Genomic DNA, 54091 nt, shown 5'->3' with positions numbered 1-54091 from the left:
GACAGCTACCGGCTGACCGGCCTTGTCGGCAACGATTTGCTTGCCAAGGGATTGAGCCTCTAGCAACTCCTGACGCAGATCCTCGGTAATCTCTACCGCGTCTTCTGGCAATTGATCGCCGTAGATGTCGGCATCGAAAAAGGACGCGCTGGACGGACAAAAAAAGACGGTCATAGTTATTCTCCAATTACCAAAAGACGATAGATGCGTGTGGTGTCGTCATTGGAATACACATAGCCGGACGCGCCGCTAAGGCTTAAGCCTTCGACGCTGCAGGATAGTGAAGTCGCGCCAATGCCGTTGCCAACGCTAATTACCGATTGCATGACTCGCACAGGAAAGGAGGTAGGGAATGTAAGATTCCACCCAACCACAGCGCCCGCAACGTGCTTAACTGAGAATTCGCACCACTGCATAATCTGCCCATTCAGAAACCGCCCCCAACCATTCTTGGCAGAGGACTTCATCAGCGCTTTGATTCGACCTGCTTCGCCACCGTCAACCCTAAAAACGAGGTCGGAGCTACCGACGGATACGCCCCCCTCCGCAAACATCCCTGTATCGCCGTCTTCGTCGAACGAATATCCCGCCAATGCGGATGAGTTGCCCGCATCAGGCGCGCCCTTTGGCGCCCGAATTTGGCGGAGGGACTGCACCGCTCCGCCTGCATGCTTGCGCAACAGAACATCGCCGTTCGACACCAGCGCGATCTCTCCGTCGCCACTGCTGAATAATCCGGTGTCTGGATCAAAGACAAAGCCGCAGTTGTTCGGGTTGTTGTAGCCCGCCGCGCCAGTTTTCGCACGCAGTGCACCGGTCATCAGACCACCCGACAGCGGGAGCTTAGCGGCAATGGCATTGGTGACGGTTGTGGCGAAATTGGCATCACCCCCAAGCGCCTTGGAAAGCTCCTCAAGGGTATCTAGGGCACCTGGCGCACCATTGACCAAAGCATCGATCGCTTTCTTTACAGCTGCTTGAACAAACTCAGTATTTGCCAAGCCGGTATTGACTGTTCCAGGGGGGGCTGTCGGGATTGTGCCGCCCGTAAGTAATGCGTTCGGAACCTTTGATTTCAAGGCGCCGAAACTGGCCAACTCAGTCGAGTCAGACATGATGACGATGTCGCTACCTGCTTGAGGTGTAGAGCCTTCAGTCGCAAACAGGCCAGTGTCGCCATCTACGCCAAATGCAAAACCGAGGTTCGCAGCATCGCTTTTCGGTAAGCCCTTTTTAGACCGGACGCCCGCGCCGGCCACGAGCGGTCCGGTCAGGGTGCCTCCTGCAAGCGGAAGTTTCTTTGCATCCCCTTGGTCGACGTATTCCCGTGTGGCCAAAACTACCGAAGGGTCAATTTTCAACTCGATGTTGGCCGTACTGGACACAACAAAGTTCATGCGGATGACTTGAGTACGTCCAGATCCCTGTGAAAGGAGAGGTTTGAAGGTTGGCGCGCAGTTGGCCACAGCGACCAGATCGCCAGCTTCGTCGTATAAGCCGATTTCACGAATCCATCGCCCACCTTCATCAGCGGGAATGATCTGCTCCGCGATGAGGACAGCGGAGTTGACCGAGTCGATACGCAATTGATTGAGTGGCCGGCGGCGCCACTCATTGATCAGCTTTGTTTGCTTTGCCGACGGGATAGGGTCCATGTTGTTCGCATCACCGACACCCATATGGGTGAGCTTCCAAGGAATGCCCAGTGCATTGGCGTTGGCCTGTTTTGCCGCCCCTACGTCTGTAAGGATGGCGAAAAACTGAGAGTTCACATCGATCATGAGTACACGTCCAGGGTATCAATAGTGTGTTCGCGCCCGGCTACACCGAAGGTGCCATTGACCTCAATGTCACGCATGACAGGTGGGTAGACGTCGATTTCATCGCCGTCGTAAAGGGAAACGCCGATGTATATGTCGCCGCGTGCTTCGAGACTGATTGCTAAACCGGTCAGATGCCTGCTTACAGGCTTCGCGTCATCAATTAGGCGCTCCAGCTCCTGGTACATCTCTTCGGTGATGCCCGTATCCAGCACACCAACTTTCAACGCGAAGGTACCAGGCACACCTAGGGGCACCGTCTGCCACCACTCAATAACCTCGATCAGGTAGCCCAGGGGCTCGACCACACGGCGCAGCGCGCCAATCGTGCCTTTGTGTTTGTGGATGTAGTAAGAGGCCTTGATGGCGGCCCGCTTGGTCGCCTCGGTCCATCGGTAGTCCCAGCGGTCTACCGACCACGCCCACGCCAGGTGGGGCAGCAGGTGGACAGGGCAGGTATCGGCGTTGTACAGGGTCCGCAGCGGGATAATCGTTTTCTCGAAAAACGTCGCCTCCATGGCGCGTTCCAGTTGCGTGCTATTGAGCGGCAGTAGGCTTTTCATGTCTGCCCTGCCAACTTCACGGTGTAGCCCGTACAGAACGCGGCCTGAGCCTTGGTCGGGGACAAGTCCTGCCAGCCGACCAGTTCAACCCGGGAAACGCCGGCAACGTGCAACTGAGCATCTACCCCGGACTGCGCCACCTCAACACCCAGCCGCTTGCGCGGATTGATCCAGGCCCCCAATCGACTTTTCGCCTCGGCCAAACTGGCATCTGATTCGGGCCCAGCGCTGGTCATGTGCAAAATCGCCTCAATTTGGTAACGAATCACCTGGGCGCTCTGCACCGTCACCCGATCAGCCACGGGCCGCACGTCGTCGTCATTCAGCGCGACGGCCACCGTAGCCAGCAGCTCCGGTGACGCCTCGCCTTCACCTTCCAAACTCAACACCGTCACCGTAACGTAGCAAGGTGCCGGACTTTCGGTGGTCGCATCGGCAACCAACCCCGAGGCATTGCGCGCATGAAGGATGTAGCTGTTACGCGGGCCGGCCGTGGTCAGCCCCTCATAGGCCAACTGAATGCGCTCCCGAAACGGATCGTCGTCCTCCTTGACCTCTGGCACAGGCGGTACTGCAAGCAGATCCGCGGCCTGGATGACCAGCCGGTTAAGATTGACGTTGGCCCCCAAATGATCGAGGTCTCCGCCGATGGCATGCGCCAGTAACACCGCTTTGGCGGCGTCGTTGACCCGCGCGCGGTTGCCGACCTTGATGTAAGCGCCAACCTCCAGCACCTTAACCACGGGATCGCTTTCCAGCGCGGCAGTCCAGTTGCCACCCATGTATCCGCGAAAAACCCCCAGCCCTTCTTGATAAACTTCTTCGAAGTCCAGCGGTTCCAACACGGTAGGAGCCGGCAACGACGACAGATCTACGATACTCATGCGGCCACCTCCAGCGTGACACTGTCGCCCAGGTATTGCCCGACGATCCTCAGGTTAATTTGTCCGCCGATAACAGACAGGACGCGCACCTGATCGAGTTTCAAGCGCGGTTCCCAGCGCCCCAGAGCGCGGGCGACTTCCGCCTGTACAGCGCTTTTCCAGCCTTCAGTAACGGGCAAGTCAACGAACCGCCGTAGCTTGCTGCCGTAATCCAACCGATGCCGGCGGCTGCCCAATGGCGTGCCCAAGATGTCAGGAACTGATTGGCGCAAGTGCGCGATGCCGGAAATGGGCTGGCCGGTGTGGCGGTCCATTCCGATCATTGTGATTACCCCTTCAATTGCTCCAGGTCTGGATGCGCTTTCAAGAACGCATATTGATCATCGCCACATGCAGTGACGCGTCCTGCAACAACAGGAAGTGTCTCGCCGCTGGGCATGATCAGTGTTCGCGAGGTGAAGACCTTGTCGCGAAAGACACGCGCGGGGCCGATGGGCTCCACCACGTCAGCAGTCGCGGAAAAACCAAGCGGCGCGGGCTTCAACCCCACAACCGCAATCGCTTCGACGGCCCCGGCCGAATCGCCATCAGTTCGAGACTTACTCATAAGGCAAACTCCAGGTGTAAAAAAACCCGCACTGGGCGGGCTGTTGGGGATTGAAATTAATGCGTGTGATGGTTGCTGTTACCGCCGGCATCAATGATCGCGCCGGCACTGGTGATGCCCTTTGTAACGTGCAATGCACCGTCGATCAGCACCGCCGCTTTCAGATTGACGTTTCCGGTGGTTACATTCACAGCGCTGTCCGTGATGACCGCCTCTGTACTGGCGACCTTGATCGTCACCGTACCGCTCGGCACGGTGATGCTGTAGCTCTTGGCCTGCCAGTCGTAGATCAGCGAGCCGCCATCATCAAAGCGCCAGACTTCCACATGATCGCGGTTATCCGGTGGTGGGCCGGCATTGCCATACAAACCCGGGATGAAAGTGCCTTGGGCCACGTCACCGCTAGCACTGACCAAAGTCCCCTGCTCGCCCATGGATGGCGCCCGCCAGTGCCTTGCCTTGCCGGCGGCAATACTGTGCCAGCGCACCCAGGCGCTGACCCATTCGCCATCGGACACCCGGCACACCGGCGGCGAGGCGGCCAGGTCGAGCGCCACCACATAACAATCCTTCACCACCCCGGCGAGCATGCGGTCATGCTGGGCGCTGGCATAGCCGCTCACATGTCCTCCGCCGGCACAAAGTCCTCTTTGACATCGTTGTTGAAGCCAAACAACAGCATGCCCGGCGGCTGGTCAGGCCACGGCCATTCCTCGGGACCGACATACACTTGCTGCGTCCACTCCACCAGCCACACCGTGTAGCCATCCAAAGCCGGCTGGGTCCAATCCTGCAAGGCCTGAACGAACTCTGCTGGCTCGACCGCCAGCCCCCAGGTCTGTGCCCGCAGTAAAACGGCGAGTTGGGTAACCAACTGCACCGCCTGCTGCTGATGCAATGGATCGATGGGGTCAACGATGATCCGCGCTTCGAACTTACAGACCAATGCAGTTTCGCCCGTGCCGATATCGGTACCGGGCTCGATCTCGGCCAGCTCCAGGAACACTGCCGGTAACGCAATGCGATCCTGAATGTTCGGCCAGGCTCTCACTGTCTGAACTCCTGGCAAATGACTCACCAGGTGTTGCTCGACCGCTTGGTAAAGCTGGTCCAGGCTAAAAGGTTTGTCAGCCATTACCCGACCCTCTTGAGGTATTTCTGCAGCTCAAAGTTGAGTTCCTGTTTCAGGATCTCCAGTAAGCGTTCATCAGCCTTTTGTACCCAGCTTTCAAAGTGGGGACGGGCTTGCTCCAGAGAGACCTTCGCCTTTGCCAGCGGAAAGCGACTGCCATTTTCCGCCACCCATCCCGAACTCGGCCCGCGCCCCGGCGACACCGTGCTGTCAGGGTAATCGTCAGCATTGAAGTGCTTGCTCGCGGTACGGATCCAAATATCCGGCTGGTTTCCGTAAACCTTCTTGAGAAACGCGCCTTGATACCGCCGCCCCGCCACCGACACACCGCTGCCTGTCTGTCGCGCGCGGCCGATCCGGCTGGACTCGATAGCGTTCAAACCGAACCACAGCTTGCCGCTCGAAGCCCCGCCGGACACCGGGTAACTGCGCAACCGTTGACGCACCGCCGCGACAGCAATGCGCTCTTGCCGACTGACCGCCCGGGCGATATGCGTGCGCAACCACCCGAGCGTCTTGTTGATGGCTCGACGATGAGCAGTCGCAGCAGCCTTGGGCACCAACTTGGCAAAGTCCTGAAACGCCTGCAGGTCTGCGGCGGACGACTGGATGGAGATCATCCCGCCGCCCGCCGAGGGCTTGTAGTAGCTACCGATGCTCATGGGCGTAACCTCAGAATCAAGGCGATCAGACCGTCGCCACTCGGCTCCAACTGCAGCAGGTCGTAATCGCCGCCGCCATCCAAGGGAGGCAAATCGACGCTGACCAATAGGCCGCGTTTCAAGCCTTCCGAATCGCTGACGCGGATTTCAAACCGAGGCTCGCGCAAGCCGGTGTTCAGCTTGCCGAGCTTGGGCTGCAACCAGGGCGCCGCGAACATGCCGAGCACTGGTTCGTCACGACCCTCGATCCGTGCGGTATCGCCCAGTGTTTCGAACACCACCGCGTCGATGTCGTCGATCAGTTCGCGGAAGGCCACGGTCACATCTCCAGCAGGATCTGCGCCCGAGGCCGCGTGCACAGGTGCAGCGGGTTGGACTGGGCTTCACCGGCGACGCCCTTGTTGAACGGCAGCGGCTCGATCTTGCTGTAGTACGGGATGCCCTGGGTGTTGACCGTTTCCATGTAGTCAGCCGGTGCGAAGGACGAGATATACAGGTCCGGCACGCCTTCAGGGATCAGCAGCGCCTTGTCGTCGTGGACGAACGAAACGCCGGCAACCTTGCCGCGATAGCGCTCCCAGACGATCCCGCCGAACTCGAAGCTCTCACGGGCATCGCCACGCAGGGACGCGGCTTGCATGGTGTTGAGGTACGTCTCTTTCACCGACTTGTGGACGATCAGCTTGTTCCAGAAGTTTTTGCCGCACATGCCTCGGGAGCCGCTGCTGGTGACGCTGCCGAGGGCTTCCTCCTGCATGTCCAACGCTTCGCCGCATTTGACCCGCAGCTCGGTGTCTGGACTGTTCAAGCCCATCTGAAGCTTCTGGCGATTCACGCCGAACGATTTATAGATGTCTAACAGGACCGTCTTGCCATCGGCGTCCAGTACCTGGCCGTTCAACGCGCCCATGCGCTGGAACTCGTGGGTGGCATCCAACTGGCGGCGCGCTTTCGCGAGGCGCTTGTTGACCACGTCCTGCACGGCCTGCAACTCACTGCGGGTACCGAACGCGCGAATGCCCTGGATCTCGTCGGCCTTGATGGTGAAGCGTTCGGGCAGGTGCACGGTGTTGAACGGAATCAGCTGACGCTTGGTCGCGCCGACCACCAAGCCCGAAGTACCGCGTTCACCCGCCGGTACCAGGGCCAGGGTGTCGCCGTCCTTCTCGATCTGCACGGTCAGCGTGCTGATACCCTCTTCGCGGAACAGGCCCAGGCTGCTGATGCGCCCTGGCAGGTATTCCTGGTCATTGATTGCAGCGGTCAGCGAGGAGACGCTGAACGCATCGTCTTCAAAAATGGCGATATCGGCCATGGGTACTCTCCAGAAATGAAAAATCCCGCACGCAGCGGGATGAATAAAAAGGGGGTGAACGTCTTAGCGGACGATCACGAAATGGGTAGCCAGGGCCTTTTCAGCAGCGGGATCGAGGCCGGTCAAATGTGCTTCGCTGACCTCGGCAAGCCGCACGATCGCGCGACCGCGACGTGGCACATCCGATTCGCCCAGCGGCCCATAGAGGATAGCGATAGCGTTTTCGGTGCCGTCTTCGGCGGTCGACTTATACGGGGCGAACTCGCCGGTGAGTGTGACCAGGCCAAGAATCTGACCAGGCTCCAAAGCGGCACCAGCGGCGACGTTGATCGCTTCGCGGGAAATGTTGCCAGCGCCTTCGGACAGCAGGAACTCGCCCGCGTGCATCGATTCAGTTTTCATGGTCTTGCTCCTTTCGAGGTTCCGTTCTGTGCCGCCTGACGGCTGGCCCAGATTGAGTGAGTGTCGACCTGTTTGGCCTTGATCGTTGCGGCTGGGTCATCGTCAAGCGGTAGGCTGTTGTTGATTTCAAAGCCGCCGCCGCTGCCCACCAGCTTGTCGAACAACCGCGCGCGGACTGCAGCTTCGTCGAGTCCAGCGCTGATGAACTCGCCGGTCAGCTCTGGCAATCGTGCTGCTACGCACAGGCCGTGCAGGGCTTTGGCCTTGGTCAGCGCGGCCTGGATCACGGCTTCGCTTTCCAACTTCGTCACAGCGAGAATCGGGTCCACCAGGTTGCTGATGCCCGCCGCTGCACAACCCTGCGTGACCATCAGCGCCAACCTGGCAGCGTCCAATACAGGCGCCGGTGCCGGTGGATCGACGGGCTCGGCCGGATCGACGTCCGGTTCTTCATCAAGCTGGGCAAGCAATTCAGCCGGAGCATGCTGGAAACGCTGCAGCACACTGCCCTGGCCGAGACAGGCGCTGACCTTCAAACCGTCGCCCACCTCATCGGCCAGGCCCAGCGCCACCGCCTCGTTGGCCGTGAGCCAGGTTTCAGCATTGACCATCCGCCGCAGCTCGGCTTCGTCGATGTCCGGCGCCTTGGCCTTGTAGGCCGCGATGATCGCTTCCAGGGTCTGGTCCAGCACATCCGCGACACGGCGAAAGTCTTCGGCATCTCCACCGGCATAGGTGTACGGGTTGTGAATCATCAACATGGCATTGGCCGCAATCACCACTCGGTGAGCGCCGCACACCGCGACACTGGCCGCACTCGCTGCCAGGGCATCAATGCGACCCGTGCAGCGCTCTCCCAGGCGCGACAATGCGTTGTGGATCGCCAGGCCGTCGAACAAGTCCCCGCCGATGCTGTTGAAGGCAACAATCACCGGTGACGCCCCGTCGTCCATGGCGCGCAGATCCTGCACGAACTGATTGGCGGTGACGCCCCAGGCGCCGATCTCGCCGTATACGAAGATTTCGATGCTGCGTTGCTCGGCTTCGCCGCTGGCCTGGAGGGTGTACCAGCTTTTGTCGGCGACCTTGACCTGCTTGCCCTCCTTGTCAAAGACGCGGGGCTTGGCTTTTTTACTCATGATTGTTCCTTGTCGTCATTCGGCTCGATGGCATCAAGCGTGGTGTAGTTGAGGCCGAGTTCCGCGGACCGGGCGAGGTCGGCGGCGTTTTCCGCGTCAATGGTCTCCGCGTCGTAGCCGTTGCGCAGGCACATCTCGCTGCGCGAACCAAAGCCCGCCTGCACTTCCATCCGCCGGGCCTGGACGTCCTGCACCGGCTGAATGTAGGCCCAGCCTTGTGGCACCCAGCGTGTGCGCAGGTATTCGCGGCGACGCTGCGCGTAGTCCGGCAGCACCAGAGCACCGGACAACACCGCCATGTCCATCCAGGCAGCCCGCACCGGGCGACACAACTGGTGCACATACACGCCGAACTGCAGTTGCTCCAGACGCCGCCGAAACTCGTTGAGCACCACCCGGAGCGCGCGATCATTGACCTCGCGCATGTCGCCGGTGAGGATTTCGTACGGTGTGCCCGAACCCGCCGCAGCAGCCATCAACTGCTGCCGCATAAAGTCCGGGTAGTTGTTGCCGGCGTCCGGTGGCTTGGAGAACTCCACCTCTTCACCTGGCCCCAGCTCCTGCATTGTGCCGGGCTCCAAGGCGACCATCGGCGTGAAGCCGTCGCGGTCAATGTTCAATGGCATGCCAGTAACGGGATCGCGAGGCTGCTGCGTAGCCTCCGGTGCCGGGCGCTTGATGAAACCCGCAAACAGGTTCGCCACCTCCTGACGGAACAGCACCGCGTCGTCGTAGTTATCCAAGCTGCGCAGGCGCTTCAGCACCGGGGCCAAACGTGGGACACCGCGCAACTGACCGGGCTCCATCGGTTCGAAGATGTGCAGCACCTGGGTTGCCGGTACACGCACCAACTGGTTGTAGCCAGCGTTCAACGACGACGAGTCGCGGGGATGCGACAGGTACATGTAATACGCCACACGCTTGCCCGCCGGGTTGAACTCGATCCCGGCGCGGATAACGTTGCCGTTTTTGGCCATCTCGAACTTGTCGTGAGGGACAAATTCAGGGGCCAGCGCCTGCAGCTGCAGCGGCACTGCCAAACCCTCGCTCGGGCTGCGGGGTCGCAATCGCACAAAGCATTCACCGGCCGTTTCAACGGTGCGCGCCACCAGAGCCTGCATGCCGTAGAAGTCGGTCAGCTCATCGGCATCCGCCTCATCCACCCAGTCATCCCACAGCTGCTGCTTGAGCTTGCGCAGCTCGGCGTCGTCCGTGGTCGGCCTGGGCGTGATGCCGGTGCCGATCAGGTTGCTGACGCGTTTGTCGATGACGTTGAACGCGTACGGGTCATTACGCACCGCCGCCCGCGAACGCGCACGCAGGTTGCGCAGGGCCGGGGTGTTGATGCTGTTGATGCCGTTGTCGGTGGCTTCCCAACTGGCCGAGCGTCGGCCCTCACCGGCGCCTTCGTAACTGGCCTTGATGTTCGACGGCAGCAAGAATCCATTACGGGTCAGCGTCGGATAATGTCGAGCCATTAGATTCCCTTGCCTCCGTGGGTAAGCCGGATCACGCGAGAGCGCGGCCCGGCGGCTTGGCTCAGCGACGTGCGAATTTCGTCGCGGGCCTTGAGCAGTTCGTCTATAGAGCGGTACTCCACCGTGCGGTCGCTGTAGCGCACGGTCTTTTCACCGCGTGCAATGGCGCGCTCGATGGCTTCGAGGTGCTTGGGGGTAAACGACATATCAGCGTCTCTTCAGGTAACCGCTGGTGGAGCTGCGGCGTTGTGGGGGTGTAGCAGGTCGCGGTTGGGCCACAGGTGCTGCAGGTGGCGGTGCAGGTAGCGACTGACGCGCCGCAACCGGTGCTGGTGTTTCGTCAGCGTCGACGCGCTCGCCTTGTATGGGCTTGACGCCCAACACATCGTCGAACAAACCGGACTGAGCCAGCGCTTGGCGTACCCGCTCCCAGTCGTGTTCCTGGTAGCGGTTGATGCCCAGGTAATGCGCCATCGCCAGGCAGTACACCATCAGGTCGAGCGCTTCGTTGCGCTCGGCCTTGCCCTTGACCCACTCGATACGCTTGTAGCCCTTGACGTACCGGGCGACCTTGCGCTCGGCCACGCACTGGGCGAAGAAGTCGTCCGGCAGGTCGTTGGCAAAGTGCAGCGAGCCAGGCCCGTCCTCGAAAGCGTAGCGGTTGTAGATCCAGTCCTTCGCGGTGTCGGTACCGACGAACCACAGCTCGGCGCCGCCGCGTTCGGTCTGACCCTTCCATGTCACATCGACCATGGACGGTCGTTGAGCAATCACCGGTTTGCCGGGCTTGCTCGCGCCCTTAATGGCGAAGATGTTGCGCCAGCGCCGCACACGGCAGAACTGGTACACCTCGTCGGTGTGGTGACCGCCGGAGTCGACGCCCGTCGCAAGGATCGCCAACGCGACACCGCACGGATGCCGATATCGAACCTTGAGTTTTTCGTCCAACACCGCCCAGGTGCGTTCATCGGCAGGGTCGCCCCAGATCACCTGGTGGTCGACCACCCAGCGTTCCATGCCGACACCGAAGCCCATCACCATCAGTTCCAGGCGGTTGGCCTGGACGTCGACGGCGCCGGTCAGCATCAGTACGCCCACCGGCATGCTGCCAAGGGTGTAGGTCTCCAGCCGTGCCCGAGCGACCAGCACTTCTGCCTTGGTCTGCTCTTGCGCGCTGTCCCAGACCTTGGCGAGTCGGGTGTTGTAGAACACCTGCATCAGGCCCATGTCGCCCTTGGCCTGGGCCTTCTTGGCGTCTTCGAACTCCTCGGCAAGCGAGGCCCAGTCCTTCCAACCAATCGGCGAATAGAGCGCGTTCAGGTGGAAACCCACCGTCTTGCCATCGCCGCTGCCATGGGCACGCCACTCTCCACGAGCGAGCATGTCAGTCTTGTGATGCTCCTCGATCAGGACGTCACATTCAGGCGCGGCGCACTGGTAGTGAACCGTCTTGTAATCCTTGCTGTAGAGCAGCCGCTCCCACTCCAGCACCTGCATATGCCCGCAGGTGGGGCATGGCACGTAGTAGTAACGCTGATCGCTGGACTCGAACAGGTCCGAGATCCGCGAAGCGCCCTTGTACGTGGGCGAGCTGGAGAAGTAGATTTTGGCGTTGCGGCCAAAGTTGGTCGCCCGGGTTTCGGCCAGCACGACGGGGTCGCCTTCCTGGCCGACATCGTTTTCCCACCGATCGACCTCGTCACCGTAGATGTAGCGTGCCGACAGCTCCGACAAGTTGGCCGCAGAGCCCGCCGTGGTGACGTACAGAGCGCCACCCTCGAACTCTTTGGTGTCCATGGTGTTGCGCGCATCCCGCGAGCGGCTGGCCGCTACGCGCTTCGCCAATTCCGGCGTGGCCTTGATGGTCTTGCTGATCCGCCCGGAGACCCGTTTTGACAGGCTCAGACTGGGCAGCAGCGCCAGAATATTGGACGGCGCCATATGGATCAGGCCGCCCATCCAGTTCAAGGCGATCTGCGTTTTCATCAGCTGCGAAGCCACCATGGTGATCACTCGCCGGCACGGATGGGCAGGCGACAGGCAGCGCATGGGTTCGCGAGCGTACGGCGTGCGCTCAGTGCGGTACTGGCCGGGCTCAGGTGCGCCCGTGTCGCGTGGGATGCGCATGTACTCGTCGGCCCACTCATCGATCCACAGGTCTGGGTCGGGTCGTAGCCCACGGAAATACGCCTCACGGTACGCACGGTCACCGTCAGGAAATTCCGTGGTCATGGGTCAGCTCGTCGTCATTGCTCGTTCAAGGTCGGACGAGGACATGCGCTCAGCCTCTTCCAGTGATTTACGGAGTGTCGCCGTCAGGTGTTTTTCGATGTCCCAGGGGTCGGTCATCACTGCCAACTTGTGGGACAGCTGGGGCAGGAGGCCGAACAACTGGTCACGCAGATGGCGCCCGGCGTTGTAGGCGCCCAGCTCGACGGCATCCCTGGCGACCAGGGAGCCCTGCGCCTTGTGCAACTCGATCTCGGCCAGTTGTGCCAGATTGTGTTCGCGCATGGCGCGAGCCTTCTGGAAGTCATGACCCTTGACGGTGATGGGCTGCTGCGGCGCAGCCGTGTTAGTCGGCTCGACCAGGGGGGACAGTTGACTGTAAACGTCACGCTGGATCCGGTCTTGCTGGTGTCGAGCCGCGACGGCGGCCTTGCTGGGGTCGGCGGTTTCGAGGATCAGCGCTTCGGTTGCCAGCACGTCCACCATCTTGCCGTCAGGCGACAGCACCAGGCGGTTGTTGCCTTTGAGCCAGGTGATGTAACTCGGCGTCCTGCCGATACGAGCCGCGAAAGCGCTTTTAGACAGGAACAGTGGATCCGTCATAAGCCCTCCTTTTCAACGGCTTTTCAATGGAAACCTTTCAATTTCAATCGATTGAATTTCAGTAAGCTGGCAGCCCACCCGCTAACGCTTTCCCGCGGGTTTCATGCCCCGTGTCCCTCGAATGCTGCCAGGGTCCCCGGCGAATTTTCGGCGCACCACTTTGATGCAACCCTCTACAGGCCACGTATTTCGTGGCCTCCAGAGCATCAGGTCTGCCCGCTGCCCGAGGGCGGCACATCGCACACACCCAACCGCTTGGCGGCCCAGCGTTCGTACAGGCCAATGGCGACATCGGCGCCGGCCATCGCGGTGAGGCAGCCAATGCTCCCCGCCGCCAGGACCGACATGCCCGATGCGTGCAACAACATCATGGTGGAGAGCCCGCAGACCACACAGGCCCCGGATCGAAGCAGCAAGCGGCGAACCAATGACCAGCCGCTTACCCCCGCTTTGTCGGCCCGCCATGCCTCGCCGGAAATACCGCCGATCAGGGATAGCAGGATCACCATCCAGATCGGCATCTCAATAAGCGCTTGCTGCTCGTTTGTCATCGCCCTACCCCATAAACGCAAAAACCCGGCGCAATGGCCGGGTCTAGTGTGGTGGTGTGTCCCGCTGCTCGCGGTCGCACCTATCGAAGATGACTACTTTTTACAGGTGGATTCCGGTGGCAGCAACCCTGTTTTAATGCCACCCGGTGAATATCTGGTCTACGCCTAGGCAATGTCGGTGAATATCTTTATTTCGGCTTCCAGCGCCTCCGGCGCTGTCCTACCTGCCCCACTATTCAGAAGGGAGGTAGGACAGCTGGAGCCCGCTGAATTCGGGGCCTTGCCCTACTGCCCTACCTCTTTTAACTTTTTCTCGTGTAAAGAGAGAAAACTAAAAAACGCATGCGCGCCAGCGGCGCGTGATGCGACGCGCTACGCTCATGTGTGCGTCGTACGATATTAGGTAGGGAGGTAGGACAGGCCACGGAATGCGCGGCCTCCAGCAGTCCTACCTTGCAAACTTGAGGTAGGGCAAGGCCGGACAGTAGGACAGTTGTAGGCGCAAGTGTGCGAAAGGTCACGCAGCCTTCCCCATCAGCATGCCGGCAATGTGCAGGTGCGCTTCATGCAGGCGCTGATAGTAGGTATCGCGACTACACCCACAGTGGGTGTACTTCTGCGACAGGAAGCTTTCGTGGTTGCAGTAGTGTTCACGCACGACGACCGACAGCTGCGGCGGCAAGTGCTTGTTGACGATGAGCTCGATGTCGGCCGATTCATCTAACAGTACCCGACTGCCACGCGTGCCGCGTATCAACTCCCCTTTGCACTCCATCAGCATGGCAATCATGTTGCCGCCACTTGGCCCACTAGAGCCTTCGGGCACTGGCGAATGCAGATCCTGCGCCCAGAGCTTGAGCATTTCATCGATTCGTTTAATCAAAGCAAGGCTCCTCATCCCGTGCGCTATCAACCTGCAGCGCTGATGTATTGCCCCAATGATCTGGCTTCTTGTAGGCATATGGCCGAATACCACTTTTGGGCAACGGCGGCAGTCGCACCTTTCGCCATCCGAGTCGATGCATGATCGCCCCGACACGCATCTGCTCAGGCTTGCCCCAGTGGCCATAATCGAGCTTCAACGCACCAGCCAAAATATCCTCGCCGCTCGCTGTTGCGCCGATCTGAGATTCTTCCAACCACTTGACGACCGGACCTTCCCACTCATCCACGACAAAGCGCGACTCCTGCGCCTCGGCGAATAGTGGAGCCTCATCCCGGTTGACCCACCAAATGTCACCGGACTGATAACAGAACATCGCTTCGGCCCAGAGCTGGTCGCGGACTTCGCGCAACTGTTCCAAATCGACTTTGGTACACGCGACAGGCCAGTAACGCCGGTTACCCGTGGCGTCTTTGAGATATTCGTCTTGGTTCGTCGTACCCACAAAAACACACTGGCGTGGCACGTCCATCGTTCTTCGGCCATAGCTCTCGCGATAGGTGTCAGTCGAAGCAGAGAAGAACTGCTTAGCCTTGGTCGACTCAGCTTTGTTGAAACTATCCAACTCCCCCAACTCAATGATCCACTTACCACGGATCGCCTGGAAGCCGTCCTTATCGCCCAGGGCGAAAGGTGTATCCATAAACCAGGCACCGCCAAGCACAGACATTGCTGTTGATTTACCAGCGCCCTGTGCCCCTTCGAGGATCATCACCGAGTCAGCCTTACAACCTGGCTGCATCACGCGCCCGACCGCTGACACCATCCAGCGCTTACCAACCTTCGAACTGTAGTCAGTTGCTTCAACGCCCATGATGTCAGTCAACCACGTAGCCAACCGTGGAACACGGTCCCATTCCAGAGCATGGAGGTAATTGCGTACAGGATGGAAGGCATGATCATGGGCAACCACACTAACCGCTTCGATCACGCTGCTGGCCTTGACCCGAAGGTTGTACTGTTGTGCGAGCCACTTCATTACAAGCATGTCGTCGATATCTGCCCAGTCGCCGACACCGCCACCGTATGGGGCAGCACGTAACTTAACGATTTTTGAGCTGAACGCGCTGAAGCCGATCACTCCCGCCCAACGCTCATCGTTGCCAAGAATCAGCTCGACATTCTGCATGTGCGCTATCAAAGATCCGTTTTCGGTTCGGGCCAATTGATCCTTCCAACCACCAGCTGCAGGAGGCCTGACCACCGCCAGCACCTGACGGCGGACAGCCTCTAGGCCTTCAGCAATATGCAGGTCGTTGAAGTCGGTCCACTTGGTTTCGCGCTCACCGGAGAACACCGGAGTAACCACCTGACCACCGACGATCAGAGCGGCGTTGTTGGCCTTTTCTTCGCCAGGGTTCCAGGCATCGCCGTTGGGGCGCTTGGTCTTCCAGTCGTCGTCACGACAGATGATCAGCGGGCAACCGGGGAAACGTTCGCGCATGGCCTTGGAGACCGACAGCAAGTTGCCCGCGTCGAAGGCGACGGCGACAGCGAGCGAAGTCGCCATGTGCAGGCTTGCACCCGTGGCATAACCCTCACACACCAGCACCGGCTCACCCGGTTCAGGGTGCGGGCCGATCAAGTGGAAAGCGCCTTCCTTCGACATACCGTAGGGCCAATACGCTTTGTCGCGCCCGGTGTCCTCTTGCTTCGCGGGGAAGATCACCTGCAGGCCGACGATCTGGTCGCGCACGTTGCACATGGGCACTAAAAATGCGCCTGTACGTGGCGCATAGCGAACCTTAAAGCCTACGATCTGCTTTCGATCCAGGTAGGCGCTTTTACCCTTTTCTGGCATGCGCTGGAACAATGCCGATGCACGATTGGCCGCTCGGCGGGACGCGTTGGCCGCGATTTCGGCAGCCTTGCGCTTTGCATCTTCCTGTCGAGCACGCATTACCTCGCGCTCTTCCGGGCTCATGCGTCCGGCCTTTACTTTGATTTTTTGGGTATCGCCAGATCGCCAATCACCGAAACTACCGAATATCAGAGTTTCGTTCTTCTCGGTGCGGTGTTCGTGGACAACATACCAGCCATTTTTCTCCTTGCCCTTGTCCTGGGTGGTTTTGCAGCGAGTGAGCTTGCCGAAAACCAATGGCTGATCAGGCTCAAGGCCATAATCCGCGAACTGATTAATTACCTCATCGAGCATAACGGGAAGCCCTCAGATCGTCTGCGGATTGGCATTCAACACAGTGAGTGCAACCGGGCTGCGCCAACCGACGAGCTTCCGGGATTGGCTCATCGCATTCATCACAGAACATCAACGAATACAGGGTCGTGGCAGAAAGCTGGGCTGCGCGAGCAGCCAAAGCCTGATCAAGTCGTTCCTGCACCAGGTCATTTGCAAAATCAGCAATATCAGCCACGTTCCACCCCACGAGTAGTCTGGTTGACGTAGCGGGCGCGGTTGTACATACCCAACAAACCCTGGATGCCGCGAAACACCAGCTGGCGTATCTCAGCCAATTCGCCGTCGTCGACTTTGCCGTCTCCAATATGCTTGGCCCAAGTTTCGGAGAGGTCCGCTACCTGCCGGAAGAACTGCGCGATCCCAGTGGTAAGGGTTTCGGGCATGTCATTGGTGTACGACTCGGCCAGCTCCTGCCAGATCGTGTCGCCAACCAGGCCGTGCACAGCATCGAGAATCCTACGGTCCTTGGTCAGTTCTAGGATCTCGCCAAACTCTTGAATATTGACCGTGTGCGAGGGGTGAGTCGGAGATAACTTGTGCTGCAACGTTGTGGCATTGCGGCCGGTGGTGGCGGCGATTGCAGCGGCGCCCCCCGGATAATCTCGTGCGGCGTGGTAAAGCGCTAATTCGAGCGTCAGGACTTCCCGTTGTGCTCGATCAACGCAACTCAGAGCAATTCGGCTCATGGCATTAATCCTAATAAGTTGCCAGTGCCGCGCGGCGTGCAGTGGTGTTACATTTGCCGCGTGGCTTGAAAGGGCCCAAACGCCGGCAAGATCCTCAAGATCGAAACCGGCACCGTGCCGAGGTGAGTGATCCGTCTCTCACCTCTGGCGCAACAGCTGCCTAATCTGTGGTGGAAAAGGCAGCAACCCAAGGCATCCGTGCCTTGGCAGCGCGGTAAAGAGAGGTGGTTAGCATGTGGTGTGCCCTCAACTCTTTATCGCGACCCGACAGCACTGTGGTGGTGTGTGCCGGGAGGAACTGGGCGGCCCTTGGGTCGCCTTTTTTCTTAAGCTGCTCGAGCTGTAACATTCACAGTGGCAGAGGTATGCGCTGCTACTCGCAAATATTGCCAATCAATATCGGGGCGAAGCACTTCGCAAGTCACCTTGCCCTTAGTCTGTCGATCGATAGCAATGGCAAGACCGGCGTTGGCCCGACGATTGCCATAGGCAACTTGCTTAAGCTGCCCAGCCGACGTACCGCAATCAGCCGCAAATTCTCCAAGCTGTGCGGCATCCATACCCTTAATAAAGTCCAGTAGAGTCATGTCCACCTCCAAAACACAGCCGCGAGATTAGCAACTGCTAATCCATGATGCAATAGCAGCTTGTAATTTACAAATTGCTAACGCCAGAGACATGATTCTCATATGGATATTTACGAAAAACGCCTCACCATTCTCAAAGCCCTCATTGGTGAAAATCAGCTGAAGGAATTTGCAGCAGCTCATCTCGATATTGACGCTTCCTACCTTTCGCAGATCCTCAATGGTCATCGAACGCTAGGGGACCGTGCCGCGATGAATCTTGCTAAAAAATTAGCTATTCCTGCAGAGCTGCTTACAGAGGGAAATTACTCGGCTGCCGACCAAGACCGCATAACTGCCAAATGGTTGGCACTTAACCTAAAACCACCGACACTCCCTCATCCAGCGTTTTTCAACGCCACAATAAACGAGACTGCTCAACGCGTTGCCGAGCACAGAGAATGGTCCGTTAAGAACCGTGAGACTGCTCCAGTGCCAGTAGTAGGTAAGGCGATGCTTGGTTCCGATGGGTATTTTGATGCGCTCGACTACCCCTCCGGGCATGGCGACGGCTATATCGATATTGTCAGTTCCGACCCCGACGCCTACGGACTCAAGATGGTAGGCAGCAGCATGCACCCGCGAATTAAGAGCGGAGAATTCGTTTTGATTGAGCCAAATCACCGCTATCAGACTGGCGATGAGGTCCTTGTGAAAACAATGGACGGTAGAGCAATGGTTAAGGAGTTCATTTACTTCCGTGACGGCCAGTATCGATTCGACAGCATTAGCGACGGCTATCCGCCAATTTTTCTTGATGAGCATCTCGTCGAAAAAATCCATTACGTCGCTGCAATATTGAAGTCGTCAAAATACATCGACATCTAAATTTAGCATTTGCTATTGCATAAAAAATTAGCTGTTGCTAATTTTGCCTCACCTCTCCACCACAGAGCCGAGGCAAGACCATGCACACCACAGCAACTCTGCACGCCCACCCGGCGTGCAAACCCATTCGAGTATTCGAGATTCGCTCCCTAGCCCGCGAATACGGCTGCACCTTCATCGCGTCCAAATCCAAGCTGCAGCAACGCTTCACACCTGCCCCTTTCGACCCTAACGGCGGAGGGCAGGCAGCATGAGCCGGCTAAAACTCAGCAACCAAGCCAAACAACTGCTGGCGGCCCAAATCCGCTTGACCGGCACGTTCCATCACGACCTCAAAACCGAGATCGGAATGAACGTTCAAGCAACCGTCGAACTCGATCAATGCACCTCGGCTGTCCACCTGGTGGTCATTATTGGTGGCACGCGCAATAGCGTCACGATGGATCGCAAGCACCGCAACAACGGCCGGCGAGCCGCCCGTTTCATCGAAGCGAGCGCGAATGGGTGTGTTGAGTCGATGTCTCTCGATGAAGCGGGTGGGCATGAGCTTGCGACAGATACAGAGATCATGCTTCGCCACGCCGTCAGGACGGGCAAAGGAAGCTACTTTCCACGCATCGCCGGCATAGAAGACCTCCGACTCACCGTCACACCAACCCAGCGTGGCGCGATAGTCGCAACCCTCGAAACTGACGATGCAAGCGCCCAGATTCTTCTGCCAAGCGCCCCTCGCGAAGCCTATGCCGTCCTTGCAGAGCATCTCGAACGCTTTGTTAACGGCCACCGCTTGGCAGTGGCCGCCTAGGAGGACGACATGGAACGTAACCTGGAACAAGCCGCCAAGTACTTCGGACTCACACGCCCCAAATTGATCGCCATGATGCGCGAAAAGGGCTTACTCAATGACCGTCGCCTTCCAGCCTTCCCTGTCCGTGATCGCGAATATCTGCGGGTGAAAGACAGCAACTGGTACCACGAAAAAGCTGGGATGCAGTACAGCCAGTCGACCAAAGTCAGGCAGGCAGGCATGCGCTGGCTTGCCGATCAATTGGGACTCGAAATGCCAGCCTTCCCGGAAGACAACCGTGACGTGGCCTAGGGAATACGCCCGCCAGATCGTCGCCATGCGCACACGCGAGGAGCGCAATGCCGCACTCCTCGAAGTGCCAGAACATCTGCGGGAGCTGACCAAACGCCATTGCCTGAATGCCTGGAATCATCCTCAACGGAAGAAACCCAATGACTGCACATGCTGACCAACAGCCACTAAGACTGCTACCCGCACCCGATCCGGCGACAGTCGAACTGCTGTACCGGACCTTTGGTGACGTTCTGATCCCGGTGGAAAAGTTGCGCGAACGGTACTTCCGGAACCTCAACGAAGGATCTTTTGCCGACGCAATTACGACAGGCCGAATTCAACTGCCCGTGACAACGCTGGTCAACAGCCGCAAGGCGCCGAAGTACGCTCACATCAAGCATGTGGCCTCGCTAATCGACATTCGCGCCTACAAGGCGGATGAAGATATGCCGCGACCAGAAGCCGTCGAAGACGAGGTGTGACATGTCACTGCTCGATCAATGCCGACACTGCGATACGCCGTTATCTGCCGAAGAAAAGACCAGCCGACTGTGTGATGAATGCAATTACTTTGCCGCCGATTATCAGCGCTATGACGCCCTGCGAGAGGAAGGTTACATGCCCTATCAGGCCAAGCTGATGTGTGGCCTGGCAGATCCACCAGATCCAGACGACGAATAACACACCAATTGGCTGCCACCACCAGCCAACACACCACCAGGAGCACACCACATGACCGCAATTCAAATCTGCGCACTGATCAGCATCATTTTCGCAGCCGCGATCCTCTATTGGGTCGGCTATCGGGGAGGCCTGATTAATGGACGCATCGAAGGCATCGACGAAGGCAAGGCTATTCAGCAATCAGATAGCTCGGGCGCCATCCAGGACCTGGAGCTGTTGCTTGAGCAAGCCCGGGCTCACCACAAGGAACTGTTTGCCCATTACAAGCGGGCATTGGATGCATCGAAGTTGGGAGAGCCAGCTCGCAAAACTCTATTGGATATCGCCGAAAAGCTGCGTATCGCAGCCGAGACATTCAGCGCGTTCCGCACCGGCAAGAAGCTCGAACGTGACTCGCTAGCTCTGCGCGACCAAGCACTCGCCATGGCGGCGTTACTAAATCCAGCAGCACCAAAGCTGGAACCGACCCCAGCAAAAAGCTCAATCACTGAGCCCCAAGGCCGATGGGTGATAGAGCGAGGGCCAACCGAAGCAATGTGCCCTGAAGAAGCCCGCAAAGCACTGCTATTTTTTCGGACCGAAGCGGAACTTCATACCCGAAACCAAAAAGTAGTCGGCGGTGACGTATGAGCCGCGCCATTCCGATGCTACGCCTAACACCCCAGGCCGCCGGCACACTGCAACAGCAACATGCAAAGGCCACCAAGGATCTTCGCGCCCTGACCCGCTACAGCAAAGAGTTCGACCGCCAGTTGAAAGCACTGATCGGCTACGAAGCTCTGCGCCAATTGCACAAGGCAACCGACAATGCCCTGCTGATGGCTGATCTCGTGAAGGAGGCCGCATGAACCGGATCCTCACCTCCACCGGCAAGTACTTCGATCTGTTCGAGCCCCAGGCCGACATGATTGACCCGCGTGACATCTCACACGCGCTGGCCCACCTGTGCCGCTTCAACGGCCACACCCGCGATTTCTACAGCGTCGCCCAACACAGCTGCATCGTCGCCGAACTGGTGCCGGAAGAACACAAGTTGGCGGCCCTGCTCCACGATGCGACCGAGGCGTACCTGGGCGATATGACCCGGCCACTCAAACAGTGGATGCCCGACTATCGAGGATTTGAGGACGTCATATGGGGGCGTGTCTGTAAACGCTTCGACCTGCCCTTCGATCTACCCGCATGCATACACCAGGCTGACCTGATTGCGCTGGCCACCGAGCGCCGCGACCTCATGCCAACCGATCCGGCTATCTGGGATTGCTTGGTCGGTATCGAACCCATGGTTGAAATCATCCGCCCATGGCCTGCCGCAGAAGCGCGAATCACCTACCACCAGCGCCTGATGGACCAACTTGCTATCGAACACCGGAGGAAAGCGGCATGAAGAACCACCAGGACAACGCCAACGCCCTGCCCGCTTTTCTCCGCGTTGGAAGTGGCGTCGACACGCTAGAAACAAACAGTCTCTGCTGCGCAGCAGCAGGCATTATTGCTTCTTCCAGCGCCACTACCGAGGCACTTATACCCCACGAAAAGCTGCGCGGGGCAGCGCTCGCTGATGCAACGCTCAACGCTCCGGTTCGCCCGCTCGCGCAGCCTGCTAAGGGGTATACGCACCTCCCCCTCTTCTCACCCACAGCACAAGAGCAGGCCGTGTTCAGGGTGCCCTACGAGCTACTTGATAGAGCCCTTGATGCTGCAGCCGCTGTTGGTATGCTCGACGTAGCGGATGAACTGGAACGCATCTTGACGAAGCACGACCAGAGCCGTACAGACGTAACGGGAATCAACGTTAATCGGTACATAGCATCCGACCAGGGCATGGAAGAGCACGAACTGGGCGAGTGGGTCGCCTATGGTGCACTCGACCACGTTCGGAGCCACCTGCAGGGGCGGATCGCCGAACTGGAGCTCAGCAAGCAAAACCAGCAGGCCGACAGCCTTCGGGCCTCATCCTTGCGAGAAGCCATGGAGAACACGGCGGCTAGAGGGGAGCGATGCGCACTGACGATCGGCGACACCCTACTGAAGGTGAGCTACCACGGAATTAAGTGGTATCACGACCTGATTACTCCAGGTAAGAGCAGCCTGCCGCTGACCACCGAAGAATTCGACCAAATCGTGACCAGGTCTCTGGGCATCGAGGCCACCCAACGTGTCGCACAGGCCAAGGCGGTGAAGCCATGACCTCACTCAATAAACCGCCGTTCGACTTCAAAACCCAATACACCCTGGGTTTCAACACTCAGGACGATGAGATCGTTGTCGACTTCTTCTGTGGTGGTGGCGGCGCCGGCACGGGCCTGGAAATGGGCCTGGGCCGAGCGGTGAACGTGGCGAAGAACCACAGCCCGCAAGCGATCAGCATGCACACCGTGAATCACCCAGGCGCCAAGCACTTCACCACCGACGTGTTCGATGGTGACCCGGACACCGAATGCGGCGGCAAGGCCGTGGGCTGGTTCCACATGTCGCCGGACTGCACGCACCACAGCCAGGCTGCGGGCGGCCAGCCGCGCAAACGCGAGATCCGCAACCTGTCGTGGATCGGGCTCAAGTGGGGAGGCAAGAAGCGCCCCCGGGTAATCAGCCTGGAAAACGTGAAGCAGATACTGCAGTGGGGCCGATTGATCGCCAAGCGTGACAAGGCAACCGGGCGGGTGGTGACCCTGGACCAGGTGCCGCACCCAACCAAAAAGGGAAAGACCACCAACCGAATCGCCGCACCTGGCGAGCAAGTGCCGGTATCAAACCAGTTCCTGGTCCCTGATCCGAAGCAGCGTGGCCGCACATGGCGCAGGTTTGTGGCGCTGCTGGAAGGGATGGGTTACGTCGTGGAGTGGAAGGTGATCAGGGCATGCGACTTCGGAGCACCGACCAGCAGGGAGCGCCTGTTCATGATCGCCCGGTGCGATGGCCGGCCGATCGTATGGCCGGAGCCTACTCACGCGAAGAACCCCACCAAGGGCCAGCAGAAGTGGAAAACCGCTGCTGACTGCATCGACTTTACCGACCTGGGCAAAAGTATCTTCGGCCGCAAAAAGGACCTGGCCGACGCAACGTTGCGCCGGGTCGCCAAGGGCATGAAGAAGTTCGTCATCGACAACCCTGCGCCGTTCATTGTGCCGATTGCGAACTGGTCCGGCGAGGCAGTGCAGTCAGCCGATGAGCCGCTGCGCACCGTCACTTCCTACCCGAAGGGCGGCGCCTTCTCGGTGGTCAGCCCGATCATCGCACCGGCAACGCACCATGGCAGCGACCGAATCAACGACCCGCTCGCCCCGTTGCCGACGGTGACCTGCGCAAACCGCGGCGAGCTGACGCTGATCAGCCCGTTGATGATTGGGGCCGGCGGCCCCGAGTATTCCGGTAAGCCGGTGAGCGTCGACCAGCCGACCGGTACGGTCACGACCCAGAACCACCGCGCGATCGCAGCGGCGCACCTGGTGAAGTTCCGCTTCGATGACGCGGGCAAGGCGCTGGACGAGCCACTGCCGACCATCACCAGCGGTGGCAACTATCAGCGCCCGGCCGGCGCAGCCCACGCTATGGGCATATCCACGGTGTTCATGGCCCAGATGAATGGCGGCTTCAACACCACGGTCGCCAAGAGCATCGAAGAACCGATGACCACGGTGACAAACACCGGCAGCCAGCAGCAGTTGGTCAGCGCGACTTTGATCACGAACACAACGGGCCATGCTCCCAGCGATCTTGCCGGGCCAGTGCCGACGGTGACCACCGGTCAACACCACGCATTGGTTGCAGCAAACCTGGTGCACTTGCGCGGCAACTGCGATGCACGGGACGTAAATGATCCGCTGCACACCGTCAGCGCCGGCGGCCAACACCACGGGTTGGTCAGCGCATTCATGGAACGGGCATTCGGCGGCAGTGTTGGCCAGGGCCTGGATGATCCGGCGCCGACCATCACCGCCGGTGGTGGCGGCAAGAGTTCACTGGTGTCGCTCACCCTCTCGCCAGAGCATGAAGCCGGCGCCCTGCGTGTCGCGGCCTTCCTGATCAGCTACTACGGCACCGAGAACACCAGCGCCTGCGATTCGCCAGCACCGACCATCACCACCAAGGACCGGCTGGCCCTGGTCACGGTGATGGTAAAGGGCACGCCCTACGTAATCGTCGATATCTGCCTGCGGATGCTCAAGCCGCCTGAGCTTTACAAGGCCCAGGGGTTCCCAGCCGGCTACATCATCACCCACGGATCCGACGGCAAGCCCTTCACCATCACCCAGCAAGTGCACATGTGCGGGAATAGCGTGAGCCCACCGCCGATGTCAGCCATCGCGCAGGCAAACGACCCATGGCAAATCACGATGCAACAGCAGGAGGCAGCATAATGATATTCGACGCCAATACAGACACGCTGCCAAACGCAACCATCAGCGGCGTATCTCATGAAGGATTTACCTGCACCACCCGCGACGGCAAAAAATTGCGCATGGCCCTGGTCGACGACGAGGGCAACATTGTCGAATCCGGGAACCACGTCGCCCAAGAAGCCTGGAACGTCTGTATCCAAGTGCAGCACAACTTCTGGATAGGCCAGGGCCACCTACGGGTACTAAGCAAACCCGTCCCCCTAGCACAAGCAAAAGCTGCCTAACTTCAGACAATCCGGAGCCCAAAGATGACGAAAAGTAGAGGAATTATGCGCCCCAGATGGGTCTGGACTCAGGCTCAAATCACACTGATGACCGAGAAATATCCAATCACGTCGAACACTCATTTAGCGGTAATGATTGGATGCACAGTCCCGCAGATCATAAGGAAAGCAAAGGCGTTAGGACTACAAAAATCAGGGATATCTACGCTAACTGGACGGTCACTTTCCCATGAGCATCGAGAGAGTATTCAACAAGGTTTACTAAGAGCCCACAAAGAAGGGCGCCTCAAGCCTCCACCTCAAGCAACAATTCAGGCAATGAGAGAAGGTGCTCGCCGCCCAGAAGTTGTTGCCAAACGAGCACAGCTAGCAAGTGCGACGATGAAGGGTAGACCCCAACGTATGGAGACTCTGAGCGCTGCTGCAGAACATAATGCTCGGGCCAAGATCTATACAGTTCTGACCCCAGACAGAGTGACCCTGACCTTTAAAAACCTCAGCCACTTCATCCGTCAGAATACGCATCTATTTGCCGATAGCGATGTGGTATGGCATCCGCCGGAGAGCCATCCGTGGTGCAGAGCTCAACGAGGCCTCTATTCGTTGTTCAAGGAAAGCAACCCAGCGAGCGAATGGAAGGGATGGCGAGCTGTGAAAAAAACTGTTCCTTCATATCGCGCCGTTTAAGCAACTCCAACATCAACGGAACACCGGGGCTTGAAGATTAAGCCCCGATTCCTGCTCGCCACTCCCCTGTTTTACGATCAATACGAAGCAACCGAGGCTGGCCCCCCTTCCCAACCAACAATAAGTCGATCACTTTCCCCTCTCTATTGGACGCCTGCATGCCGTGGTGATAGACGACGATCCGCTCAAACGTCTCTCTTACCAGGTGTCGCACCTTCATCCGGGCATCGAAGTCGAGCATCTCTACTCCGGAGGCCAGCCGCTCCCATGCCTCCGCAAGCCCTGGCTGGTCGCGGTTCGATACAGCGACCAACTCGCGCTCGGCCTGAGCCACTTCCTTTTGCTTAGCCGCATGCAGATCTTCTAGTTCGCGAGCCTTACGGACAAAAATCAACGGCGCGGCTCCACCTTCAGCGGCCAGCAGAGCCTCACTCACTCGCTCCAACTGCTGCTCGATCAGCGCTGCTTCAGCCTTGGCCGTCGACAGTCGTACCTGTAGTTGTTGCGAATGATCGTTTCCTTCCAGCAGGCTGCTTAGGTTCATTCGGTCGGTGCAATAGCTCATCAGCGCCTTCTCGATTGGCACAACACTGCAACTGCCGCCGATAGGGCATCCACTGTTATGTGAATAACCCACACAGATCAGCCGTCGATGGCCGTCAGACAAACTACCGTCAGACTTGGCCCTGTGCATAACATTCTGCCCAACCACCGCCGTACCGCAGTACCCGCAATAAGTAATTCCCAGGCCGGTAACAAGGCCCGGTATCTCTCCCTTGCCCTTGCGCCTGACCCGACTTTCGACCTGCAAGGATAGATCGGCGAACTCATCGGCCGTCAATATAGGCGGGTAGTACCCTTCTAGCCGATAAGTTTCACCGTCCAGCTCCAGCACCTTAATTCCCATTAAAGCTGGGAGTCTGACAAGCCGGTGCACCTGCAGCGCAGTGATGCCCTTGGTCGTGACGGCCAGACCGCGCTCTGTCATCTCGCGAATGATACGGACCGAACCATACCCTTGCCGGAACAACTCAATCACCAAACGCACCCCCTCGACGCGTTCAGCTACCAATTGGAAAGCCTGACCATCCCAGTGCAGCCACTGAGGATCCTTGCCGTTTCGGATGATGCCCCGGTAAGTGCCGGCAACCCAGCCCTCACATTGCCGGCGGATTGCTGCTTTCACACGCTTCGATTTGGTATCTGACTCTTCGTGCGCACGGATCATCACCAGTAGCGAATACACCAGGTCCATGGGCTGAGCTTTCAAGCCGGACCGGTTGTATTCCCGGCCGTCACTGGCAGTGACCACGGTGATGCCAGCGTTGATGATCTGAGCCAACTGCGCCTGGGCCTGAATGGGCTCGGCCCGACTCAGTCGGTCCAATCCCTCAACTACCAGGACGGAACCGTCAGCGATTCGGCCATCCTCGACCGCCTGAAGAAACACGCCCAAGGCACCCTGCTTGACGTGACGCTGGTGATAGGCGGATAGCCCCTCATCCCTCAAGGATAAGGACTCATCCAGTGCTAATCCCTTCTCGGCCGCCCAGCGCTGGGCGTACTGAAGCTGACGATCAGCGCTACTGCCGGTCGCCTGCCGAGGGTCTGAGAAGCGTAAATAGCTGTATACTCGCGCACCGTTTTTTGCCATTAGAAAAAATAAGCCCTGATGAGGATCTACCTATAATGATGACAGAGAAAGCCCCGCGTGTAGGTATGATATCGTTGGGGTGCCCGAAGGCTCTGGTCGACTCCGAGCGCATCCTTACGCAACTGCGCATGGAAGGCTATGACGTCGTGTCCACGTACCAGGACGCTGACGTAGTGGTGGTCAACACCTGCGGCTTCATCGACTCGGCCAAGGCTGAGTCGCTGGAAGTGATTGGCGAAGCCATCAAGGAAAACGGCAAGGTCATCGTCACCGGCTGCATGGGCGTGGAAGAAGGCGCTATCCGCAACGTGCACCCAAGCGTGCTGGCCGTGACCGGCCCGCAGCAGTACGAGCAGGTGGTCAACGCCGTGCACGACGTAGTGCCGCCGCGTCAGGACCACAACCCGCTGATCGACCTGGTGCCGCCGCAAGGCATCAAGCTGACCCCGCGCCACTACGCGTATTTGAAGATTTCCGAAGGCTGCAACCACAGCTGCAGCTTCTGCATCATCCCGTCGATGCGCGGCAAGCTGGTCAGCCGCCCGGTGGGTGATGTGCTGGACGAGGCCCAGCGCCTGGTCAAATCCGGCGTCAAAGAGCTGTTGGTGATTTCCCAGGACACCAGCGCCTACGGCGTCGACGTGAAATACCGCACCGGCTTCTGGAACGGCGCGCCGGTGAAAACCCGCATGACCGAACTCTGCGAAGCTTTGAGCAGCCTCGGCGTGTGGGTGCGCCTGCATTACGTTTACCCGTACCCGCACGTGGACGAGCTGATCCCGTTGATGGCTGCGGGCAAGATCCTGCCGTACCTGGACATCCCGTTCCAGCACGCCAGCCCGAAAATCCTCAAGGCCATGAAACGCCCGGCCTTTGAAGACAAGACCCTGGCGCGCATCAAGAACTGGCGCGAGATCTGCCCGGAACTGATCATCCGCTCCACCTTCATCGTCGGCTTCCCCGGCGAAACCGAAGAAGACTTCCAGTACCTGCTGGACTGGCTGACCGAAGCGCAGCTGGACCGCGTCGGTTGCTTCCAGTACTCGCCGGTGGAAGGCGCTCCGGCCAATTTGCTCGACGCAGCCATCGTGCCGGATGAGGTCAAGCAAGACCGTTGGGAGCGCTTCATGGCGCACCAGCAGGCCATCAGCTCGGCACGCCTGCAACTGCGCATCGGCCGGGAGATCGAAGTGCTGATCGACGAAGTCGACGAGCAAGGCGCCGTAGGCCGTTGCTTCTTCGATGCGCCGGAAATCGACGGTAACGTGTTTATCGACGATGCCAGCGGTTTGAAGCCGGGCGACAAGGTCTGGTGCACCGTGACCGACGCCGACGAATACGACCTGTGGGCCGTCAAGCGCGACTAAAAAAAAACCTTAAAAGCCCCGCCTCTGAACAAGATGCGGGGCTTTTTTAGGTCTATCGTTTGCCCATTGGCGTAGAAACAGGCAAGAGGCAGCGGGCATGCGTCAGCTTTCGGCAATTCATACACCCAAACTCAGCGACTTCGCGCACCTGGCGCAGCTCTGGGAAGATTCGGTGCGGGCGACCCACGACTTTTTGCCGGACAGCTACATCGTGTTGCTCAAGGAGCTGGTGCTGACGCGCTACCTCGACTCGGTGATGCTGATCTGCACCAAGGACGCGCGCCAACGCATCACCGGGTTCGCCGGGGTGGCGTCAAGCAAGGTCGAGATGCTGTTTATCGACCCGCAGCACCGTGGACAGGGCCTTGGCCGACAACTGCTGCGTTACGCGATCGAGCACATGAACGCCGACACACTGGACGTCAACGAACAGAACCCCCAGGCCCTGGGTTTTTACTTCAAGCAGGGCTTTGAGGTGATCGGCCGCGCAGAGCATGACGGCCTGGGCCGGCCATATCCGTTGCTGCACATGCGTTTACGCCAGCAGCAACTGCGCAGAGGCTGACGCAACACAGAATAAATGTGGGAGCGGGCTTGCCTGCGAAAGCGGCAGCCCCATCAGCACACCCTGGGCTGATACACCGCCTTCGCGAGCAAGCCCGCTCCCACAGTGTGAACCGTGTATTGACCAATAAAGCCCCTGCGCTGAAATGGAGCCGGGATTAACCCGCGCCAGGCAGGTACAATAGCCGCCCCCTTTTGCTACGGCCCTTGTCATGACTGACCCCATACGCCTCTCCAAACGCCTTATCGAACTGGTCGGTTGCTCCCGTCGGGAGGCTGAGCTGTTTATCGAAGGCGGCTGGGTCTCGGTGGACGGCGAAGTGATCGACGAACCGCAGTTCAAGATCACCACCCAGAAGGTCGAGCTGGACCCAGAGGCCAAAGCCACTGCACCGGAGCCGGTGACCATTCTGCTGCACGCGCCGGTCGGCGTGGACGCGGAAACGGCGATGGCCTCGATCAGCGCCGAAACCCTGTCCGAAGAGCATCGCTTCAGCAAACGCCCGCTCAAGGGCCACTTCCTGCGTCTGACCGCCAGTGCCGACCTGCAAGCCAAGGCCAGCGGCCTGCTGGTGTTCACCCAGGACTGGAAGATTCTGCGCAAGTTGACCGCCGATGCCGCCAAGATCGAGCAGGAATACGTGGTAGAGGTTGAAGGCGACATGGTCGCCCACGGCCTCAATCGCCTGAACCACGGCCTGACTTACAAGGGCAAAGAGCTGCCCCCCGTGAAAGCCAGCTGGCAAAACGAAAACCGCCTGCGCTTTGCGATGAAAAACCCGCAACCGGGTGTGATCGCCCTGTTCTGCGAAGCCGTTGGCTTGAAAGTCATCGCCATCCGCCGCATCCGCATTGGCGGCGTGTCCATCGGCAAAGTGCCGGTCGGCCAATGGCGTTACCTGTCCGGCAAAGAGAAGTTCTAAGCCGCTGCCCCCTTTCTCGACGCCGCCTGACCGGGCGGTGTCCTCAGTTGAATACCAGGATTGCCCACCATGATTCACAACGACGTACTGCGCAGCGTGCGCTACATGCTCGACATCAGCGACAACAAGATGGTCGAGATCATCAAGCTCGGCGGCATGGACGTGACCAAGGAAGACCTGCTGACCTACCTCAAAAAAGATGAGGAAGAAGGTTTTGTGTTCTGCCCCGACGACGTCATGGCGCACTTCCTTGACGGCCTGGTGATTTTCAAGCGCGGCAAGGACGAAAGCCGTCCGCCGCAGCCGATCGAAACTCCAGTGACCAACAACATCATCCTGAAGAAGCTGCGCGTGGCCTTCGAATTGAAGGAAGACGATATGCACGCGATCCTCAAGGCCGCCGAGTTCCCGGTGTCCAAGCCAGAGCTGAGCGCGCTGTTCCGCAAGTTCGGCCACACCAACTACCGCCCGTGTGGCGACCAGTTGCTGCGTAACTTCCTCAAGGGCCTGACGCTGCGCGTCAGAGCTTAAGGGCAGCGACGAGCCTCAAGCTGCACGTTAACGCTTGCGGCTTGCAGCTTGTAACTTGAGGCTTCAGAAATGACCTACCACGTTTCGCCCGTCGGTTTTGTGCGCTCCTGCTTCAAGGAGAAATTCGCCATCCCGCGCCAGCCGCAATTGGCGCCGGCCGCCCGTGGCGTGCTGGAGCTGGTGGCGCCGTTCGACAGCGGCGACGCGGTACAGGGCCTGGAGCAGGTCAGCCATGTGTGGCTGCTGTTTCTTTTTCATCAGGCCCTGGAAGACACGCCGCGCCTCAAAGTGCGGCCGCCACGCCTGGGCGGCAACACGTCCATGGGCGTGTTCGCCACCCGTGCAACGCACCGCCCGAACGGCATTGGCCAGTCGGTGGTGAAGCTGGACAAGGTCGAGCCCGGCCGGCTGTGGATTTCCGGGATTGATCTGCTCGATGGCACGCCCGTGTTGGATATTAAGCCGTATGTGCCGTATGCCGACATTATCGAGGGCGCCACCAACAGCATCGCCAGCAGCGCACCGCCGCTGATTCCCGTGCAGTGGTTGAAGACTGCCCTGTTCCAGGCACAAGGCCATGCTGAGCGCCTTGACGAGCCCTTGGTGGCGTTGATCGAGCAGTGTTTGGCGCAGGATCCACGGCCGGCGTATCAGACGCCTGGGCCGGAGCGCGAGTATGGAGCGCAGTTCTGGGATGTGGATGTGCGCTGGCACTATCCCGAGGCGGGCCTTATCTGTGTACTGGAAGTGGTTCCAGCTGAATAAACCGGAAACAAAATGTGGGAGGGGGGCTTGCCCCCGATAGCGCTGGTACATTCAACATCTCTGTTGACTGACCTGGCGCCATCGGGGGCAAGCCCCCTCCCACATTTAGATCTTCTTTGTTGCCCTGACTGTTTACTTCTCGACGAACGCACGCTCGATCAGATAATCACCCGGCTCACGCATACGCGGCGAAACCTTCAGGCCGAAGCTGTTCAGCACTTCGCTGGTTTCATCCAACATGCTTGGGCTGCCGCACAGCATGGCGCGGTCGTCTTCAGGGTTGATCGGTGGCAGGCCGATGTCGCTGAACAGCTTGCCGCTGCGCATCAGGTCGGTCAGGCGGCCTTCGTTTTCGAATGGCTCGCGGGTCACGGTCGGGTAGTAGATCAACTTGTCACGCAGGGCCTCGCCGAAGAATTCATTCTGCGGCAGGTGCTCGGTGATGAATTCGCGGTAGGCGACTTCGTTGACGTAACGCACGCCGTGGCACAGGATCACTTTTTCGAAACGCTCGTAGGTTTCCGGGTCCTGGATCACGCTCATAAACGGCGCAAGGCCAGTACCGGTGCTGAGCAGGTACAGGTGTTTGCCCGGCTTCAAATCGTCAAGCACCAGGGTGCCTGTCGGTTTTTTGCTGATGATGATCTCGTCGCCTTCCTTCAAGTGCTGCAATTGGGAAGTCAGCGGGCCATCGGGCACCTTGATGCTGAAGAACTCCAGATGCTCTTCCCAGTTCGGGCTGGCAATGGAGTAAGCGCGCATGAGCGGGCGGCCATTTGGCTGTTGCAGGCCGATCATCACGAACTGACCGTTCTCAAAGCGCAGGCCCGGATCGCGGGTGCACTTGAAGCTGAACAGAGTGTCGTTCCAGTGATGAACACTGAGGACACGCTCGTGGTTCATGTTGCTCATGTACGGGGGACTCCTGGAAATGGGTCTGCGCCAAAGTTGGGATGCGCAATTGCACAGCATTCTAATGGCGGCGACAATATCTGTTAACTGGATTATTAAGATAAGGGTTATCGGTTATATCGATATGCGATTTACTCTCCGTCAACTGCAAGTCTTCGTCGCCGTCGCCCAGCAGGAAAGCGTCTCACGCGCTGCTGGCCTTCTGGCCTTATCTCAATCCGCCGCCAGCACCTCGATCACCGAGCTGGAGCGTCAATCCAGCTGCCAATTATTCGACCGCGCCGGCAAACGCCTGAGCCTCAACGCCCTCGGCCACCAGCTGTTGCCCCAGGCAGTGGCGCTGCTGGACCAGGCCAAGGAGATCGAGGACTTGCTCAACGGCAAGTCCGGCTTCGGCTCCCTGGCGGTCGGCGCCACCCTGACCATCGGCAATTACCTGGCGACGCTGTTGATCGGCAGCTTCATGCAGCAGCACCCCGAGAGTCAGGTGAAGCTGCATGTGCAGAACACTGCGCATATCGTGCATCAGGTAGCGCACTACGAAATTGACCTGGGTCTAATCGAAGGCGACTGCAGCCACCCGGACATCGAAGTGCAAACCTGGGTGGAAGATGAGCTGGTGGTGTTTTGCGCACCGCAGCATCACTTGGCCAAACGCGGCGTGGCGAGCATGGAAGAGTTGACCCATGAAGCGTGGATCCTGCGCGAACAAGGCTCCGGCACGCGCCTGACCTTTGACCAGGCCATGCGTCACCACCGCAGCGCGCTGAATATCCGCCTGGAGCTGGAACACACCGAGGCGATCAAACGTGCGGTGGAATCGGGCTTGGGGATTGGCTGCATTTCCCGGCTGGCGCTGCGCGATGCGTTCCGCCGCGGCAGCCTGGTGCCGGTGGAAACCCCGGACCTGGACCTGGCCCGGCAGTTTTACTTCATCTGGCATAAACAGAAGTACCAGACCTCGGCAATGCGCGAGTTTCTGGAACTGTGCCGCGCCTTCACCGCCGGGGTTCAGCGCAGCGACGAAATCGTGCTGCCGAGCATCGCCTGATGCCTTAGATCAGAATCACGGCCCACACCAGGGTGATCATGGTCAGCGCCACGAATTGCGCGGCGCTGCCCATGTCCTTGGCGTTTTTCGACAGCGGGTGCAGGTCGAGGGAAATCCGGTCGATGGCCGCTTCCACCGCGGAGTTGAGCAACTCGACGATCAGGGCCAGCAGGCACACCGCGATAAGCAAGGCTCGCTCGACCCGGCTGACGTGCAGGAAAAAGCTCAGCGGAATCAGGATCACGTTGAGCAACACCAACTGACGGAATGCCGCCTCGCCAGTGAAGGCCGCACGCAAGCCATCCAGGGAATAGCCCCCTGCGTTGAAGATACGTTTGATACCGGTTTGACCCTTGAAAGGCGACATAGATGTAGGCAACTGAACCAAAGAAGTGGGGAAACTAGATCACGCAAAGTCAAAAAAGCGTGAATCGGCAATGTCTTAGTGCTGCGAAATTGACTCAAGTTGTTGCAAGAGCAGCGCCGCCTGGGTGCGCGTGCGCACGCCCAGCTTGCGAAAAATCGCCGTCACGTGGGCCTTGATGGTCGCTTCGGACACGCTCAATTCGTAAGCAATCTGCTTGTTCAGCAGACCTTCGCAGACCATGGTCAACACCCGAAATTGCTGAGGCGTCAGGCTGGCGAGACCATCACGGGCAGCCTTGGCTTCGTCGGACACGTTGATTTCTTCAAACGCTTGCGGCGGCCAGGACACATCGCCGTCAAGCACGGTGCGCACGGCTTTCTGGATCGCTTCCATTGAACTGGACTTGGGAATGAAACCGCTGGCGCCAAACTCCTTGGAGCGCACCACCACGTCAGCTTCTTCCTGGGCCGAGACCATCACCACCGGGATCTGCGGGTATTGCCCGCGTAACAGCACAAGCCCGGAAAAACCGTAGGCACCGGGCATGTTCAGGTCGAGCAGCACCAGGTCCCAGTCGGATTTTTCGGTGAGTCGTGCTTCCAGCTCGGCAATGCTGGCCACTTCAACCAGCCGCACGTCCGGGCCAAGGCCCAGGGTTACCGCCTGATGCAGCGCACTGCGAAACAGCGGGTGGTCATCGGCTATCAGGATTTCGTATGTGGCCATTGATTAAATGATCCTGTTTTTTATGGCAGCCCTGACGGGTTCAGGGTTCGCCAGTACACAAGGCAACGGCCAGGCAGCCATCGCCACGGGGCAGGCTCAGCGTCAAAAACACCTGCAACGACGCTGAAAATTCACGGTTACGCCCCAATCGGCGCCCAGCATGCCCAGCGTAGCCTGGGGGGTCAAGCACTACGCCCGTGGGCATTTTAGCGAGTTGCAGGTTTGCAGTGCCATCATGCAAACGTCGTCTGGTCATACTGCCGGGACGTGGGGCGAGAGGCGCGCATGAACGCTGTCCGCCGGGTCCAGCGGCAACAGGAACTTGGCCGCCAGGTAATGGGTGCTGAATACGTCGAGGTAAGCATCCAGCACTTCACTGGCCGCTTGATCGCTTGCCAGCTCCAGGCACAGCGCGGCGACTTCGGCAGTGCAAAAATGATCATCCCGCTTGGAGCGACGCAGCTTGTAGCGCGACAGCTGTTCAGGCGCCAGGCTCAACACGGGCAAGTGTTCCAGGTAGGGGCTCTTGCGGAACATCTTGCGCGCTTCGCTCCAGGTGCCGTCCAGCAGGATGAACAACGGGCGCTTGCCCTCCTCCACGTTCACCTCACTGACCACCCGCTCTGGCGCGACGAATTCGCCGGGAAACACGATATAGGGTTGCCACTGCGGGTCGGCCAGCAAGGTCAGCAACGCGGGATCGACCTCGGTGCGCGACCAGGCAAACGCGGTGGTGTCGTCAATCACATCAGCAATCAGCCAGCCGGTGTTGCTCGGCTTCATCGGGCTAAAGCCGGGTACAAAGTAAAACATACCGCATGATAGCTAAGCCGCGCCGTGCGTGCAATACAGCCCTGTTTTTGCTTCAATGCTCGCCCCTTTGGAGCGCGTATGACGTACACGAATGCAGTAGCTGAGCTAAGCGCCAAGCACAAAGAAGCAAGCACCAAGCCATTTCTAGCAAGGGGTAGCCGCTCCCTTCGGTGTGAAGGCTGTAGGCTTCCTACTGACCATTGCGTCTGTGCTTCAAAGTCTAGGGTTTCTAGCTCTGCTGGGTTCTGTTTGCTCATGAGCAAAAAGGAATTGTTCAAGCCAAGCAACACGGGCTTTTTGATTGCTGACGTTGTACCCGATACGTTCGCCTTTTGCTGGTCGAGAGTTGAGATTGACCCGGAATTAATCGCTCTGCTCGACTCGCCAGAATGGCAACCCTATGTAGTGTTTCCCGGCGAATTTGTAGACGCTGAACGTGTTACTAACACGGTCAAAAATGAAGACGGGAAAAGGCCGCTTTTCATTCTATTAGACGCGACTTGGACAGAAGCGAGAAAGATTTTTAGAAAAAGCCCATATTTGAATAAATTCCCAGTTCTAAGCATTGAACCTGAAAATCTCTCTAAATACGTTCTTAGGCGTTCAAAAGTCGCTGAGCATTTGTGTACGTCTGAGATAGCTTCGCTGTGTCTAAATCTCTCTGGGGATTTGGATTCAAGCAATGCTTTAGACAGTTATTTTGATATTTTCTCGAATGCGTACATGAACGCGAAAAGACATTTTAAAGCATGAAAAAACAGCCTCTAGGCTGCTTTTCTTATTGCGGAATCGAATAATAAATATCTTCAAATATAGATTGATAAAAAGTAGTTTTGCAAACATTAGTTCTATCTCTGTATTTTATTTTGCTCAAATCGAAGTTCGGCGCAACAACAATTAGAAAGTAGCCAACGCTTCTAACAAATGCCTTCTTGCTATCGCTTTCATAGATACTTAACAAGTGTCTAGTAGACAACTCTTTATAAGAATAGAATCTGAGCTTATCCCCATACTTATTAATATTTGAAAAAAACTCGTCATGCTGCTTTCTTTTCTTGTTGTTGTTTCTTATCAGATAATCACTAAACATTTTATTAACGATATTGAAACCGATAGGATTTCTTTTTATTCTACATTCAAGAACTAATTTACTAAGATTCTCAATATTTAGTATCTCTACTTTCTGTTTTAGCAACTCACTTGAAACTTCTGAAATATCATTGCACACAAGAAGAATGCCGCGTGCCGTGAGGTATTTGTGCTGGTTTTCAACTGACTCATAGAGCGCCTTTAACTTTTCTTCTTTTATTATTTGATTCTTGTCCTTCATGCCTTATCCATTATTTTATTAGTTATTACTTTAAATATAATATAAATATAAAATATATCAAGCGACGGACTTGAAATAAATTAAATTAATGTTAATATTAAAACACACAACAAAAATATTAATATATGAATTACAACAAAGGAATTTACTCTGAATACTTACGACTAACAGTAATTCCATTATTTATAGCCACAGATATATTTTTAGTTATTAAAATTCCAGAGCAAACAAGCACACTTGAGTGGAAATTACTATTTTTAATGTCAATATTTCTCTCTATAATAATTACAATTGCCTATTCAATAGTTATAGTATTTATAGAATTAATACTAAAAGATATTATAAGCGGTCACAAAACCAAAGAAATGTTATTTATTTCAAAACCCAAAGCGCAATTCAAAATAGTTCAGCACACTAACAACTCTCAAATCAAACACCTAAAGGAAAACAGAACCAAATTCTACGAGAGAAACAACAGAACAATGAGGCGAAGAATAAATACAAGGAGGAATAATATATGAAAGAAAAAAAAGAATACGCAACAGAATTAACAGAAATGTTTATGGGCAAGATAAAGAGTAAATTTGACAAAGATATTCTGCTTTTAAGCTTCGATTACGACATAGAGAAAGACTACAGCGAAATTGAAACAAAGATAGCAACCACTTTATCAAATATGATTGAACAACTGAAAAGCAACATTAAGCTATCAATACTAACTGAGATAGACTTAAGAAAATCAGAATTTGAATTTATAAACGCAGAATTTGTAGGTTTGCTAATTCTCGCAAAATTAAGACTATCTATAAATCCAATAAAATCAAAAAGAAAATCAAGAATACTTGAAGTTAAAATAATACTCAGAGAGACAATATACAAAGAAAACAGATTATGTATTTACCACACCTTACCAATAGCCGAAGAGATATCAAATCAGCTTTATGGAATAATGCCAAAGTCTAGTGACGGAAAAATAAAATTCGTAGACATTAAAAAAAGACATGAACTATTAACACGGGTCAAAAAAAATGACAAAGGTGAAAATATACTGAGAACCGGCAGTCAGTATTCTCACATTGCACACTTACTGAGCAAAGAGAAAAAGAACTCTAAAAGTATCCCTGTATGGGTCATATACAACATTGGCTACGGCAACAACTGTATAAAGCGATACCTGTAAAGAACAGCCATTGGGCTGTTTTTTATTGCCTAAATTAACCCCTTATCCATTAAATATTGATTTTATTCATTCAAATCAACAAAATATTAAATATATTTCATTAACGCCATTGAAATAATATTTTGGTATGCTATATTATTTATATAGACAAATAAAAATAATGAAGGAGATTGATATGAATATAATCAACCAAGACCAATTAGAACTAATGTTTGACATGACAAAAAAAACGGCAACAAATACAATAAAACAAGCAATATGGAGTGCAATTCCAAGCGAGTCAGAAAACTACAAAGTGTCCGAAATAATAGAATCTCCAACCGAACTAGATTTCTTCTTTTATTTTAGACGTGAAATACAAGACAATGACATTTTAAGCGCAGAAATAATAGACAATAAAACTTTAAAAGTTAAGGTTAATTTAGTTAGCTCGTCCGCGCTCGTTGAATCCGAACTCTCTAAAATAATACCAACACAATACTTAAAAGACATAACAATAACTGCAATATACAGGCAGACTGATTATGATAGCAAATCATATAATGCAGAAACAATAATTGACAATTCAGACATGAATACCATTGAAGAAATGCTTGAAAAACTAAAAGATAAAGCAATGAAATATAATGAGGCAGACTTTATTAAAATACTAACAGAAAGCAGCCATTCTATAATCCGCAAGATTTTTTATAAACAGCCATAAGGCTGTTTTTTTAAGCCTTTCCCAAGCGCGATAAGCGCACCAGAAGCTTTTAATAAGCCCTTATCCATTAAATCATTAAATTATATTATAAAAACGCAATAACATTAATTTTACATTCGTCGGCACGTACTATCTTTTCAAAAATTTAGGTTATTTAGGCAAGCCAAGCATAGTTATCGAAATACATAAATTTAGGTTGTTTTAGATAGCGATATAATTTAGCAAAAATAAAGCAACAAAAAACAGCCTAATGGCTGTTTCTTTTTAACTTACAAATCAAATAAACGGAACATAAATCTCAATCAACTTCTCTTGCTCTTTAGTAGCAATTATTCCAAGTACGAAAAGCATATTACTAACAGACAAACCTAAAAAATCTCTCAACCTTTCTTTCTGAACTTTATCTTCTAGATATTCCACAAACTCACTAATGATTGTGTATCCCTTCAATTTTGTTAAGTCTTTCATATTTTCACCTTTTTATTTATTGTCTTGTTTTGTTTCCTTTTTTTCTGGTTTTTGTTCTAAAAGTGCTTGAACGATTGGGCTTAGCGCCTCTGTCTCTGCTCTCCCCTGCTGCTGTGTAGCGGCTTCCTTGCTGGTGTTGCTCCTAACGTCTATTTCTTTGTCTGGTGCTGCTATGGCAGTTGTACAAGCTGCAAGCACAAGCATTGCTAACAACTTAAACATATCTGTACCAATATTTTAATTCTATAAATTTGTTCCATGAATCGTTTTTCACAAAGAAAGCTGTTCTATTTATTGAATAGTAATTGAAGATTCCTAGCTGAGTTCCGTCAGTAGCATTTAACACATGAGCAAATTCATTTAATTTAATCTCATTTTCTACACGCTCTGAAAATTCAGGGTCAAGCAATATCGCTTGAAACTTTACTTTCTCATGAGTAATGAACACAAAGAACAATGAGAATAAAAGAACAAAAATGGAAGACAGCACTATAAGACTTGCGCCACTTACAAAAGATTCAGAGAATAATGATTTATAAGTTAGAAATAAAACTGATATGAAGATAAGCGCAAAGCTTGGGATTACTGAAAGCATTGCAGCTCTGTAGAAAAAAGCCCTTGTTGAACTAAAGCTTTCAACAACCTCTGCAATTTGTTTTTCGTTAGCAGTGTATTCGCTAGAAACGTCTGATATTATTTTGCTAATTTGCGAATCATTTAATATTTTCATTATTATAATATTTGTTTACTTAATATTATAATAACATAAATAAATATATTTGCAAGCAAATTGCATGCTAATTGCATGCACAAATGTAATTATTTTTTATTTTTCTTTTCTTTAATGCATTTCAAAATAATCTTTGAAAGCTCTATCTCGCAACGTATGTAAATATAAATCTTCTGCAAATAAAATATCATACTGAATAATTAATGTTTAGGTAATTATTTTATAGCACGCATATTGATTAAATCAAAATATATTATTAATTGCATGCAATTTGCTTGCAATTAAATTTATTCATGCTAATTTATAATTATACAAACAAATAAAATATTATGAAAGTAAAAAATAGAAATACGTCATTATGCATAAGAACAAAGAAAGAAATAAAGGAAGGTGTTGAAGAAATTTGCACGGATAGACAAATCTCGGCTACTGATTTAATTGAATCGGTTTTAGAAAAAGAAATTATTCAGCATAGAGAATCTAAAGAATCAGACAAACAAGAAAAAGCTTTATCAAGCGCGACACGCGCACCAGAAAAAAACAATAACAAAAACGGGGCGAATATGAAAAAACTACAAGAATCATTACAAGCGTCATTGAACATAGCTTTGATAATAACAATAGTTATGGCGCTAGTAGCACTAATAAGCTTTGCATTTTTACACTTAGCAACACCCATGATAAATGAGGCATTCGATTCTATTGCTGAGAAAAGAGAGCAATTCAGCTCATATGTTAAGAAAGAGAAAGCTGGATTGTCAGAGGTTTTGACGGGCAATTTAGAAAGCTTTCATGCAAGCGAAAATCTAAAATCATACAAAGAAGCTGAGCTAAGCAAAGAAAGAACAGACCTTAGAAACTTTGAATATAAAATATTAGGCGCAACAAAAGCAGAAAACAAAAAACACCTATTAGATTTAGATTATTACGTTTTCCTTAGAGGCTTAGATTTAGAGGAATTGAAAAGAGATAAAATTAAATCCACAAAAATACATTCAGCCTCAAGAACAGAAGAGATAAATAGATTTAATGAGGTCTACCCAAATGGAATAAACACACCAGCAGCAGCTTTAGAATATGGCCTTACTATTAAAAGACAAGACGCAATTTCATACGTAGATTCTGAAAGCAAGGACAAGAAAATAAAAGAAATGCAAGCAAACATACTTAAAGCAGCGTCTATTAAAGAAGCGCTACAGGAAAGAATATCAATGCAAGAGAAATACGAAGAACTAGAAGAAATACTATCAAACTAAAAACCAAAAGGAAAACATGAACAATCGTAAACGCTGCATTAGAAAAGCCAGAAAACCCATAAAGATAAAAGAACCTACAAAGCACGAGTTTGACTTTCACGAATTTATTGGCTCATTGCTTGTGTTTTTAACTTTTATTTGGGGATTTATTTCATATACAAACCACTATACTTTTTATTTTATACCTTTCTAAGCGGCGGCAGATAATCTCAACAAAAAACAAAAACAACACAAAAATATAAACCAATAATAAAAGGAAAACATGAAAAATAAAATAAAAAACAAAAGAACAATAATCGACAACAAGCTAATTGCGGAAAATGAGAAATCGCCAGTAGAAAGCGGCGAAAAAGAAAGCGCCTTGGAAGCATTTTGTCTCGCTATCGCTTTTATATGCATAGCCTTTACCGCAACAATATTACACATGCTAAATAGCTCGCCTCTAAGCATGAAAGAAATTGGAGATAAACTAACGGCAATAAGATACGGCTACAGCGAACAAATAAAACCTGACGAATACGAAAGATTTGACGTTTTCTACTCAATTGAAAATTGCAGAATAAATAACGTTTGCAAAACTCAACTAATAGAGAGGATTTTTAACCAAGAGCCAAACGCTGTACTCTCAACATTGAAAGAATATGAAGTGCCAGAGTTAAGCGAAAAAGACATTAAATACGCCGAGAAATACAACAAGATAGAAAATATAGTTCGCGGAATAATTCAAGACAAGAATCACACAGCCAAAATAACAGCAATTGTTCTGAGATACGATTTCATTAAAGAAAGATACAAAACAGAAATCCGCGATAGTTTCTATGAAAATCTAACTGTCGGAGATTATGACGCAGGCCAAAAGCTAAAGCAACTTAAAACCTACGAGATATTTAACGCGATTATAAAAGATGAATTTGGTGGACTTGACGTAGGTGGAAGATTGATTAGAGCAATGAATCAATCAAAAAATATAGTTGACGCAACAGAACAATAATAACTAACAATAAAAGGAAAAATATGATAACAGAAAATAAAAACGGTATAGCAATAACAGTGACACATACGAAAGGTGGTGTATCTAAGACCGATTCAATTTTTAATCTTGCATATGCGGCGGCTATAAATGAACCCAATAAATCAGTATTGATAGTTAATGCTGATAATCAAAAAACTCTAGAACATAGATACAACAGAAGAAAGAAAAACGGTTTAAAAGATTTGGATAACGTGACATTCGACAACTGCACGTCTGCTGCTTTAAAGCATACAATACCGCGCTACAAAGAACTTTATGATTATATTTTTATTGACGTAGCAGCAAATTCAGACGATTCAGCATTAACGATTTTTACTTTTTGTGACTTGATTTATCTCGTTTTGAATCCTTCTAAATCATGTACAGAAGTAGTTCCCGCAATCATTGAAATCATGAAGCGCTCTATCAAGGTGAGAAGCTCTGCTTGTGTCTATAAGAGCTTTTACAACAGAGTAAGCCCGATACCACATGTTGCCGCTGCTCAGGTCGCTGAGAGTAATACAGAGATTGCTAAGTACGCTTCAATCATTACTCCTTGCGACTTCACTATAGCTACACGTTCAATTTACGAACAATGCTCAATAACCGGCGAAAGCATAACAGAAAGGAAAGTCTTAAAATCTGACGCTTCGGGAAACAAAGCGAAGGCTGAGATTGCTGCATTCTACGCGGATTTTAAAAACACAGTAGAGCTAATAGAATTTTCTGGTGATTTGAATGAATAAACTTGAAGAACAAATTAGAAAGCTGGAACAATTAGAAAAAGAAATGGAAGCGGAACATGAAAAAAGAAATACAAGTGCTTTATCAACAACACCAGAAAAGCTTTTAAAAAAGGAAGAAACACAATCAAAGGACACAAAAAACATAAAGTGCAAATCAAGAGAAGTTAGATTGATTTTAGAAACAGATAGTGATTTATACCGAGACATAAAGGAGCTTGAAGCTATAGACCCGCTTTTTGAATTCAATAGAGCAACATTACGAAAGATTGCAGAAGCTTACATAAAAGACAGATTGAGAAAAATGAAAGACTAACAGCCACTAGGCTGTTTTTTATTGTCCGAAATTTGATTAATATTTTTTATATATTATAATGATATATACACATAATACAAAAGGAGGAACATGTTTAAAAAATACCTTAAAGAAATGGATTTATTCATAAGCGCCACTAGGGCAAAGCTTTTAATGGAGAATGAAGAAAACAAGAAATTCAAGAAAATAGAAGCTCAAGACATTATCTACGCTGCGAATAAAGTTGAAATTAAATACTCTGATAGCATTCAATTAAGTATTAGAGACATAGTAAGTTCATTTAGCGAAAACGATATTAGGAATTTAATTCTAATTCTTGAGCCGCTAGCTTTAACAAAAGAAACTCAATACAAAGAAATAGAAAATAACGTGCTTTATGTCTATAGAGATTCTTTTTTCAATGAGAATGACAATTCAAGTCTTCTGACTTTTGAAAGAAATTATCTGATTCATTTATCAAGCGCTTTCATTGTCCACTACAGCACAGCGGCTGTAGACATTAGAGATTCTGAAAGAGAGGCTGAGCCTGACGAAGACCCTACATACGTCGATTTTTGGGAGAAGAAACTAAGGTCAACGTACAACATAAAGCTTCAAGACTTTGACCTAATAGACGCTGAGAAGCACATAGAAAAATTCGAATTATCAGAAAAAACAACGAGCTATTTTTCGTTTTTGAAAAAGAAAATGAAGTTGGTTTCAAAAGATAGGTTGGTAGAAGAAGTAGAAAAAAGAATCGAAGCCATAGACGAAGAAATAAAAAAATACGAAATGGATATTGTAGAAACAACAGCTTTAATCGCAAGGCTTCAAGCTTCTAACGATATAAAAAACGAATACATTGCAGAAATTGTCGAAGCTAGGAAAGACAGCCCTAACTTCTACGAAAAATACTTAACTAAATTTAAAAATAAGAGAGGATAAATATGGCAAACTTAGACCAACTACTACAGAAATTAAATTCCGGTTCATTTAATGAAAGAGAATTTTTAGCTGAAATAGCAAGTTCCTCAGAACTTGTAGAATCAAAAACAGCGATTTGCCGCGTACTGAGCGGCGCTATTTCCTTGCTAGAGCTTAGAAAATTACACGATATGAATAGCAGTGCAATAATGATTGATTCAGCAAGAAAAGACTTACTAGAATCAAATATTACCTATAGGAATCTTGTTAAGATAGCTGATAATGTTAAAACATATGCGGCATTTGATAGATATTGCACAACCAACAAAATAACAAATATTGAAGTAAGATTCTCAGATAAAGTAGCACTTGCAAAAGCACAAAATAAAAAGTAAATACTATAGTTGATTCATTGTATTATGTAGAAGTTATGTTACAATATAAATATAACAATCATAATAACAATGAAGAAATATTTTCTCTACATATTAATTCTAATATCATGCGCAATTTCTAATGTTGCGCTTTCTGCACAACCTTCTAATTCAAATCAAACCCAAGCTGACGCTGAATGCGGCGTCACAGCTAGCGGCTTCGTGCCGCCTTGGAGCTTTTGCTTTGCCAAGGAAGACAGGTCAGCGCAGTTGTGGGCCGCTTTAAATCCGGCCATGTTTGAAGTGATTCAATTCAAATTCATAACGAATGTTAAAGACTTAATACCTGACGAAAAAAATAGAACCAGCATTGACAAAGACCAGATTTTAGAAAATGCGACAGATAGAGAAAAAACGCTTTCATACATTTACTTTGTTCTCAATGAATATATTTTCAAATTTGGGCTTTACATATTTGCTGCAATATTCGTTATTTTATTCATATTTAAGCAAATGCCCGGAAACTTAGAAAGAACCGGGAAAAATGGCGCTGTTTATACATTGCATTGTGCTTTTCTCACTGGGCTTTTGTTCATTGGATTAATGCCTTTTTACAAAGATAACGGAAGCATAATTCAATACTACTTCAATTATTCTAAAGTGTATGGCGCAGCAGTAGCAAACTCATTTCATAGATTTACTCTTGCTTCTACACAAAGCAACACTGTAGTAACAGATACAGTTGATATAGAAAAGAGATTGGAGGATATTTCTAAAAATCAAAACTCTAATCTTTTTTCCTCTTCTTTTGAATATGTTAATAAAATGTTCGCTATAGAATTTTGCTTATTGCGCAGCGAAAATGTAACTTACGAAAAAACAAATGTCATTCCAGAAAGAATAGCCTTTAACACCTACCAGAAAATCAATGGCTCAGAGTTTACTACGGGCACAAATTTTTCAGGTAGAACAGATAGAGGCACAGGCATAACTTACGATTGCGGCAGTACGCAAAATGACGTTTCCGACATAAAAAGTTTTAGCGGTGAATACGCTGACATTTCTAACAAAGTCGGTTATGACTCATTTCTAAAGCGTTTAGCTGAAAGTACAACCCTCAAAAGCAATGATAGAGTGTCTGAAATTTGGCAGCAGTTAGAAGACAAGCTGCTAGGGGAATTGAAAGTATTTGATACTTCAAAGCTTACAACAGAACAAAGAAACACAATGAAATTTTTCAACAAAAACTTCTTTAGCTATGCTATACACGCAATGCTTACGAACAATAAAATAAATGGTGTTGCTTACAATAGCTCATTCTTAGAAATAGAAGAAAGACTAAAAGCCGTAGCAGTTAACGTAAATGCTGCTAATTGTTTATCAAACGACACATTAGCAATGGAAAGCATATCAAGAGCTACAAACTATGAATCAAAAATGTGTGGTTTTATTGATAAATCTGGAGCGTATCAAGAAATAATAAATCAAGACTCTGCAAGCTATGCCGTTTTCATTGAAAAAGCAAATAACGGATTAAAAGAAATAATATCAGACGTTCAAAAAGCAAAAATGAGCGTTGAGGCTCAGTTTGCAAAAACCTCTTTGAAATATTCTCATGCAGAAGATTATAAGCAATTATCAAGAGAAGGTTATTCAACCTTCCCGTTGGCGCTCAACATGACTACAAAACAAGGTATATTCTCAGACGTAGAAGAATTGAGGAACAACATAAAAATCTATCCACAAAAAAACGATTCTGGTTTGTTTGTTGGGGCTGGAAACGTCGAGTTTCAAAACCTAATCACATTTGGTTATGCAGACAGCGGCGACTTAAACAAAGCAATAACTGACGCTTTTAAGGATTTAACACCTACAAACGCAAACACAAAACAAGCATTAATTTCAACCTATCAAATCAATTCAAATATCGAGAATGACCCGTTTAAAGACGTAATGGATTCACTAGGAATAGAATCTTTATCAAGCATTGTAAAAAGGAATTTCGGCATACCGGAACACGTTAGCTTTACTAAGCAAGCATACGACTCCTGCGGCGCTGTAGACTCAAGCGCTGACGAATGCCCCCTTGTACAAGCTAACTTCATGAATGGAATGACAAACTCGCTTGCTAGCATTAACAGAACTGCTACAGACATTATCGCATTAGGTTTGTCTTTAAAACTCGTCAGTGGCGGTATAAGTATTGTAAATAGCCTAACTGGTGATAAAGCTGACAAAGAAACCAATGCGGGAAAAATAAGCAACAAAGATACAACGAATAGAAACGACTCAAGCAAAAACAAGGGTGCTAATGCAACTCAACAAATTGATAAATTAGCCAATCAAGCAAGTAGCCTTGGAGATATTTTTATAGCTGCTGGTGCCGGTGCTGTAGTGTATTTTTCTGGCGTTATGAACTACATTCAATTTACACCATATTATTATTTCATAGCATACGACATTAGTTATCAGTTTTTGACATGGTTTGTCACTATCACTGTTTCAGCGTATTCAATAATAATATTATTGAATCAGGGGCCAGAAGCGGTATTTAAATTTATCGTTAAAACATCAATAAGAATAGCTGTTTTCCCATTGCTTTTAATGGTTTTCACGGCGATTGCTTACTACTGCCTTTCTCTATTTATGTTCTATTTATTCGCAATTATCCTCTCGCTCGATATGATTAGAGACGCTGGAAATCAAAACTTAATCACTGGCGCTATTTTGAACTGGCTGTTTATTGGAATTGCGTTTTTGGTTGGCGGCGTAGGATTTGTTAGATTTATCTTCAATAACGTATTTATATTCTTCTATGAAATATTGGCACTTATAGGAACAAAAGTAGAAGAATTAACAGATTCAGCGTTGGTTCACTTGCAAGTTGTTTCAGCAATGATAATGAACAAGTTTATTTTTGCGATTGAAAATAAAGGTTATTTTTCAGAAAGAGTTTGGTTCAACGACATGAAAAAAGACGTTGCGAATCATAGAGAAAAATCAGTACAAAGAAAAATTGCAAAAGAGCTAAGAAACAATGAAAAAACAGAAGAAAGAAGAACAAAGAAAGCAAACAGAGAAAATAGAAAAACCAATACAGATAGAAATAAGCCGGAAGAATAATATTTGAATTGCAACATTGCTTTATGTAGAAAATGCATTACAATTAAATATAACAATAAATAATAATGAATGAAAAACTTACTTAGAGTCATAATATTATCAGCAGCTTGTTTGCAATCATTTTATGCAAGCGCTGAATCAAAAGAAATTTCTTTTACAGAGCTTCAATACACGTCTGTCACAGAAGCTATGAAAGACGCTGGGAATCTTACAACGTGTAATTTTCTGGGGGCTGCTGGCTGTGCTGAATGGCTCTATTCGTCTGTTGACGAAAACCTTTATAAAGCTGTTGGTAAAATGACAACTGCTGAAATAGAGCAAGAAACGCTCATAGCAGGAAAAGTAAAAGAAGGGACTATTTATTCAATAAATACGATTATGTTAGTTATGGCTACAATATTTTCTACTGTTATAGCCGGTATTTTTGCTTTTTCTGGCATAACAGACAAAATGTACAAAACCAAAAACATAAAACAAATTGCTTGGCCTGCGACTGCTCTATGTTTAGCGTTTGCATTTATTATCTATGTTGATTTGGGCTTCGCTGTTAAGCAAGAAACCATTTCATTTACTCAGAAATATGCAGCAAGGTCTATCGGGTATGGATACAAAATATTAAACACTGTTTACAAAAACAGCGTGATAAACGACAAGATTTATCTAGAACCTTTTCCTACTCCTGATTTTTCGTACAAGACGTTAGACATGTTGCATTTCAGAGATTATGTAATGTGTTTAAAAGCAAATCAAGTGAACTCGTTCAACCTTAATCTAAATGCTGACGACGATTTCACTATGAGAGAGACACAAGTTAAAAATGGCTGTGGCGCTGTTGCGACTTTTGGTCAGAATAAAGAGATAGGTAGGCTTGTTGAAGAATACAATCTAAGCGCTAAAGACATAGACAGCACAATAGAACAAGCCAATAAAACAGCCATAACAAAGCTTGTATCTTTCACCAATGCTGAATTAAATAGTATCGTTTCTGGTTTTAAATCAAATGACGATTCACTCAGAAACAAAGCATACATAGACTATTACAAACTACCCGCACGAATGAGTGAAGTGTTTCTAAGAGCGGTTGCAGACATGGAACCAGATAAGAACTTAGCTGGTAGACAAAAGCTTATGTGTGACTTTTTTGGCTCAAAGGTAAGTAGACCTTTTTTCAAAGTCTCAGAGTTATTAGAGAAGCAAAACAAACTATCTGAATGTGTGTCTAGTAACAAATCAAAAAGCATTACTGAATATGTTGCTGCTGCATACCTAGAGCGCCAATTGTACTCAACTCCGTTTTATTATCAAAAAGGCGTTTTCTTTGCTGCAACAAATCTACTTGAGAGCCATAAAGAGGTAATGCAAAATTATAAAACCATTGCTAGAAATTTTTCGTTCAAATTCTTCTTGGTTGACACAGACACAAAAGATTACTCAAACACCGCTGCAAATAATGTGTTCACTATTTCTGTCCCTATCAACACTAGATTTGATTTTGACCTTGAAAATTATGAAGAACTACTTAGAAACTATGTGAACGAAACGGAAAAAACCATAGGTACTGATAAAACCAGACGTTCAAGTTTAGAGCTGATTAAGAGCGATACAAGCGGAATATTTGGCTTTACTCAATACAAAGAATGTATGAGGTTTTACAACTTCAATACGATTTCACCGTCTGGATTTCCGTGTGGTGATTTTTATTCAAACACACAAACACTCGGGAACAATATTACAAAATTCTCAATGCAAGCTGTTCTTGCTTTAGGCAGTTCAAAGCTCACTCAATACGGCGTGAAGCGTTTTAAAGTGAAAGGTGCTGCACAGAACGCGGTATTACAGCTCACAGCTAAGACAACAGCAGCGGTAGGCGTAAACGAGCTTACAGACCTAATGAACGACGAAATCACCGGCGACCCTTTCAGCTCGATAGACGCTGACGTTTATTACAAAAGTGAAATTGCTTGGCTTATGGGTGCGCAAATATTCTTAAAAGCAGAAGTTTTTGACCCGTTTATATCTGGTCTTCAACAGGTCACATTCTGGTTTGGTGTTGGATTAAAGCTAATTCCATACACAATCATGTTCGTAATGATAGGTACGCTATTAGGCGCATTTACATATGCTTTTACGACGCTGGGCGTAATTAACGGTTTGGCTTATAACTATCTCAAATCAAGTAGCGTATATAACAACGTTGGTATAGAAAAACTAGCAGCGTTTTATATTCGCTGGATAGCATATTTTGCAATATTGTGTGTTGGCTGGTATTTCATAAAAGAAGTTATCCCAGTCGTAATAAGCATAAAGCTAAATCCTGACGACATAGATAAGATAAAGAATATTCCAGAAGGAATTACAGATTTATATTCTGTGATAGACAATGTTTTCAGTTCTTGTGTGTATGTATTTCTTCTTTCAAGAATCTCTTTAAGAGCTATTTACGACGCATTCAGAAGCTCAGAAAGACACGACATGATAGCAACAGGTAAAGCATACGAAGAACTAAAAGAAAACGCTGACTCGTTGGTGTCGTCAAAAATAAACAAACAAGACTAATAATAATGGAGAAATCATGAGTAAAAATACAAAAAGTTTAATAATCGAAAAATCTAAGGTTGAAGCATTCGAAAAAATAGCTGAAAAATCAGGAATCACAAAAGCCTCTATATTCAATTCATTTATAAAGTTGTGCGCAATTAAAAATAACAACGCTGAATATGAGGTGAGAAAAAAGAGCAAGAACATACTAACTAAAGAAAAAACAAAGCATGTACACTTTGCCCTTACAAATGTTGTTGCAAAAATAGCACCAAATAACGTCAACTGGAATGCAACTTTTAGCGAATATCTGGAAGACTTTATTAAATGCAATTCTAAAATAACAGCATTTGACAGCATTAATTTACCGCCAGTAAAAAAGATTTACTTAAAAGAAGCATGAGACTTGCATTATGTAGAAAATATAATACAATATAATTACTAACAAATAATAATAACATGACAAATATAAAATCATTAACAATTTTAGCTGCAATATTCTTTTCTGGATTAGCTAACGCTGCAACATTTGAAGTTAGATACCCTATTGCAGCAACTACTAGCTTTGCTGCTCCTGTGGTGCCGCCAGTTGTTCCCCCTACAGAACCTACAAAGCCTGTTGTACCCGAAGAACCTAAATTTGACTTAAGCCCTTGGCAAAATATTAATTTCAAATCTAGTAGAGCAATAGCCGCAAATCAGTCTTTTCTATCATATTCAACTTCTTCAAATGAAATTACTTCAAAAAACAACGACGTTCAAAATATATCTATTGGACCTAGCTCTACGAATGAATTAATAATTGGATTAATCGACCCTTCTCAACAAAGAGACTGGTCAGAATTCAAGAAAAATGCAAAGTCTATAAAAATAGAATTCTTGAATAACCCTTTGACAATAACATGTCAAATTTCAAGTTTTGGAAACGCGGCTACTGCTAAAGGACAAGGAATTTCGACAGGTTGCACTAAATTAACTATCATGCCGAATTTTAATGAGCATACTAACTCAGAAGGGAAAGTAGAATTGAGGGTTGGATTTTATTAATAAAAATTAAACAAGCCGCTTAAATGCGGTTTTTTTTGCAATTTGACTTTAAATTTTATTATGTTATATTTTATACATAAACAAACAATAATAATATGAAAATAACAACAATACTAACTTCAATTATACTTTCAGTTTTTTCTTTATATGCTTTCAGTGCTGAGTATCAATTCAGACAAAATTTAGAAGGCACTAGCTTTACGTCTGAAACTTCACCGGCTGAGCCTGAGAAGCCTGAGTTTGATATAAGCCCGTGGCAAGGGATTGTGACCGGGTTTATGGTGCCGGTGAATACTAGCCTAGTGGTCAAAGCTGTTAAGAATTGTCCTTATCGCCCCGGCCTTCCTGATTGCATTATTTCAAAAAACAATGACGTTGAGGATATTATGATAAAGCCTGTCGGCACTTCATATTTCACAATGAATTTATCTACACAAGTAAAAGAATTAAAAGATAATCTAGTTTCGATTACAGTAGCAACAGCAAAAGGTAAATTGACTTGTTCTAATATTGAGCTTGTAGACGTTTACGCGAATGGTACATTTATATCATGCTACTTTGACCAAGAATTTGATTTTGCAGGTTATGCGACGGGCGAAAGAGTAAATGCAATAGTCAGTCTAAACAAATAAAAAGGTGAGAAATGAAAACCATTGATACGCCAAAGGGCAATATAAAAATCATAGAAAAACCAAAAGAAAAACAGAAGGAAATAGATTCAAAACACCTTAATGAATATGAGGAATTACAGAAAAAAGCAAAAGATTGGTTAGAGAATCTTTTGAAACGAGCGCCATAGGGCGCTTTTATTTTGCCCTTCAATTGCTTCACCCTAACGCGACACGCGCACCAGACGCTTTACCATGCTTTGCTGGGCCTTCTTGCAAAGGTTGGTTAGGTCTGCCGGGGGAATGCCTCACTACGGGCATTCGTGGGCATTAGCGGGCACAGTGATTACTTTCTTCAAGTCAAAAAAAACCCCGCTTTTTTAGGGCGGGGTCTGTACCGGGGGAGTGTTAAGCCCCTGCGGTGTCTGGCGTTGTTGTCACTGTTGGCGGTGCAATTGTTTGCAGCTTCACGTTTGTGAAACCCATTTTTTTAGCTTTGGCCGGGTCTTTGATTACTTCAAAGATTGCTTTCTTCGTCGGCAAACCGGTTTCCTTACTGATTGTCAGCAAGTGACCCGAAAGCGAAGCTTGTGTAGCTGTCGAAATGTCTTTGTAGTCGATTCCTTTGAAGGTGAACGAAACAGTTTCTCTAGCTTTTTTCGGCTTGGCGGCTGCGCCCTCGGCGGTTTCTGCACGCTTGAATTTCAGCACAGCGCGTTGGCTGCGTTTCAACACGTCAATGATTTGAGAATCAACGAGACGCTGAATTCTGTCAGCATGGGCAAAGAAAAAATCTTCGTCGCTCAGGTCAGCAGTGTGCTTTCTGATTTCGTCATACTGCGTACCGCTGCTTTTAACTACGTCTTGAATTTGCAGAGTAAATTTCAAACGGTCTTCAAGGGTCTTTGCTGCTGCCAGTTGGGCAGTCAATTGATTGAAATCGGCGTCGGCGTCAGGCGGTGTGATTCGCTTGTTAATGCTATCGCCAAAGTCTTCAAATAGACGCACAAATTCAGAATCCATATGTTTGTCTTTTGCCAATTGAACGAAATCAGCAATTTTGTGTTCAGGATTATCAAGAACTTTTTGAAATTCAGCTTTGCTTTTCGCAATCGCTTCTTGCTTGATTTGCTCGTCAGTTTTTTTAACTGGTGCGGCTTCTGCAACTGGCGCGGTAGCTTGGGTATTCATTTGGTGTATCTCCAAAGTGATTAATTTTATTTCTGATTTTCAGAGCTTGTTTCTGCTCTGTTGAAATCAATTTTAGACAAATATTTCAAATCACACAAGCAATATTTCAAAATAAATGCGATTAAAATAGAAAATATTCAAATCACAAATCAATTCAGAATAGAAAAATACTAATTAGAAATTCACAAAACACACAACACTATCCAACCAGCTTTTCGCTTCCTTTTATTACATGCGCGGGCGTGCGCGCACGCGATACCACATAGTAAAACAACTGTCAATACCACTTGAAAAATATCCTCAGTCGTGATATTAACGTGAAATCACTTTTGGAGAAACTGAAAAAATGGACGAACAAGAAAATATTTTGTTAATGCTCAAGTATGAAAAGGAATGCGAGCAATTCGCTAGGGCTTTTACAAGTCTCACAAGCACGTTAAAGCATTACAAGCGTGATAGAGGCGAAGATAATCTATTCAGATATGTAGTATCAGACTGCATTGAAGCTTTTTTAAACAGCGAAGATAGATTTATCGTTGTGGTCTTCAATAACAAATATCGCTTCTTGCTTGAAATTGAAGAAATCGAAGACGAAGAACCTAAAATTAATTTCAATAGTTTTAGTGAAGAAGAAGAAAAGAAAGAAGCTGAAACTGCAATAATAATCTATTTCCAAAGCAAACTAGACCACTATCTAAAACACCACATTATCCATACGTTTGTTCTTTATGCGTTCGCATACGAACTAAACGCTTACAACACTGGTTTCTGCAAAAACATGAACCGTGATTTTGCATTAGCGATTACTCATAATTTTTCTGATTTTATAAATTTCACACAAATCAAACTAGAAGAATTAGCGCTGAATGAAGATAAAGAAAAATATGTTGAGATTATAGGGACTGTTGAACACCCTGACGGCGCACCCGGAGTGCCTGCGTTTATTAAGGACTATCGAGAAGAACACCCCTACGACGACGACGAATTACGCCCGTTCCCTTTTGGCCTTTAAAAGCCTGTCTGGTGATTGCCCTATACAGGGCATAGACCTAACTGCCCGTGAATGCCCGTGATTGCCCTATACAGGGCATAGACCTAACTGCCCGTGAATGCCCGTGATTGCCCTATACAGGGCATAGACCTAACTGCCCG

Annotated in this window: 68 protein-coding genes and 1 pseudogene (1 of these 69 cut by a window edge); 36 read left to right on the top strand and 33 right to left on the bottom strand. The window is 50.7% G+C overall.

Annotated elements, in window-relative coordinates; translation table 11 throughout:
- From AACW30_RS22380 to AACW30_RS22270, 23 genes are all read right to left on the bottom strand, one after another.
- Nucleotides 1-174: the start of a phage tail assembly chaperone gene (locus tag AACW30_RS22380; RefSeq protein WP_200623408.1), read on the bottom strand. 258 nt of this gene lie to the left of the window's left edge; only the first 174 of its 432 coding nucleotides appear in the window; the start codon lies at nucleotides 172-174; its stop codon lies beyond the left edge, outside the window.
- Between the two features lie 2 nt (nucleotides 175-176).
- Nucleotides 177-1781, bottom strand: coding sequence for a phage tail protein (locus AACW30_RS22375; RefSeq protein ID WP_234452495.1), 1605 nt, complete (start codon nucleotides 1779-1781; stop codon nucleotides 177-179).
- Complete coding sequence (locus tag AACW30_RS22370; RefSeq protein ID WP_200623407.1) at nucleotides 1778-2383, bottom strand: phage tail protein I; 606 nt, start codon at nucleotides 2381-2383, stop codon at nucleotides 1778-1780. The genes AACW30_RS22375 and AACW30_RS22370 overlap by 4 nt, the downstream gene beginning before the upstream one ends.
- Complete coding sequence (locus tag AACW30_RS22365; protein ID WP_200623406.1) at nucleotides 2380-3267, bottom strand: baseplate assembly protein; 888 nt, start codon at nucleotides 3265-3267, stop codon at nucleotides 2380-2382. Before AACW30_RS22365 ends, AACW30_RS22370 begins: the two co-directional genes overlap by 4 nt.
- Complete coding sequence (locus AACW30_RS22360; RefSeq protein ID WP_200623404.1) at nucleotides 3264-3590, bottom strand: GPW/gp25 family protein; 327 nt, start codon at nucleotides 3588-3590, stop codon at nucleotides 3264-3266. The genes AACW30_RS22365 and AACW30_RS22360 overlap by 4 nt, the downstream gene beginning before the upstream one ends.
- A gap of 5 nt (nucleotides 3591-3595) precedes the next feature.
- Nucleotides 3596-3874 (bottom strand): hypothetical protein, encoded by a 279-nt coding sequence (locus tag AACW30_RS22355; RefSeq protein ID WP_200623402.1) that lies wholly within the window; start codon nucleotides 3872-3874, stop codon nucleotides 3596-3598.
- A 56-nt stretch (nucleotides 3875-3930) separates the two neighbouring features.
- Nucleotides 3931-4464 (bottom strand): phage baseplate assembly protein V, encoded by a 534-nt coding sequence (locus AACW30_RS22350; protein WP_200623606.1) that lies wholly within the window; start codon nucleotides 4462-4464, stop codon nucleotides 3931-3933.
- A gap of 29 nt (nucleotides 4465-4493) precedes the next feature.
- A complete protein-coding gene (locus AACW30_RS22345; RefSeq protein ID WP_200623401.1) occupies nucleotides 4494-5009 on the bottom strand; it encodes a hypothetical protein in 516 nt (171 codons plus the stop codon).
- The gene (locus AACW30_RS22340; RefSeq protein WP_200623400.1) at nucleotides 5009-5668 is read right to left on the bottom strand and encodes a hypothetical protein; all 660 of its coding nucleotides are present in this window, start codon (nucleotides 5666-5668) and stop codon (nucleotides 5009-5011) included. The genes AACW30_RS22345 and AACW30_RS22340 overlap by 1 nt, the downstream gene beginning before the upstream one ends.
- Complete coding sequence (locus AACW30_RS22335; RefSeq protein WP_200623399.1) at nucleotides 5665-5985, bottom strand: head-tail joining protein; 321 nt, start codon at nucleotides 5983-5985, stop codon at nucleotides 5665-5667. Before AACW30_RS22335 ends, AACW30_RS22340 begins: the two co-directional genes overlap by 4 nt.
- Nucleotides 5986-5987: 2 nt before the next feature.
- Nucleotides 5988-6983: a major capsid protein gene (locus tag AACW30_RS22330; RefSeq protein ID WP_119739030.1), complete on the bottom strand. Its 996-nt coding sequence runs from the start codon at nucleotides 6981-6983 to the stop codon at nucleotides 5988-5990.
- A 63-nt stretch (nucleotides 6984-7046) separates the two neighbouring features.
- On the bottom strand, nucleotides 7047-7385 hold the full coding sequence (locus AACW30_RS22325) for a head decoration protein (RefSeq protein ID WP_200623398.1): 339 nt from the start codon (nucleotides 7383-7385) through the stop codon (nucleotides 7047-7049).
- Nucleotides 7382-8524, bottom strand: a complete 1143-nt coding sequence (locus tag AACW30_RS22320) for a head maturation protease, ClpP-related (RefSeq protein WP_200623397.1) — start codon at nucleotides 8522-8524, stop codon at nucleotides 7382-7384. Before AACW30_RS22320 ends, AACW30_RS22325 begins: the two co-directional genes overlap by 4 nt.
- On the bottom strand, nucleotides 8521-10002 hold the full coding sequence (locus AACW30_RS22315) for a phage portal protein (protein ID WP_200623396.1): 1482 nt from the start codon (nucleotides 10000-10002) through the stop codon (nucleotides 8521-8523). The genes AACW30_RS22320 and AACW30_RS22315 overlap by 4 nt, the downstream gene beginning before the upstream one ends.
- The gene (locus AACW30_RS22310; RefSeq protein ID WP_032889620.1) at nucleotides 10002-10208 is read right to left on the bottom strand and encodes a phage head-tail joining protein; all 207 of its coding nucleotides are present in this window, start codon (nucleotides 10206-10208) and stop codon (nucleotides 10002-10004) included. Before AACW30_RS22310 ends, AACW30_RS22315 begins: the two co-directional genes overlap by 1 nt.
- Nucleotide 10209: 1 nt before the next feature.
- On the bottom strand, nucleotides 10210-12234 hold the full coding sequence (locus AACW30_RS22305) for a phage terminase large subunit family protein (RefSeq protein WP_200623394.1): 2025 nt from the start codon (nucleotides 12232-12234) through the stop codon (nucleotides 10210-10212).
- A 3-nt stretch (nucleotides 12235-12237) separates the two neighbouring features.
- Entirely contained in the window at nucleotides 12238-12834 is a 597-nt protein-coding gene (locus AACW30_RS22300; protein ID WP_200623392.1) for a terminase small subunit, read from the bottom strand.
- Nucleotides 12835-13040: 206 nt separating this feature from the next.
- Nucleotides 13041-13385: a phage holin family protein gene (locus AACW30_RS22295; protein ID WP_200623390.1), complete on the bottom strand. Its 345-nt coding sequence runs from the start codon at nucleotides 13383-13385 to the stop codon at nucleotides 13041-13043.
- Between the two features lie 517 nt (nucleotides 13386-13902).
- Entirely contained in the window at nucleotides 13903-14268 is a 366-nt protein-coding gene (locus AACW30_RS22290) for a PA0613 family protein (protein ID WP_200623388.1), read from the bottom strand.
- Complete coding sequence (locus tag AACW30_RS22285) at nucleotides 14261-16483, bottom strand: VapE domain-containing protein (protein WP_200623387.1); 2223 nt, start codon at nucleotides 16481-16483, stop codon at nucleotides 14261-14263. Before AACW30_RS22285 ends, AACW30_RS22290 begins: the two co-directional genes overlap by 8 nt.
- Complete coding sequence (locus AACW30_RS22280) at nucleotides 16473-16700, bottom strand: TraR/DksA C4-type zinc finger protein (RefSeq protein ID WP_200623386.1); 228 nt, start codon at nucleotides 16698-16700, stop codon at nucleotides 16473-16475. Before AACW30_RS22280 ends, AACW30_RS22285 begins: the two co-directional genes overlap by 11 nt.
- Nucleotides 16693-17211, bottom strand: a complete 519-nt coding sequence (locus AACW30_RS22275; protein ID WP_185709339.1) for a phage regulatory CII family protein — start codon at nucleotides 17209-17211, stop codon at nucleotides 16693-16695. Before AACW30_RS22275 ends, AACW30_RS22280 begins: the two co-directional genes overlap by 8 nt.
- 326 nt (nucleotides 17212-17537) lie before the next feature.
- Entirely contained in the window at nucleotides 17538-17798 is a 261-nt protein-coding gene (locus AACW30_RS22270; RefSeq protein WP_200623385.1) for a YdaS family helix-turn-helix protein, read from the bottom strand.
- A gap of 102 nt (nucleotides 17799-17900) precedes the next feature.
- On the opposite strand from AACW30_RS22270, the gene AACW30_RS22265 reads away from it, so the two are divergent.
- From AACW30_RS22265 to AACW30_RS22205, 13 genes are all read left to right on the top strand, one after another.
- Complete coding sequence (locus tag AACW30_RS22265) at nucleotides 17901-18665, top strand: XRE family transcriptional regulator (protein ID WP_234452494.1); 765 nt, start codon at nucleotides 17901-17903, stop codon at nucleotides 18663-18665.
- 80 nt (nucleotides 18666-18745) lie between these two features.
- On the top strand, nucleotides 18746-18919 hold the full coding sequence (locus tag AACW30_RS22260) for a hypothetical protein (RefSeq protein WP_200623384.1): 174 nt from the start codon (nucleotides 18746-18748) through the stop codon (nucleotides 18917-18919).
- Entirely contained in the window at nucleotides 18916-19470 is a 555-nt protein-coding gene (locus tag AACW30_RS22255; RefSeq protein ID WP_200623383.1) for a hypothetical protein, read from the top strand. The genes AACW30_RS22260 and AACW30_RS22255 overlap by 4 nt, the downstream gene beginning before the upstream one ends.
- Before the next feature lie 9 nt (nucleotides 19471-19479).
- Entirely contained in the window at nucleotides 19480-19764 is a 285-nt protein-coding gene (locus tag AACW30_RS22250; protein WP_200623382.1) for a phage antirepressor KilAC domain-containing protein, read from the top strand.
- Between the two features lie 140 nt (nucleotides 19765-19904).
- Complete coding sequence (locus AACW30_RS22245; protein ID WP_122749980.1) at nucleotides 19905-20228, top strand: pyocin activator PrtN family protein; 324 nt, start codon at nucleotides 19905-19907, stop codon at nucleotides 20226-20228.
- Nucleotide 20229: 1 nt separating this feature from the next.
- Nucleotides 20230-20427 carry a hypothetical protein gene (locus tag AACW30_RS22240; protein WP_200623378.1) on the top strand — a complete coding sequence of 66 codons (198 nt, stop codon included), beginning with the start codon at nucleotides 20230-20232 and terminating at the stop codon, nucleotides 20425-20427.
- A gap of 51 nt (nucleotides 20428-20478) precedes the next feature.
- A complete protein-coding gene (locus tag AACW30_RS22235; RefSeq protein ID WP_325167527.1) occupies nucleotides 20479-21060 on the top strand; it encodes a hypothetical protein in 582 nt (193 codons plus the stop codon).
- A complete protein-coding gene (locus tag AACW30_RS22230; RefSeq protein WP_200623377.1) occupies nucleotides 21057-21278 on the top strand; it encodes a hypothetical protein in 222 nt (73 codons plus the stop codon). Before AACW30_RS22235 ends, AACW30_RS22230 begins: the two co-directional genes overlap by 4 nt.
- Complete coding sequence (locus tag AACW30_RS22225; RefSeq protein WP_200623375.1) at nucleotides 21275-21817, top strand: phosphohydrolase; 543 nt, start codon at nucleotides 21275-21277, stop codon at nucleotides 21815-21817. The genes AACW30_RS22230 and AACW30_RS22225 overlap by 4 nt, the downstream gene beginning before the upstream one ends.
- A complete protein-coding gene (locus tag AACW30_RS22220) occupies nucleotides 21814-22620 on the top strand; it encodes a hypothetical protein (RefSeq protein WP_234452493.1) in 807 nt (268 codons plus the stop codon). Before AACW30_RS22225 ends, AACW30_RS22220 begins: the two co-directional genes overlap by 4 nt.
- The gene (locus AACW30_RS22215; RefSeq protein WP_200623373.1) at nucleotides 22617-24791 is read left to right on the top strand and encodes a DNA cytosine methyltransferase; all 2175 of its coding nucleotides are present in this window, start codon (nucleotides 22617-22619) and stop codon (nucleotides 24789-24791) included. The genes AACW30_RS22220 and AACW30_RS22215 overlap by 4 nt, the downstream gene beginning before the upstream one ends.
- The gene (locus AACW30_RS22210) at nucleotides 24791-25057 is read left to right on the top strand and encodes a hypothetical protein (protein ID WP_200623372.1); all 267 of its coding nucleotides are present in this window, start codon (nucleotides 24791-24793) and stop codon (nucleotides 25055-25057) included. Before AACW30_RS22215 ends, AACW30_RS22210 begins: the two co-directional genes overlap by 1 nt.
- A 24-nt stretch (nucleotides 25058-25081) precedes the next feature.
- Nucleotides 25082-25744 carry a hypothetical protein gene (locus AACW30_RS22205; RefSeq protein ID WP_200623371.1) on the top strand — a complete coding sequence of 221 codons (663 nt, stop codon included), beginning with the start codon at nucleotides 25082-25084 and terminating at the stop codon, nucleotides 25742-25744.
- 37 nt (nucleotides 25745-25781) lie between these two features.
- Here AACW30_RS22205 and AACW30_RS22200 read toward each other — a convergent pair whose 3' ends face one another.
- Nucleotides 25782-27398, bottom strand: a complete 1617-nt coding sequence (locus AACW30_RS22200; RefSeq protein WP_200623370.1) for a recombinase family protein — start codon at nucleotides 27396-27398, stop codon at nucleotides 25782-25784.
- Nucleotides 27399-27436: 38 nt separating this feature from the next.
- Between AACW30_RS22200 and rimO the strand changes: the two genes are divergently transcribed.
- From rimO to tsaA, 5 genes are all read left to right on the top strand, one after another.
- Complete coding sequence (rimO, locus tag AACW30_RS22195) at nucleotides 27437-28765, top strand: 30S ribosomal protein S12 methylthiotransferase RimO (RefSeq protein ID WP_200623604.1); 1329 nt, start codon at nucleotides 27437-27439, stop codon at nucleotides 28763-28765.
- A 97-nt stretch (nucleotides 28766-28862) separates the two neighbouring features.
- Nucleotides 28863-29330 (top strand): GNAT family N-acetyltransferase, encoded by a 468-nt coding sequence (locus AACW30_RS22190; protein ID WP_200623369.1) that lies wholly within the window; start codon nucleotides 28863-28865, stop codon nucleotides 29328-29330.
- Between the two features lie 211 nt (nucleotides 29331-29541).
- Nucleotides 29542-30252 (top strand): rRNA pseudouridine synthase, encoded by a 711-nt coding sequence (locus AACW30_RS22185; protein WP_106577229.1) that lies wholly within the window; start codon nucleotides 29542-29544, stop codon nucleotides 30250-30252.
- Nucleotides 30253-30321: 69 nt separating this feature from the next.
- Nucleotides 30322-30783, top strand: coding sequence for a YehS family protein (locus AACW30_RS22180; RefSeq protein WP_034118394.1), 462 nt, complete (start codon nucleotides 30322-30324; stop codon nucleotides 30781-30783).
- A gap of 69 nt (nucleotides 30784-30852) precedes the next feature.
- Nucleotides 30853-31548: a tRNA (N6-threonylcarbamoyladenosine(37)-N6)-methyltransferase TrmO gene (gene tsaA / locus AACW30_RS22175; RefSeq protein WP_106577230.1), complete on the top strand. Its 696-nt coding sequence runs from the start codon at nucleotides 30853-30855 to the stop codon at nucleotides 31546-31548.
- 132 nt (nucleotides 31549-31680) lie between these two features.
- Here tsaA and fpr read toward each other — a convergent pair whose 3' ends face one another.
- Nucleotides 31681-32460, bottom strand: a complete 780-nt coding sequence (gene fpr, locus AACW30_RS22170) for a ferredoxin-NADP reductase (protein ID WP_003189055.1) — start codon at nucleotides 32458-32460, stop codon at nucleotides 31681-31683.
- A gap of 124 nt (nucleotides 32461-32584) precedes the next feature.
- Here fpr and AACW30_RS22165 point away from each other — a divergent pair, with 124 nt between their 5' ends.
- Complete coding sequence (locus AACW30_RS22165) at nucleotides 32585-33511, top strand: LysR family transcriptional regulator (protein ID WP_057012105.1); 927 nt, start codon at nucleotides 32585-32587, stop codon at nucleotides 33509-33511.
- A 4-nt stretch (nucleotides 33512-33515) separates the two neighbouring features.
- Here the strand turns inward: AACW30_RS22165 and AACW30_RS22160 are convergent, their stop codons facing one another.
- The 3 genes and pseudogenes from AACW30_RS22160 to AACW30_RS22150 all read right to left on the bottom strand — a co-directional run.
- Nucleotides 33516-33878 (bottom strand): diacylglycerol kinase, encoded by a 363-nt coding sequence (locus AACW30_RS22160; protein WP_094949927.1) that lies wholly within the window; start codon nucleotides 33876-33878, stop codon nucleotides 33516-33518.
- Nucleotides 33879-33953: 75 nt separating this feature from the next.
- Entirely contained in the window at nucleotides 33954-34604 is a 651-nt protein-coding gene (gene erdR / locus AACW30_RS22155) for a response regulator transcription factor ErdR (RefSeq protein ID WP_106577231.1), read from the bottom strand.
- Nucleotides 34605-34856: 252 nt separating this feature from the next.
- Nucleotides 34857-35390, bottom strand: a pseudogene (locus tag AACW30_RS22150) (tRNA-uridine aminocarboxypropyltransferase); the annotation flags it as partial.
- Between the two features lie 105 nt (nucleotides 35391-35495).
- Here AACW30_RS22150 and AACW30_RS22145 point away from each other — a divergent pair.
- Nucleotides 35496-36170, top strand: a complete 675-nt coding sequence (locus AACW30_RS22145) for a tRNA-uridine aminocarboxypropyltransferase (protein ID WP_200623368.1) — start codon at nucleotides 35496-35498, stop codon at nucleotides 36168-36170.
- Nucleotides 36171-36195: 25 nt separating this feature from the next.
- Here AACW30_RS22145 and AACW30_RS22140 read toward each other — a convergent pair whose 3' ends face one another.
- Nucleotides 36196-36747, bottom strand: a complete 552-nt coding sequence (locus tag AACW30_RS22140; protein WP_200623367.1) for a hypothetical protein — start codon at nucleotides 36745-36747, stop codon at nucleotides 36196-36198.
- Between the two features lie 125 nt (nucleotides 36748-36872).
- On the opposite strand from AACW30_RS22140, the gene AACW30_RS22135 reads away from it, so the two are divergent.
- From AACW30_RS22135 to AACW30_RS22125, 3 genes are all read left to right on the top strand, one after another.
- The gene (locus AACW30_RS22135) at nucleotides 36873-37268 is read left to right on the top strand and encodes a hypothetical protein (RefSeq protein ID WP_339385063.1); all 396 of its coding nucleotides are present in this window, start codon (nucleotides 36873-36875) and stop codon (nucleotides 37266-37268) included.
- A complete protein-coding gene (locus AACW30_RS22130) occupies nucleotides 37265-37927 on the top strand; it encodes a hypothetical protein (protein ID WP_200623366.1) in 663 nt (220 codons plus the stop codon). Before AACW30_RS22135 ends, AACW30_RS22130 begins: the two co-directional genes overlap by 4 nt.
- Before the next feature lie 175 nt (nucleotides 37928-38102).
- Nucleotides 38103-38630 carry a hypothetical protein gene (locus tag AACW30_RS22125; protein ID WP_200623365.1) on the top strand — a complete coding sequence of 176 codons (528 nt, stop codon included), beginning with the start codon at nucleotides 38103-38105 and terminating at the stop codon, nucleotides 38628-38630.
- Between the two features lie 276 nt (nucleotides 38631-38906).
- On the opposite strand, the gene AACW30_RS22120 is transcribed toward AACW30_RS22125, so the two are convergent.
- The 3 genes from AACW30_RS22120 to AACW30_RS22110 are packed head-to-tail and all read right to left on the bottom strand — an operon-like array spanning nucleotide 38907 to nucleotide 39828.
- Entirely contained in the window at nucleotides 38907-39098 is a 192-nt protein-coding gene (locus AACW30_RS22120; RefSeq protein WP_200623364.1) for a hypothetical protein, read from the bottom strand.
- A 12-nt stretch (nucleotides 39099-39110) separates the two neighbouring features.
- Complete coding sequence (locus AACW30_RS22115; protein WP_200623363.1) at nucleotides 39111-39320, bottom strand: hypothetical protein; 210 nt, start codon at nucleotides 39318-39320, stop codon at nucleotides 39111-39113.
- On the bottom strand, nucleotides 39313-39828 hold the full coding sequence (locus AACW30_RS22110; protein WP_200623362.1) for a hypothetical protein: 516 nt from the start codon (nucleotides 39826-39828) through the stop codon (nucleotides 39313-39315). The genes AACW30_RS22115 and AACW30_RS22110 overlap by 8 nt, the downstream gene beginning before the upstream one ends.
- A 329-nt stretch (nucleotides 39829-40157) precedes the next feature.
- Between AACW30_RS22110 and AACW30_RS22105 the strand changes: the two genes are divergently transcribed.
- From AACW30_RS22105 to AACW30_RS22050, 12 genes are all read left to right on the top strand, one after another.
- Nucleotides 40158-41084: a hypothetical protein gene (locus AACW30_RS22105; protein WP_200623361.1), complete on the top strand. Its 927-nt coding sequence runs from the start codon at nucleotides 40158-40160 to the stop codon at nucleotides 41082-41084.
- 262 nt (nucleotides 41085-41346) lie between these two features.
- Nucleotides 41347-42075, top strand: a complete 729-nt coding sequence (locus AACW30_RS22100) for a hypothetical protein (RefSeq protein WP_200623359.1) — start codon at nucleotides 41347-41349, stop codon at nucleotides 42073-42075.
- A gap of 23 nt (nucleotides 42076-42098) precedes the next feature.
- Nucleotides 42099-42842, top strand: coding sequence for an AAA family ATPase (locus tag AACW30_RS22095; RefSeq protein ID WP_200623357.1), 744 nt, complete (start codon nucleotides 42099-42101; stop codon nucleotides 42840-42842).
- Nucleotides 42835-43155 (top strand): hypothetical protein, encoded by a 321-nt coding sequence (locus AACW30_RS22090; protein WP_200623356.1) that lies wholly within the window; start codon nucleotides 42835-42837, stop codon nucleotides 43153-43155. Before AACW30_RS22095 ends, AACW30_RS22090 begins: the two co-directional genes overlap by 8 nt.
- 90 nt (nucleotides 43156-43245) lie before the next feature.
- Nucleotides 43246-44079, top strand: a complete 834-nt coding sequence (locus AACW30_RS22085; RefSeq protein ID WP_200623355.1) for a hypothetical protein — start codon at nucleotides 43246-43248, stop codon at nucleotides 44077-44079.
- Between the two features lie 2 nt (nucleotides 44080-44081).
- Entirely contained in the window at nucleotides 44082-44453 is a 372-nt protein-coding gene (locus tag AACW30_RS22080; RefSeq protein WP_200623354.1) for a hypothetical protein, read from the top strand.
- Nucleotides 44454-44522: 69 nt separating this feature from the next.
- Complete coding sequence (locus AACW30_RS22075; protein WP_200623353.1) at nucleotides 44523-47555, top strand: hypothetical protein; 3033 nt, start codon at nucleotides 44523-44525, stop codon at nucleotides 47553-47555.
- 69 nt (nucleotides 47556-47624) lie between these two features.
- Nucleotides 47625-50111: a hypothetical protein gene (locus AACW30_RS22070; RefSeq protein ID WP_200623352.1), complete on the top strand. Its 2487-nt coding sequence runs from the start codon at nucleotides 47625-47627 to the stop codon at nucleotides 50109-50111.
- A 16-nt stretch (nucleotides 50112-50127) separates the two neighbouring features.
- A complete protein-coding gene (locus tag AACW30_RS22065) occupies nucleotides 50128-50496 on the top strand; it encodes a hypothetical protein (RefSeq protein WP_200623351.1) in 369 nt (122 codons plus the stop codon).
- Nucleotides 50497-50552: 56 nt separating this feature from the next.
- Nucleotides 50553-51140, top strand: a complete 588-nt coding sequence (locus AACW30_RS22060) for a hypothetical protein (protein WP_200623350.1) — start codon at nucleotides 50553-50555, stop codon at nucleotides 51138-51140.
- 95 nt (nucleotides 51141-51235) lie between these two features.
- A complete protein-coding gene (locus tag AACW30_RS22055; protein WP_200623348.1) occupies nucleotides 51236-51772 on the top strand; it encodes a hypothetical protein in 537 nt (178 codons plus the stop codon).
- A gap of 11 nt (nucleotides 51773-51783) precedes the next feature.
- On the top strand, nucleotides 51784-51939 hold the full coding sequence (locus AACW30_RS22050; RefSeq protein ID WP_200623347.1) for a hypothetical protein: 156 nt from the start codon (nucleotides 51784-51786) through the stop codon (nucleotides 51937-51939).
- Nucleotides 51940-52156: 217 nt separating this feature from the next.
- Here the strand turns inward: AACW30_RS22050 and AACW30_RS22045 are convergent, their stop codons facing one another.
- On the bottom strand, nucleotides 52157-52939 hold the full coding sequence (locus tag AACW30_RS22045) for a hypothetical protein (RefSeq protein ID WP_200623346.1): 783 nt from the start codon (nucleotides 52937-52939) through the stop codon (nucleotides 52157-52159).
- A 346-nt stretch (nucleotides 52940-53285) separates the two neighbouring features.
- Between AACW30_RS22045 and AACW30_RS22040 the strand changes: the two genes are divergently transcribed.
- Nucleotides 53286-53951 (top strand): hypothetical protein, encoded by a 666-nt coding sequence (locus AACW30_RS22040; protein WP_200623344.1) that lies wholly within the window; start codon nucleotides 53286-53288, stop codon nucleotides 53949-53951.
- Nucleotides 53952-54091 lie beyond the last annotated feature (140 nt).

Source organism: Pseudomonas sp. MF6747 (assembly GCF_963890955.1).
In the GTDB taxonomy this organism is placed as follows: Bacteria; Pseudomonadota; Gammaproteobacteria; order Pseudomonadales; family Pseudomonadaceae; genus Aquipseudomonas.
The sequence above is the reverse complement of the archived record's forward strand: the minus strand, read 5'-3'. Positions and strand labels throughout refer to the sequence as shown.

What these genes read in the sequence shown, in the direction of transcription:
- AACW30_RS22375 (WP_234452495.1), bottom strand. Translation starts at nt 1,781, where the DNA reads ATGATCGATGTGAACTCTCAGTTTTTCGCCATCCTTACAGACGTAGGG.
- AACW30_RS22370 (WP_200623407.1), bottom strand. Translation starts at nt 2,383, where the DNA reads ATGAAAAGCCTACTGCCGCTCAATAGCACGCAACTGGAACGCGCCATG.
- AACW30_RS22365 (WP_200623406.1), bottom strand. Translation starts at nt 3,267, where the DNA reads ATGAGTATCGTAGATCTGTCGTCGTTGCCGGCTCCTACCGTGTTGGAA.
- AACW30_RS22360 (WP_200623404.1), bottom strand. Translation starts at nt 3,590, where the DNA reads ATGATCGGAATGGACCGCCACACCGGCCAGCCCATTTCCGGCATCGCG.
- AACW30_RS22355 (WP_200623402.1), bottom strand. Translation starts at nt 3,874, where the DNA reads ATGAGTAAGTCTCGAACTGATGGCGATTCGGCCGGGGCCGTCGAAGCG.
- AACW30_RS22350 (WP_200623606.1), bottom strand. Translation starts at nt 4,464, where the DNA reads ATGCTCGCCGGGGTGGTGAAGGATTGTTATGTGGTGGCGCTCGACCTG.
- AACW30_RS22345 (WP_200623401.1), bottom strand. Translation starts at nt 5,009, where the DNA reads ATGGCTGACAAACCTTTTAGCCTGGACCAGCTTTACCAAGCGGTCGAG.
- AACW30_RS22340 (WP_200623400.1), bottom strand. Translation starts at nt 5,668, where the DNA reads ATGAGCATCGGTAGCTACTACAAGCCCTCGGCGGGCGGCGGGATGATC.
- AACW30_RS22330 (WP_119739030.1), bottom strand. Translation starts at nt 6,983, where the DNA reads ATGGCCGATATCGCCATTTTTGAAGACGATGCGTTCAGCGTCTCCTCG.
- AACW30_RS22325 (WP_200623398.1), bottom strand. Translation starts at nt 7,385, where the DNA reads ATGAAAACTGAATCGATGCACGCGGGCGAGTTCCTGCTGTCCGAAGGC.
- AACW30_RS22320 (WP_200623397.1), bottom strand. Translation starts at nt 8,524, where the DNA reads ATGAGTAAAAAAGCCAAGCCCCGCGTCTTTGACAAGGAGGGCAAGCAG.
- AACW30_RS22315 (WP_200623396.1), bottom strand. Translation starts at nt 10,002, where the DNA reads ATGGCTCGACATTATCCGACGCTGACCCGTAATGGATTCTTGCTGCCG.
- AACW30_RS22310 (WP_032889620.1), bottom strand. Translation starts at nt 10,208, where the DNA reads ATGTCGTTTACCCCCAAGCACCTCGAAGCCATCGAGCGCGCCATTGCA.
- AACW30_RS22305 (WP_200623394.1), bottom strand. Translation starts at nt 12,234, where the DNA reads ATGACCACGGAATTTCCTGACGGTGACCGTGCGTACCGTGAGGCGTAT.
- AACW30_RS22300 (WP_200623392.1), bottom strand. Translation starts at nt 12,834, where the DNA reads ATGACGGATCCACTGTTCCTGTCTAAAAGCGCTTTCGCGGCTCGTATC.
- AACW30_RS22295 (WP_200623390.1), bottom strand. Translation starts at nt 13,385, where the DNA reads ATGACAAACGAGCAGCAAGCGCTTATTGAGATGCCGATCTGGATGGTG.
- AACW30_RS22285 (WP_200623387.1), bottom strand. Translation starts at nt 16,483, where the DNA reads ATGCTCGATGAGGTAATTAATCAGTTCGCGGATTATGGCCTTGAGCCT.
- AACW30_RS22275 (WP_185709339.1), bottom strand. Translation starts at nt 17,211, where the DNA reads ATGAGCCGAATTGCTCTGAGTTGCGTTGATCGAGCACAACGGGAAGTC.
- AACW30_RS22270 (WP_200623385.1), bottom strand. Translation starts at nt 17,798, where the DNA reads ATGACTCTACTGGACTTTATTAAGGGTATGGATGCCGCACAGCTTGGA.
- AACW30_RS22265 (WP_234452494.1), top strand. Translation starts at nt 17,901, where the DNA reads ATGGATATTTACGAAAAACGCCTCACCATTCTCAAAGCCCTCATTGGT.
- AACW30_RS22260 (WP_200623384.1), top strand. Translation starts at nt 18,746, where the DNA reads ATGCACACCACAGCAACTCTGCACGCCCACCCGGCGTGCAAACCCATT.
- AACW30_RS22255 (WP_200623383.1), top strand. Translation starts at nt 18,916, where the DNA reads ATGAGCCGGCTAAAACTCAGCAACCAAGCCAAACAACTGCTGGCGGCC.
- AACW30_RS22250 (WP_200623382.1), top strand. Translation starts at nt 19,480, where the DNA reads ATGGAACGTAACCTGGAACAAGCCGCCAAGTACTTCGGACTCACACGC.
- AACW30_RS22245 (WP_122749980.1), top strand. Translation starts at nt 19,905, where the DNA reads ATGACTGCACATGCTGACCAACAGCCACTAAGACTGCTACCCGCACCC.
- AACW30_RS22240 (WP_200623378.1), top strand. Translation starts at nt 20,230, where the DNA reads ATGTCACTGCTCGATCAATGCCGACACTGCGATACGCCGTTATCTGCC.
- AACW30_RS22235 (WP_325167527.1), top strand. Translation starts at nt 20,479, where the DNA reads ATGACCGCAATTCAAATCTGCGCACTGATCAGCATCATTTTCGCAGCC.
- AACW30_RS22230 (WP_200623377.1), top strand. Translation starts at nt 21,057, where the DNA reads ATGAGCCGCGCCATTCCGATGCTACGCCTAACACCCCAGGCCGCCGGC.
- AACW30_RS22225 (WP_200623375.1), top strand. Translation starts at nt 21,275, where the DNA reads ATGAACCGGATCCTCACCTCCACCGGCAAGTACTTCGATCTGTTCGAG.
- AACW30_RS22220 (WP_234452493.1), top strand. Translation starts at nt 21,814, where the DNA reads ATGAAGAACCACCAGGACAACGCCAACGCCCTGCCCGCTTTTCTCCGC.
- AACW30_RS22215 (WP_200623373.1), top strand. Translation starts at nt 22,617, where the DNA reads ATGACCTCACTCAATAAACCGCCGTTCGACTTCAAAACCCAATACACC.
- AACW30_RS22210 (WP_200623372.1), top strand. Translation starts at nt 24,791, where the DNA reads ATGATATTCGACGCCAATACAGACACGCTGCCAAACGCAACCATCAGC.
- AACW30_RS22205 (WP_200623371.1), top strand. Translation starts at nt 25,082, where the DNA reads ATGACGAAAAGTAGAGGAATTATGCGCCCCAGATGGGTCTGGACTCAG.
- AACW30_RS22200 (WP_200623370.1), bottom strand. Translation starts at nt 27,398, where the DNA reads ATGGCAAAAAACGGTGCGCGAGTATACAGCTATTTACGCTTCTCAGAC.
- rimO (WP_200623604.1), top strand. Translation starts at nt 27,437, where the DNA reads ATGACAGAGAAAGCCCCGCGTGTAGGTATGATATCGTTGGGGTGCCCG.
- AACW30_RS22190 (WP_200623369.1), top strand. Translation starts at nt 28,863, where the DNA reads ATGCGTCAGCTTTCGGCAATTCATACACCCAAACTCAGCGACTTCGCG.
- AACW30_RS22185 (WP_106577229.1), top strand. Translation starts at nt 29,542, where the DNA reads ATGACTGACCCCATACGCCTCTCCAAACGCCTTATCGAACTGGTCGGT.
- AACW30_RS22180 (WP_034118394.1), top strand. Translation starts at nt 30,322, where the DNA reads ATGATTCACAACGACGTACTGCGCAGCGTGCGCTACATGCTCGACATC.
- tsaA (WP_106577230.1), top strand. Translation starts at nt 30,853, where the DNA reads ATGACCTACCACGTTTCGCCCGTCGGTTTTGTGCGCTCCTGCTTCAAG.
- fpr (WP_003189055.1), bottom strand. Translation starts at nt 32,460, where the DNA reads ATGAGCAACATGAACCACGAGCGTGTCCTCAGTGTTCATCACTGGAAC.
- AACW30_RS22165 (WP_057012105.1), top strand. Translation starts at nt 32,585, where the DNA reads ATGCGATTTACTCTCCGTCAACTGCAAGTCTTCGTCGCCGTCGCCCAG.
- AACW30_RS22160 (WP_094949927.1), bottom strand. Translation starts at nt 33,878, where the DNA reads ATGTCGCCTTTCAAGGGTCAAACCGGTATCAAACGTATCTTCAACGCA.
- erdR (WP_106577231.1), bottom strand. Translation starts at nt 34,604, where the DNA reads ATGGCCACATACGAAATCCTGATAGCCGATGACCACCCGCTGTTTCGC.
- AACW30_RS22145 (WP_200623368.1), top strand. Translation starts at nt 35,496, where the DNA reads ATGACGTACACGAATGCAGTAGCTGAGCTAAGCGCCAAGCACAAAGAA.
- AACW30_RS22140 (WP_200623367.1), bottom strand. Translation starts at nt 36,747, where the DNA reads ATGAAGGACAAGAATCAAATAATAAAAGAAGAAAAGTTAAAGGCGCTC.
- AACW30_RS22135 (WP_339385063.1), top strand. Translation starts at nt 36,873, where the DNA reads ATGAATTACAACAAAGGAATTTACTCTGAATACTTACGACTAACAGTA.
- AACW30_RS22130 (WP_200623366.1), top strand. Translation starts at nt 37,265, where the DNA reads ATGAAAGAAAAAAAAGAATACGCAACAGAATTAACAGAAATGTTTATG.
- AACW30_RS22125 (WP_200623365.1), top strand. Translation starts at nt 38,103, where the DNA reads ATGAATATAATCAACCAAGACCAATTAGAACTAATGTTTGACATGACA.
- AACW30_RS22120 (WP_200623364.1), bottom strand. Translation starts at nt 39,098, where the DNA reads ATGAAAGACTTAACAAAATTGAAGGGATACACAATCATTAGTGAGTTT.
- AACW30_RS22115 (WP_200623363.1), bottom strand. Translation starts at nt 39,320, where the DNA reads ATGTTTAAGTTGTTAGCAATGCTTGTGCTTGCAGCTTGTACAACTGCC.
- AACW30_RS22110 (WP_200623362.1), bottom strand. Translation starts at nt 39,828, where the DNA reads ATGAAAATATTAAATGATTCGCAAATTAGCAAAATAATATCAGACGTT.
- AACW30_RS22105 (WP_200623361.1), top strand. Translation starts at nt 40,158, where the DNA reads ATGAAAGTAAAAAATAGAAATACGTCATTATGCATAAGAACAAAGAAA.
- AACW30_RS22100 (WP_200623359.1), top strand. Translation starts at nt 41,347, where the DNA reads ATGAAAAATAAAATAAAAAACAAAAGAACAATAATCGACAACAAGCTA.
- AACW30_RS22095 (WP_200623357.1), top strand. Translation starts at nt 42,099, where the DNA reads ATGATAACAGAAAATAAAAACGGTATAGCAATAACAGTGACACATACG.
- AACW30_RS22090 (WP_200623356.1), top strand. Translation starts at nt 42,835, where the DNA reads ATGAATAAACTTGAAGAACAAATTAGAAAGCTGGAACAATTAGAAAAA.
- AACW30_RS22085 (WP_200623355.1), top strand. Translation starts at nt 43,246, where the DNA reads ATGTTTAAAAAATACCTTAAAGAAATGGATTTATTCATAAGCGCCACT.
- AACW30_RS22080 (WP_200623354.1), top strand. Translation starts at nt 44,082, where the DNA reads ATGGCAAACTTAGACCAACTACTACAGAAATTAAATTCCGGTTCATTT.
- AACW30_RS22075 (WP_200623353.1), top strand. Translation starts at nt 44,523, where the DNA reads ATGAAGAAATATTTTCTCTACATATTAATTCTAATATCATGCGCAATT.
- AACW30_RS22070 (WP_200623352.1), top strand. Translation starts at nt 47,625, where the DNA reads ATGAAAAACTTACTTAGAGTCATAATATTATCAGCAGCTTGTTTGCAA.
- AACW30_RS22065 (WP_200623351.1), top strand. Translation starts at nt 50,128, where the DNA reads ATGAGTAAAAATACAAAAAGTTTAATAATCGAAAAATCTAAGGTTGAA.
- AACW30_RS22060 (WP_200623350.1), top strand. Translation starts at nt 50,553, where the DNA reads ATGACAAATATAAAATCATTAACAATTTTAGCTGCAATATTCTTTTCT.
- AACW30_RS22055 (WP_200623348.1), top strand. Translation starts at nt 51,236, where the DNA reads ATGAAAATAACAACAATACTAACTTCAATTATACTTTCAGTTTTTTCT.
- AACW30_RS22050 (WP_200623347.1), top strand. Translation starts at nt 51,784, where the DNA reads ATGAAAACCATTGATACGCCAAAGGGCAATATAAAAATCATAGAAAAA.
- AACW30_RS22045 (WP_200623346.1), bottom strand. Translation starts at nt 52,939, where the DNA reads ATGAATACCCAAGCTACCGCGCCAGTTGCAGAAGCCGCACCAGTTAAA.
- AACW30_RS22040 (WP_200623344.1), top strand. Translation starts at nt 53,286, where the DNA reads ATGGACGAACAAGAAAATATTTTGTTAATGCTCAAGTATGAAAAGGAA.